47 protein-coding genes, 3 tRNA genes, 1 rRNA gene and 3 pseudogenes (1 of these 54 only partly in view) are annotated in these 57671 nt (G+C 39.3%); 27 read left to right on the top strand and 27 right to left on the bottom strand.

Annotated features, from left to right (window positions below; genetic code table 11):
• The 5 genes from N8A89_RS04150 to N8A89_RS04130 all read left to right on the top strand — a co-directional run.
• A protein-coding gene (locus tag N8A89_RS04150) for a pyridoxal phosphate-dependent aminotransferase (protein ID WP_281541111.1) crosses the window boundary here: on the top strand, window positions 1-87 show its final stretch. Its footprint begins 1062 nt before the window's first position; 87 of the gene's 1149 nt are visible here — the last part of the coding sequence; its start codon lies off the left edge, out of view; its stop codon occupies window positions 85-87.
• Between the two features lie 63 nt (window positions 88-150).
• On the top strand, window positions 151-1284 hold the full coding sequence (gene hppD / locus N8A89_RS04145; protein ID WP_281541110.1) for a 4-hydroxyphenylpyruvate dioxygenase: 1134 nt from the start codon (window positions 151-153) through the stop codon (window positions 1282-1284).
• 78 nt (window positions 1285-1362) lie between these two features.
• Window positions 1363-2526 (top strand): homogentisate 1,2-dioxygenase, encoded by a 1164-nt coding sequence (locus N8A89_RS04140; protein WP_281541109.1) that lies wholly within the window; start codon window positions 1363-1365, stop codon window positions 2524-2526.
• Between the two features lie 9 nt (window positions 2527-2535).
• On the top strand, window positions 2536-3771 hold the full coding sequence (fahA, locus tag N8A89_RS04135) for a fumarylacetoacetase (RefSeq protein ID WP_281541108.1): 1236 nt from the start codon (window positions 2536-2538) through the stop codon (window positions 3769-3771).
• An 18-nt stretch (window positions 3772-3789) separates the two neighbouring features.
• Window positions 3790-4689, top strand: coding sequence for a flavin reductase family protein (locus N8A89_RS04130; RefSeq protein WP_289644966.1), 900 nt, complete (start codon window positions 3790-3792; stop codon window positions 4687-4689).
• Here N8A89_RS04130 and N8A89_RS04125 read toward each other — a convergent pair.
• From N8A89_RS04125 to N8A89_RS04110, 4 genes are all read right to left on the bottom strand, one after another.
• A complete protein-coding gene (locus N8A89_RS04125; protein WP_281541107.1) occupies window positions 4682-6133 on the bottom strand; it encodes an aldo/keto reductase in 1452 nt (483 codons plus the stop codon). The two genes, N8A89_RS04130 and N8A89_RS04125, sit on opposite strands and share 8 nt — an antisense overlap.
• 2 nt (window positions 6134-6135) lie before the next feature.
• Window positions 6136-7620 (bottom strand): APC family permease, encoded by a 1485-nt coding sequence (locus N8A89_RS04120; RefSeq protein WP_281541106.1) that lies wholly within the window; start codon window positions 7618-7620, stop codon window positions 6136-6138.
• A 34-nt stretch (window positions 7621-7654) separates the two neighbouring features.
• Entirely contained in the window at window positions 7655-9292 is a 1638-nt protein-coding gene (locus N8A89_RS04115) for a DUF885 domain-containing protein (protein WP_281541105.1), read from the bottom strand.
• Between the two features lie 110 nt (window positions 9293-9402).
• Window positions 9403-9475: transfer RNA gene (locus N8A89_RS04110), tRNA-Met, on the bottom strand.
• A gap of 188 nt (window positions 9476-9663) precedes the next feature.
• On the opposite strand from N8A89_RS04110, the gene N8A89_RS04105 reads away from it, so the two are divergent.
• The 5 genes from N8A89_RS04105 (at window position 9664) to N8A89_RS04085 (ending at window position 16519) form a co-directional block, all read left to right on the top strand.
• On the top strand, window positions 9664-11028 hold the full coding sequence (locus N8A89_RS04105) for an alanine/glycine:cation symporter family protein (RefSeq protein ID WP_289644965.1): 1365 nt from the start codon (window positions 9664-9666) through the stop codon (window positions 11026-11028).
• Window positions 11015-11899 (top strand): GTPase Era, encoded by an 885-nt coding sequence (era, locus tag N8A89_RS04100; RefSeq protein WP_281541104.1) that lies wholly within the window; start codon window positions 11015-11017, stop codon window positions 11897-11899. Before N8A89_RS04105 ends, era begins: the two co-directional genes overlap by 14 nt.
• Before the next feature lie 179 nt (window positions 11900-12078).
• Window positions 12079-12786 (top strand): acetyltransferase, encoded by a 708-nt coding sequence (locus N8A89_RS04095; protein WP_289644964.1) that lies wholly within the window; start codon window positions 12079-12081, stop codon window positions 12784-12786.
• Between the two features lie 76 nt (window positions 12787-12862).
• On the top strand, window positions 12863-14167 hold the full coding sequence (gene der, locus N8A89_RS04090) for a ribosome biogenesis GTPase Der (protein ID WP_281541102.1): 1305 nt from the start codon (window positions 12863-12865) through the stop codon (window positions 14165-14167).
• Between the two features lie 45 nt (window positions 14168-14212).
• Window positions 14213-16519, top strand: a complete 2307-nt coding sequence (locus N8A89_RS04085) for a hypothetical protein (protein WP_281541101.1) — start codon at window positions 14213-14215, stop codon at window positions 16517-16519.
• 67 nt (window positions 16520-16586) lie between these two features.
• On the opposite strand, the gene N8A89_RS04080 is transcribed toward N8A89_RS04085, so the two are convergent.
• From N8A89_RS04080 to N8A89_RS04060, 5 genes and pseudogenes are all read right to left on the bottom strand, one after another.
• The gene (locus N8A89_RS04080) at window positions 16587-17378 is read right to left on the bottom strand and encodes a TPM domain-containing protein (RefSeq protein WP_281541100.1); all 792 of its coding nucleotides are present in this window, start codon (window positions 17376-17378) and stop codon (window positions 16587-16589) included.
• Window positions 17359-17796, bottom strand: a complete 438-nt coding sequence (locus N8A89_RS04075; protein WP_281541099.1) for a TPM domain-containing protein — start codon at window positions 17794-17796, stop codon at window positions 17359-17361. The genes N8A89_RS04080 and N8A89_RS04075 overlap by 20 nt, the downstream gene beginning before the upstream one ends.
• Window positions 17797-17802: 6 nt before the next feature.
• Complete coding sequence (locus tag N8A89_RS04070; protein ID WP_281541098.1) at window positions 17803-18402, bottom strand: LemA family protein; 600 nt, start codon at window positions 18400-18402, stop codon at window positions 17803-17805.
• A 10-nt stretch (window positions 18403-18412) separates the two neighbouring features.
• Window positions 18413-18741 (bottom strand): annotated as a pseudogene (locus N8A89_RS04065) (MerR family transcriptional regulator).
• The gene (locus N8A89_RS04060) at window positions 18741-19718 is read right to left on the bottom strand and encodes a M23 family metallopeptidase (protein WP_281541097.1); all 978 of its coding nucleotides are present in this window, start codon (window positions 19716-19718) and stop codon (window positions 18741-18743) included. Before N8A89_RS04060 ends, N8A89_RS04065 begins: the two are co-directional and overlap by 1 nt.
• 104 nt (window positions 19719-19822) lie before the next feature.
• On the opposite strand from N8A89_RS04060, the gene alaS reads away from it, so the two are divergent.
• The 4 genes from alaS (at window position 19823) to N8A89_RS04040 (ending at window position 24870) form a co-directional block, all read left to right on the top strand.
• Window positions 19823-22438, top strand: a complete 2616-nt coding sequence (gene alaS, locus N8A89_RS04055) for an alanine--tRNA ligase (RefSeq protein WP_281541096.1) — start codon at window positions 19823-19825, stop codon at window positions 22436-22438.
• 48 nt (window positions 22439-22486) lie between these two features.
• A complete protein-coding gene (locus N8A89_RS04050; protein ID WP_281541095.1) occupies window positions 22487-23446 on the top strand; it encodes a GSCFA domain-containing protein in 960 nt (319 codons plus the stop codon).
• 85 nt (window positions 23447-23531) lie between these two features.
• Complete coding sequence (locus N8A89_RS04045) at window positions 23532-24146, top strand: DUF4230 domain-containing protein (protein ID WP_281541094.1); 615 nt, start codon at window positions 23532-23534, stop codon at window positions 24144-24146.
• 85 nt (window positions 24147-24231) lie between these two features.
• Window positions 24232-24870 (top strand): DinB family protein, encoded by a 639-nt coding sequence (locus N8A89_RS04040; RefSeq protein WP_289644963.1) that lies wholly within the window; start codon window positions 24232-24234, stop codon window positions 24868-24870.
• Here the strand turns inward: N8A89_RS04040 and N8A89_RS04035 are convergent.
• Window positions 24867-26624, bottom strand: a complete 1758-nt coding sequence (locus N8A89_RS04035) for an aromatic amino acid hydroxylase (RefSeq protein WP_281541092.1) — start codon at window positions 26622-26624, stop codon at window positions 24867-24869. The two genes, N8A89_RS04040 and N8A89_RS04035, sit on opposite strands and share 4 nt — an antisense overlap.
• 30 nt (window positions 26625-26654) lie before the next feature.
• The gene (locus N8A89_RS04030; protein WP_281541091.1) at window positions 26655-27122 is read right to left on the bottom strand and encodes a DUF3291 domain-containing protein; all 468 of its coding nucleotides are present in this window, start codon (window positions 27120-27122) and stop codon (window positions 26655-26657) included.
• Between the two features lie 145 nt (window positions 27123-27267).
• Here N8A89_RS04030 and N8A89_RS04025 point away from each other — a divergent pair, with 145 nt between their 5' ends.
• Window positions 27268-27735 carry an Lrp/AsnC family transcriptional regulator gene (locus N8A89_RS04025; protein WP_281541090.1) on the top strand — a complete coding sequence of 156 codons (468 nt, stop codon included), beginning with the start codon at window positions 27268-27270 and terminating at the stop codon, window positions 27733-27735.
• A 66-nt stretch (window positions 27736-27801) separates the two neighbouring features.
• On the opposite strand, the gene N8A89_RS04020 is transcribed toward N8A89_RS04025, so the two are convergent.
• Both N8A89_RS04020 and N8A89_RS04015 read right to left on the bottom strand, forming a co-directional pair.
• Complete coding sequence (locus N8A89_RS04020; protein ID WP_281541089.1) at window positions 27802-28389, bottom strand: DUF4136 domain-containing protein; 588 nt, start codon at window positions 28387-28389, stop codon at window positions 27802-27804.
• A 76-nt stretch (window positions 28390-28465) separates the two neighbouring features.
• Complete coding sequence (locus tag N8A89_RS04015; RefSeq protein WP_281541088.1) at window positions 28466-28624, bottom strand: C1orf53 family protein; 159 nt, start codon at window positions 28622-28624, stop codon at window positions 28466-28468.
• Window positions 28625-28824: 200 nt separating this feature from the next.
• On the opposite strand from N8A89_RS04015, the gene N8A89_RS04010 reads away from it, so the two are divergent.
• The 4 genes and pseudogenes from N8A89_RS04010 (at window position 28825) to hemL (ending at window position 32193) form a co-directional block, all read left to right on the top strand.
• A complete protein-coding gene (locus N8A89_RS04010) occupies window positions 28825-29154 on the top strand; it encodes a hypothetical protein (RefSeq protein WP_281541087.1) in 330 nt (109 codons plus the stop codon).
• 11 nt (window positions 29155-29165) lie between these two features.
• Window positions 29166-30070: pseudogene (locus N8A89_RS04005) on the top strand (1-aminocyclopropane-1-carboxylate deaminase/D-cysteine desulfhydrase).
• A complete protein-coding gene (locus N8A89_RS04000; RefSeq protein ID WP_281541086.1) occupies window positions 30067-30909 on the top strand; it encodes a glucosaminidase domain-containing protein in 843 nt (280 codons plus the stop codon). Before N8A89_RS04005 ends, N8A89_RS04000 begins: the two are co-directional and overlap by 4 nt.
• A gap of 3 nt (window positions 30910-30912) precedes the next feature.
• On the top strand, window positions 30913-32193 hold the full coding sequence (gene hemL, locus N8A89_RS03995; protein WP_289644962.1) for a glutamate-1-semialdehyde 2,1-aminomutase: 1281 nt from the start codon (window positions 30913-30915) through the stop codon (window positions 32191-32193).
• Here hemL and N8A89_RS03990 read toward each other — a convergent pair.
• The 10 genes from N8A89_RS03990 to N8A89_RS03945 all read right to left on the bottom strand — a co-directional run bounded on the left by N8A89_RS03990 (window position 32190) and on the right by N8A89_RS03945 (window position 42316).
• Window positions 32190-32564: a DoxX family protein gene (locus N8A89_RS03990; protein WP_281541085.1), complete on the bottom strand. Its 375-nt coding sequence runs from the start codon at window positions 32562-32564 to the stop codon at window positions 32190-32192. The genes hemL and N8A89_RS03990 overlap by 4 nt on opposite strands.
• Entirely contained in the window at window positions 32551-32796 is a 246-nt protein-coding gene (locus N8A89_RS03985) for a DUF1059 domain-containing protein (RefSeq protein WP_281541084.1), read from the bottom strand. Before N8A89_RS03985 ends, N8A89_RS03990 begins: the two co-directional genes overlap by 14 nt.
• 103 nt (window positions 32797-32899) lie before the next feature.
• Complete coding sequence (locus N8A89_RS03980) at window positions 32900-33322, bottom strand: VOC family protein (RefSeq protein ID WP_281541083.1); 423 nt, start codon at window positions 33320-33322, stop codon at window positions 32900-32902.
• A gap of 290 nt (window positions 33323-33612) precedes the next feature.
• On the bottom strand, window positions 33613-34068 hold the full coding sequence (locus N8A89_RS03975) for a DUF4890 domain-containing protein (RefSeq protein ID WP_281541082.1): 456 nt from the start codon (window positions 34066-34068) through the stop codon (window positions 33613-33615).
• Window positions 34069-34227: 159 nt separating this feature from the next.
• Window positions 34228-34401 carry a hypothetical protein gene (locus N8A89_RS03970; RefSeq protein WP_281541081.1) on the bottom strand — a complete coding sequence of 58 codons (174 nt, stop codon included), beginning with the start codon at window positions 34399-34401 and terminating at the stop codon, window positions 34228-34230.
• A 179-nt stretch (window positions 34402-34580) separates the two neighbouring features.
• On the bottom strand, window positions 34581-36878 hold the full coding sequence (locus N8A89_RS03965; RefSeq protein WP_281543335.1) for a zinc-dependent metalloprotease: 2298 nt from the start codon (window positions 36876-36878) through the stop codon (window positions 34581-34583).
• 390 nt (window positions 36879-37268) lie between these two features.
• Window positions 37269-38699, bottom strand: coding sequence for an SLC13 family permease (locus tag N8A89_RS03960; protein ID WP_281541080.1), 1431 nt, complete (start codon window positions 38697-38699; stop codon window positions 37269-37271).
• Between the two features lie 50 nt (window positions 38700-38749).
• Window positions 38750-40453, bottom strand: coding sequence for a lysine--tRNA ligase (gene lysS, locus N8A89_RS03955; protein WP_281541079.1), 1704 nt, complete (start codon window positions 40451-40453; stop codon window positions 38750-38752).
• Window positions 40454-40590: 137 nt separating this feature from the next.
• Entirely contained in the window at window positions 40591-41148 is a 558-nt protein-coding gene (locus N8A89_RS03950; protein WP_281541078.1) for a thioredoxin family protein, read from the bottom strand.
• A gap of 109 nt (window positions 41149-41257) precedes the next feature.
• Window positions 41258-42316 carry a response regulator transcription factor gene (locus tag N8A89_RS03945; protein WP_281541077.1) on the bottom strand — a complete coding sequence of 353 codons (1059 nt, stop codon included), beginning with the start codon at window positions 42314-42316 and terminating at the stop codon, window positions 41258-41260.
• A gap of 80 nt (window positions 42317-42396) precedes the next feature.
• Here N8A89_RS03945 and N8A89_RS03940 point away from each other — a divergent pair, with 80 nt between their 5' ends.
• Together N8A89_RS03940 and lipB are read left to right on the top strand one after the other, a co-directional pair.
• Window positions 42397-42552, top strand: coding sequence for a YqaE/Pmp3 family membrane protein (locus N8A89_RS03940; RefSeq protein ID WP_188315664.1), 156 nt, complete (start codon window positions 42397-42399; stop codon window positions 42550-42552).
• A gap of 19 nt (window positions 42553-42571) precedes the next feature.
• A complete protein-coding gene (lipB, locus tag N8A89_RS03935) occupies window positions 42572-43288 on the top strand; it encodes a lipoyl(octanoyl) transferase LipB (RefSeq protein ID WP_289644961.1) in 717 nt (238 codons plus the stop codon).
• 28 nt (window positions 43289-43316) lie between these two features.
• On the opposite strand, the pseudogene N8A89_RS03925 reads toward lipB, so the two are convergent.
• The 4 genes and pseudogenes from N8A89_RS03925 to rnhB all read right to left on the bottom strand — a co-directional run bounded on the left by N8A89_RS03925 (window position 43317) and on the right by rnhB (window position 48602).
• Window positions 43317-44014 (bottom strand): annotated as a pseudogene (locus tag N8A89_RS03925) (TapB family protein).
• Between the two features lie 11 nt (window positions 44015-44025).
• Window positions 44026-45354 (bottom strand): OmpA family protein, encoded by a 1329-nt coding sequence (locus N8A89_RS03920; protein ID WP_281541074.1) that lies wholly within the window; start codon window positions 45352-45354, stop codon window positions 44026-44028.
• Window positions 45355-45513: 159 nt separating this feature from the next.
• On the bottom strand, window positions 45514-47976 hold the full coding sequence (locus N8A89_RS03915) for a ribonuclease HII (protein WP_281541073.1): 2463 nt from the start codon (window positions 47974-47976) through the stop codon (window positions 45514-45516).
• Window positions 47977-48005: 29 nt separating this feature from the next.
• Entirely contained in the window at window positions 48006-48602 is a 597-nt protein-coding gene (gene rnhB, locus N8A89_RS03910; RefSeq protein WP_281541072.1) for a ribonuclease HII, read from the bottom strand.
• Window positions 48603-48809: 207 nt separating this feature from the next.
• Here rnhB and N8A89_RS03905 point away from each other — a divergent pair, with 207 nt between their 5' ends.
• From N8A89_RS03905 to N8A89_RS03880, 6 genes are all read left to right on the top strand, one after another.
• A complete protein-coding gene (locus tag N8A89_RS03905; RefSeq protein WP_289644959.1) occupies window positions 48810-51623 on the top strand; it encodes a TonB-dependent receptor domain-containing protein in 2814 nt (937 codons plus the stop codon).
• Window positions 51624-51638: 15 nt separating this feature from the next.
• Window positions 51639-53057 (top strand): hypothetical protein, encoded by a 1419-nt coding sequence (locus tag N8A89_RS03900; protein WP_281541070.1) that lies wholly within the window; start codon window positions 51639-51641, stop codon window positions 53055-53057.
• Window positions 53058-53172: 115 nt separating this feature from the next.
• Window positions 53173-55206, top strand: a complete 2034-nt coding sequence (locus tag N8A89_RS03895) for a putative porin (RefSeq protein WP_281541069.1) — start codon at window positions 53173-53175, stop codon at window positions 55204-55206.
• A gap of 454 nt (window positions 55207-55660) precedes the next feature.
• Window positions 55661-57189, top strand: a 16S ribosomal RNA gene (locus N8A89_RS03890).
• Between the two features lie 167 nt (window positions 57190-57356).
• Window positions 57357-57430 (top strand) — tRNA-Ile (locus N8A89_RS03885).
• Between the two features lie 138 nt (window positions 57431-57568).
• Window positions 57569-57642, top strand: a tRNA-Ala gene (locus N8A89_RS03880).
• The last annotated feature ends 29 nt before the right edge of the window (window positions 57643-57671 follow it).

Here is a 57671-nt window from a genome sequence, read left to right as displayed (position 1 = left end):
AAAGTCCGCATATCGTTTGGAACTAGAGCGGCAAATGAGGCTATGTTAAACGCACTGAAGGACTTGTTAAATAGCGATTTAATTTAATAACTTATATAAAAATTCAATATATTTGTTGCATATGCAACAATAAATAAAAAAGACAATATTATGGCTACTACTACCTTACCCAAATTGCATAAAAATGCAAAAGATTTTATGCCTATAAATGGAACGGACTATATAGAATTGTATGTTGGTAATTCAAAACAGGCCGCACACTTCTACAAAGCTGCTTTTGGTTTTCAATCCTATGCTTACGCCGGTTTACAAACTGGATTAAAGGATCGCGAAAGTTACGTGGTCATACAGGATAAGATACGATTGGTATTGACTTCTCCTCTAAAAAGTGGAACAGTAATCGGAAAACATATTGATAAACATGGAGACGGTGTTAAAGTCGTCGCCCTGTGGGTTGATGATGCGACTTATGCCTATGAAACTGCCATAAGTAAAGGGGCCAAATCATATATGGAACCAGTTACGGAAAAGGACGAAAACGGAAAAGTAGTACGTGCCGGTATCTATACGTATGGAGAGACCGTTCATATCTTTGTAGAGCGTAAAGACTACAACGGAATCTTTTTGCCAGGTTATACTGCTTGGGAAACACCAGATTATAACCCGGATTCAGTGGGATTGAAATATGTAGATCATATGGTGGGTAATGTAGGTTGGAACCGTATGAACCATTGGGTAGATTTTTACGAAAACGTGATGGGGTTTGTAAATATTCTTTCTTTTGATGATAAGGATATTTCTACAGAATATACTGCACTAATGAGTAAGGTTATGAGCAATGGAAATGGCCGTATTAAATTTCCGATTAATGAGCCGGCCGAAGGTGCCAAAAAATCTCAGGTTGAAGAGTATTTGGATTTTTACGAAGGCGAAGGTGTGCAGCATATTGCCGTTGCCACGGATGATATCATCCAAACGGTCCGTGATTTAAAGAGCAGGGGGATAGAGTTTTTGAGGGTGCCAGACACCTACTATGACGTTGTTTTAGATCGTGTTGGGGAAATAGATGAAGACATTGCACCTTTAAAAGAATTAGGTATTTTGGTAGATCGTGATGACGAAGGCTATTTGTTACAGATTTTTACACGTCCCATAGAGCCAAGACCAACCATGTTCTTTGAAATTATTCAAAGAAAAGGTGCCCAATCCTTCGGGAAAGGTAACTTTAAAGCACTTTTTGAAGCTATTGAAAGAGAGCAAGAGTTAAGAGGTACATTACACTAATTCAGTTAAAACTAATGAGGTTTGCGTTAAGAAAATTTGATGAGTATCTCATAACTTATAACCCTTAAGAAAAAGAAGATGCCTATATATCATAAACTCGGAAAATTTCCACAGAAAAGACATACCCAGTTTGAAAAACCTGACGGTAGTTTATACTACGAACAACTATTTGGTACCATTGGTTTTGACGGAATGTCCTCTTTGTCCTATCACGTTCATAGACCCACACAAGTAAAGGAGATTAAGAAGGCTGTTGACGTGCGTCCCAAGATTGCGGTGGAAAATAATATAACTTCACGCAAACTCATTGGTTTTGATGTAGCTCCTAAGGATGATTTTTTAGAATCTAGGGAGCCGATGATGGTTAATAGCGATGTGCATATCGGTCTGGCGGCTCCTAAAAAGTCAATGACCGAATATTTCTATAAGAATTCCGATGCAGATGAAATGTTGTTCATCCATAGGGGTACAGGTACGTTGAAGACCTTTTTAGGAAATATACCTTTTGAATATGGGGACTACTTAATCATTCCAAGAGGAATGATTTATCAAATCGAGTTTGATACTGAAGACAATCGTATTCTTTACGCAGAGTCTTTTCACCCTATTTATACTCCTAAGCGATATCGGAATTGGTTTGGACAGTTGTTGGAACATTCACCTTTTTGCGAGCGGGATTATAAATTACCGCAAGATCTGCAGACCCATGACGAAAAGGGAGAGTTTCTGATGAAAATTAAAAAACAAGGGATGTTGCACCATTTGGTTTATGCTACTCACCCTTTTGATGTTGTGGGTTGGGACGGCTATAATTTTCCCTACGGCTTCTCCATTCACAATTTTGAACCTATAACAGGGCGTGTTCACCAACCGCCACCCGTACATCAAACTTTTGAAACAGGAGCTTTCGTCATATGTTCTTTTTGTCCACGATTGTACGACTACCATCCCAAATCCATTCCGGCACCGTATAACCATTCCAACATAGATTCGGACGAAATGCTGTATTATGTTGATGGGGATTTTATGAGTAGGACTGGAATTGGTCCTGGTTATATTTCTTTACATCCTGCGGGCATCCCTCACGGGCCGCACCCAGGAACTTATGAAGCAAGTATAGGAAAAAAGAAGACCGAAGAATTGGCCGTAATGATAGATACGTTCAAGCCTTTACAACTAACTGAGAATGCCATGAAAATTGATGATGGTAAATACTATCAATCTTGGTTGGATAAAAATTAAAATACTTTCATGAAAAAACTTGATACTTGGTTCAATATCCCTGAGAACTCTGATTTTACGATATATAATTTGCCTTTCGGTATTTTCTCGACTGAAAATAGTTCGCCAAGAGCAGGTGTTGCCATAGGTGATTCCATTTTAGATTTAGCTGCCCTTGCCGAGAAGGAAATCATTGCAGTTAGTCCATCGGTGTTAAAACAGGAAACACTCAACGAGTTTATAGCGCTCGGAAAGCATATCACTAAAAATGTCCGATTGGACGTTCAAAGTCTATTGGTTCAAAAGGATTCACCATTAAAGGATTTACCAGAATTATTTATACCACAGGACAAGGCACAGATGCATTTGCCGGTTCATATTGGGGATTATACGGATTTCTATTCTAGCATTGAACATGCCACCAATGTAGGAAAAATGTTCCGCGATCCGGAGAATGCCCTCTTACCTAACTGGAGACATATTCCTGTTGGATACCATGGTAGGGCATCATCCATTGTGGTAAGTGGAACTCCTATTAAAAGACCAAAAGGTCAAATTTTACCGAAGAATGCTTCTGCACCAGTGTTTGAGGCCAGCAGTAAATTGGATTTCGAATTGGAAATGGGCTTCATTACGGCTAAAAATACAAACCTTGGCGAATCGGTTTCGACTTCCCAAGCGGATGATTATATTTTTGGCTTGGTTCTATTTAACGATTGGTCGGCCAGGGATATTCAAAAATGGGAATACGTTCCATTAGGTCCGTTTTTAGGAAAGAGTTTTGGGTCCTCCATGTCACCATGGATTGTTACTTTGGAAGCTTTGGAGCCCTTTAAGGTCGCGGGCCCAATTCAGGAGCCCGAGGTATTGCCTTATTTGAAATATGAAGGAGAAAAAAATTATGACATTGTCTTAGAAGTAACCATTGTCCCCAAAGACGGTGACGAGCAGACGGTTAGTACCTCCAACTATAAATATATGTATTGGAACATGGCACAGCAACTGGCACACCATACTATAAACGGATGTAATATTAATATTGGAGATGTAATGGCATCCGGCACCATTTCTGGAAAGGACGAAACGTCTTACGGGTCCATGCTTGAAATTTCTTGGGGAGGCTCTAAACCAGTTACCTTAAAGGATGGCAGTAAGCGCACATTTATAGAAGATTATGATACTGTAATTATGCGTGGTTTTGCTGAGAAAGATGGTGTGCGTGTTGGTTTTGGGGAAGTTAGTGGGCAAATATTACCGAACAATTAGTAAGATAACGAGGATTATATGAGTAGCGGTACTAAGACAATTTCTCCTTCGGACATCTCCCAACCCGAACTTCACGCCTACCTTCTAACAGCCGTGGCACCTAGGCCCATTTGTTTTGCAAGTACAATCGATGCGGACGGAAATGTAAACTTAAGCCCATTCAGTTTTTTCAATGTTTTTAGTTCCAACCCTCCGGTAATGATATTCTCACCTTCTCGAAGTGGGAGGGACGGTAGCTTGAAACATTCTCACCAAAACGTATTGGAAGTCCCGGAAGTAGTCATCAATATTGTGAATTATCCAATGGTGGAGCAGATGTCCCTGGCCAGTACGGCTTATGACAGGGGTATAAATGAATTTGTTAAAGCCGGTTTTACTGAGGTTAAGAGCGAAAAAGTGAGGCCTCCAAGGGTAGCCGAAGCACCAGTTTCGTTCGAATGTACCGTTACCGAAGTAATTGAACTTGCAGATACCCCCGGAGCGGGTAATCTGGTACTTGCCAAAGTGGAACTAATGCATATCAATGAAAACTACCTTGATGAAAATGGACAATTAGACACTCAGAAATTGGATTTGGTAGGGCGTATGGGTGGAAGCTGGTATACGAGGTCCAGTGGGGATTCCCTTTTCGAGATTCCAAAACCGATTCGCAACAAAGGAATTGGGGTGGATAGTCTACCAGCATCGGTTAGGAACAGTACAATTTTAACAGGGAATAATTTAGGTCGATTAGGAAATCTTGAAAAGTTACCTACATCAGAAGAGATTATAAGTGTACGGTCAATTTCAGAAGTTCAAAGCCTTTCAAAAGATTTCGGCGCGGGAAATCCTGAAAAGACTAAAAAAATCCATCAACTGGCCAAACGATGGTTGGAAGAGGGCAAGGTAGCTGAAGCCTTAGCGCTTTTGCTTAACTAGGTAAAACGGCCTCAGCCTCAATTTCTACTAAGTAGCCTTCGCCTACGAGTTTAGCTTCCACTAATGTATTTGCGGGATTTATTCCCTTAAAGCGTTCACCATGAGCTCTAGCAATAGGTTCCCAGTCATTTATGTCATTGACAAAAATTCTGGTGCGAACAACATGTTGTAAGGTTGCTCCAAACGTTTGCAATACTCCCTCAATCTTATCGATTATAAAATGTGTCTGTGCGGCGGAATCATTTCCTCCAATCATTAAACTTTTATGGGTTGCCGTTGTGCCCGAAACATGAATGCGATAACCTTCTTTCACCGCCCTGCAGTAACCGGCATATTCCTCCCACTCCGTTCCGCTAAAAATCTGTTGTCTTGTTGGACTTGACTCCGTAATTTCAAAAGGTTTGGGAATCTTTTCTATATGATGGCTTAAATCTCCAGACGCCGTTAAAAAGGGTGGTTTCCTGTATTCATCACCACAATTACCCGGAATGGGTGATAACTCGTTTTGAGCACTTTTAATAACATCAACATCTTCTGGGCTCAAGTTGATTTTTAAGATAGTCTGGTTTTCCTCAATATGTTCGCTTTCACCCAATCTGGCACCAACAATAATCGCAGCAACATTTGGGTTTTCAAAAATATACCTACTTGCAATGTTAGCTATAGAAACTCCGTGGTTATCCGCCACTTTTTTACTTGCTTTTAATACTTTTTGGAACTTAGCCCAACCACCCGCAGCATCAATAAAGCGCTTGTATTTCATTTGAGACCAAGTGTTGAGTTCGTTTTGGGAGGGTTCCTTCTTGTCTAACCACCTATCTGTTAGAAAACCACCGGCCAAGGTGCCAAAAGCTAAAAGTTTAACATCATATTCGTTACATACCTTGGTCATTTGTTCGGAAGCCCTCTGGTCTATCAAGGAGTGGCAAATTTGATTGCTTACTATTGGAATTCCACTGGCACAGGCAATTCGTAGATGCGCGGCGTCAAAATTTGTGACGCCAATATGTTTTATTAATCCTTCCTCCTTTAATGTTTTGAGGTGGAAAAGGCCATCGAGCCAACTTGGGTCTGGATAATTCCAAGCGTGAAATTGCATTAAATCAATACTATTCTGTTGCATTCGGTCTAAAGCAGTATTTACCGCTTTCCTAACATCCGTCAAACTTATTTTTCCCGGTTCCGGCACCCATTTGGTGAATAGCTGCACCTGCTTTCCCAACGGATTGTGGTTTTTAAATGTACCCGTTATTATTTCACTAGAACCATAATGATCCGCCATATCGAAGGTAGTAAGTCCGGCTTCAACATAAGGCTCCATATATTTAGCAGTCTCTTCAGGATTTAGGGTATCTCCTTTCCTTTCCATATCGGCAATTTGCCAAAGTCCGGTAATGATTCGACTTATTTCTAATCCCTTTGCAAGCTTTAATGTTTCTTTCATGATTATTCTTCGGGTAGCTTATTAAAAATTGATTTTGGATCGATGCCCTTGTTTTTCATTTGATTCCACTTTATGGCAAAAATAATACTTGCCCCGACCATTACTATCAACCAGACTGGAGTAGAGTGGAAATACCATTCTTTTACGCTGGAACTGATGTCCTTGTAGGTGTGTATAGACAGGAATAAAAGTAAAAACAGGACGCCACACCAACCGATTAATCTTTGTATCCTTTTGTTTTTAAATACCGTAATTTTTTCTGAAATACTTGGGTTTACTTTTGGCAATGTTAGTAATGTTATACACATCAAAAGAAAATTAACCATCATTGAAGTGACCATTATATCAATACCCAAAAAGAAGTCACCTGCAAAATGAGAGCCAAAAACACCTATACTTGCCATTGCGCCAGCCAATATTAAGGCCACGGATGGTGTATGGAATTCAGAGTGTATGTTCGTTATAAAAGACGGGAAAATACCATCTTTCGCCCATGCGAACATAAGGCGTGAAACGGACAATAACATAGCAGGCAAATCATTAATCAATGCAATCGCAGCACCCACTAGGATAGCAATGCCTAAACTGGAAGGTAAGACATAACTCAACAGACCTGGAGCGGAAATATCTTTCCGGGTCGACTCTTCTGCAATAAAACTCCAGGGAACGGTGTGATATACTGCCGTTGCAAATAGAAAATAAAAGACTCCAACTGAAACAATGGCCAGTAAAATAGCCCTTGGCAAGTTTTGTGTGGGGTTCTTGGCCTCACCACCCGCTTGTGCAATGGAATCGAAACCTATGAAACTGGAAAACAAAAGCGCTGCGGCAGAAAGAAAAATACGCCAGTCAAAACGCGCCACCTCTATTGGAATAAAAGTTCTATTTTCTTTGACTTCAAGTGCCTCAATAAAGTCGGAAGGAGTAAACAGAAATCCGCTTACAATCACGATTGCTCCTAAGGCGAACATTAGAAACATCATAGGTAAAAGTGTAGCGGTATAAGATTTTGATCCTCTAATATTAATTAGTACAAAACTCCAAATTAACAGTATCGCCAAGGAAACTCTTATCCATCCTATTTCTAAAGAAGAGGCCACCTCTTTCCAACCCAATTCCATAAAAATATCGCGGATAAAGGGTATGGTCACATAGGCAATAACCCCGATTACGATGCTGAGGCCAAACCATTGCGAAAAACTTGCAATAAAGCCTAAATATGGGTGTAAACCCCTACTGGCATAGATATAACTTCCTCCAGCTCTTGGCATTGCCGAAGCAAGAATTCCATAAGCGAATGCTGCAAATATGGCTGGAATGGCGGCAAAAGCAAAGGCATAGAGAACATAAGGGCCAATTCCAGGCACATTTCGTTGGATCATGAACGGCACTACGTTTATGGAAGCACCAAGCATGGAGCAAATACCGGTAGCGGTAAGCGCTAACAATCCTAGCTGTCGGGTAAGTTTAGATTTAGAAGGTCGCATTTAAGTGGTTGACGATTGTAGGGAATAAGACGGTTTAATCCATGATTTCACTTAAATGCTCCCTATTTCCGGTGAGCTGCCATTGACCAAGGGTTATTGGTATATTTCCAAAACTGTTTAGGGCATCAAAAAAGTTTTTAAGTTCGAATACTTGATCCTCATTCTCCAATTTGCGGGCGTATTCTGCAAGCGCTTGTTCCACCAAATATTTTCCGGTTATATAACTGGTTCCGTAACCGGGTTGCCTTAAATAGAGGTGCTGCTCAAAAATGAGAAGTTCTTTTTCTGTCTTCATCCACCCTCTTGGCGTGTAGTCCGAATGTATTTTTCCGGCCTCCTCCATACTCATTTCGTTGGCGTGTGCATATAGTGAACCCAATCCTCTGGCGGCTCTTTGTGCAATCATAATATAAACTATTTCCCTGGCTCTAGGAGAATCTTCGTAAAGTCCCGCTTGCATAAATAACTCCTCTACTGCCGTTGCCATACCCTCATTTCTAGAATCGAAAATATTATATAGTAATGGAGTCTCTCTTATTTTACTGGGATGAGGTTCTTTATCCATCCTCGCCAATTCAAACCAATGGTAGAAATGTGAAAAAAGTGGCCTAGGGTCATAGTGGGCTGTAATCCAAAAGAAGTTTCGTGTTTCTTTATGGACAAATGTTCCAAGATGTTCCTCAAGTGCGGGTTCAAAATAATCCTTGACGGTAACAATTTCTTCGTCGTTTAAAAATGTCAGTAAACTTTGTGCGGCCTTTTTGCTCAATGCCTCGTAAGCCTCAGGCGAATCCGCATCGGACAAAGGCGGTAATTTTCGATTTCGATGTTCTTCCATCTTTAATGATGACCATGCTCGTGTGAGCTCTCTTTTCAATAATAGGACCTCATCCTCCCAAGTTAAAGGCACCAAATGAACATTTTGTTGGTACCACGTATAATTATCCTTACCAATACCGCTAGGTCCTGTTTTCTTAGGAGCTTGTTCTTCCAGCCAAGAAACCAAATCCTGTGTGGATTCTATTGATTTTTCTATGGCGAGAAGAATTTTTTTATCCCTCGCAATACCTGACTCCTTTTTCAAAGATTCCAGGTCGCTTATCTGGGTACTAATGTCCCTTATTCCGGTCACCCAAAGGTCTTTAGCATTCCCTGTTAAATTTTGTTGCGCTTGTTGATTCAAGGCAGGTATAATCTCCAAGTGTTCTAAAAAAATATCATGTTCTTCTTTGGAAAGTGGAAAGGTGTATTGCCATACTTCTAATAATTTATGGTGGGTAGGGCCTTCGTGAGCGGGAACATCACTTCGATGCATCCAAATCGTTTTATAGAATGCGGGATCTCGTTGCCAAGGTTTCAATACACGACGATTGAAATCATATCCATTCATTTCGGCTTTAATAATTTGCCAATCAATTTGTTGGGCTATAGTCCAATTTATGGTATCTAAGGCTCCGAGTTTACTTTGAAGCTGTAGAAAAGTGGGTTGTCTTTTATCAAAAGTCATGGCTCTGTAATCCGGGGCGCCGTTTAGTAGAGGAGGTGTTTCAAAAGCACGCCACTCAGTATAAAGTTCTTCTAAATCCGAGTAGGAATTTAATTTTGTTGATTGACCATAACTAAGGAAGGAAGTCAACAGAATAAGAATTGGAATTGAAGATAATTTTCGCATATACTAAGTAGCTTTCAATAATTTCACAAAAGATAAGGTTTTCATAAGTTTTAATGAATAGAAGAAATAAAAAAAGGCTCCCGATTCCTCGGAAGCCCTTTGTTTTCTAGTAGCGGGGACTGGACTCGAACCAGCGACCTTCGGGTTATGAGCCCGACGAGCTACCTACTGCTCTACCCCGCGATGTGGGTTTCATCTTACCTGTTTTTGAAACTACAACACATGACGTTGACAAGATGAGCACTACTCTTGATAGAGAAGAACAAATATACAACCGATTTTTAGTATTTTCAAAACTTGCATCAATAATCTTTTTATAAGCATCAAGTTGAAAAATACTTAAAATCCATACCTTCGGGCTTATACTTTTTATGGAATCGATCAATAATTTTCTTGCAGATGCCAATGATATTGCCAATTGGCCTATGTTTACGCTGCTTATTGGAGGCGGACTTTTTTTAGTTTTTTTTTCTAAACTTCTACCGTATCGATTTTTTGGTCATGCCATTGCCATTGTCAGGGGTAAATATGATGATAAAAGTGCAAAAGGGGACGTAAGTTCACTGCAGGCGTTATCGGCTGCAGTAGCTGCAACCGTTGGTTTAGGAAATATTTCGGGAGTTGCCATTGCTATTCATAGAGGTGGACCAGGCGTTGTTTTTTGGATATGGATGACGGCCCTCATAGGTATGTGTATTAAGTTTTATTCTGGGAGTCTGTCCATTATGTTTCGAGGGGAAGATTCCGATGGTAAACTACAAGGAGGACCTATGTTCTACATCACTCAAGGCTTAGGAAAAAAATGGAAGCCCTTAGCTTTCTTTTTCTGTATTGCGGGTCTATTTGGCTTTTTAGGAGTGTTCACGGCAAATCAGTTTACCGAGACATTCATGAGTGTCATACAGCCTTCAGAAGTTTTTTTTCAAATGGATGATTTTAGTTGGAAACTTACCATTGGTATCGTCTTGGCAATAATAACATCTTTTGTTGTTTTTGGGGGGTTGTCAAAAATCGCCAAAGTCGCGACAGCTATCGTACCCACTATGGTAATGCTTTATTTGGCTGCTGTAATTGTGGTTATGGTGATGAACGCGTCAGAAGTACTTCCATCGTTAAAGTTAATTTTCACAGAGGCATGGAATTTTAATACCATCGTTACCGGCGGTTTCTGGGGTTTGATTATTGTGGGTGTAAAAAGGGCGATGTTCTCTAATGAAGCTGGTTTGGGAAGTGCCCCTATGTATCATGGGCAATCAAAAAATAATGAGCCTATCCGAGAAGGTTTGGTGTCAATGTTGGGTCCTTTTATAGACACAATTATGGTGTGCACATTTACTGCAATCGTGATTATTTTAAGTGGGGCTTATCTGGAGGACACCGATGGAATCGTGATGACCTTAAGTGCCTTTAGGACCACTTTATTCGGATACGGGGATTATTTGCTAATGATTATTGTTTCCGCGTTTGCACTATCAACACTTTTTACTTATTCGTATTATGGAGTCAAATGCCTGTCCTTTTTAACAAATGCTAAAATTGGAAAATATTACAATCACTATTTCGTAATTACTATCGTTATAGCCGCTGTAGTTTCTTTAGATTTTGTTACTTATTTGATTGATTTATCCTATGCTTTAATGGTGATTCCGAATATGATTGCAGTACTTTTACTTGCACCAAAGGTGAACGTAGCCGCAAAGAAATATTTCTTAAAACTTAAGCATGAAAGAACATAAATCGGGGTTTGTAAACATAATCGGTAATCCGAATGTCGGAAAGTCCACTTTAATGAACGCTTTTGTGGGCGAGAAGCTTTCCATAATCACTTCTAAGGCTCAAACTACGAGACATCGTATATTAGGAATAGTAAACGGGGAAGATTTTCAGGTCATTCTTTCCGATACTCCCGGAATTATTAAACCAGCTTACGAATTGCAATCTTCCATGATGAATTTTGTAAAATCGGCTTTTGAGGATGCCGATGTTTTATTGTATATGGTAGAAATAGGTGAGAAAGCTTTAAAAGACGAAGCTTTTTTTGAGAAAATAAGGAATAGTAAAATTCCTGTCTTACTCTTATTGAATAAAGTGGATACTGCGACTCAAGAGCTTCTAGAGGAACAAATACAGTATTGGCAAGAAATGCTTCCTAAAGTTGAATTACATCCAATATCGGCGTTATCCAATTTTAATATTAAGAATGTATTTGAACGGATTATAGAACTACTTCCAGAGGCTCCGCCTTATTACCCAAAGGACCAATTAACCGACAAACCTGAACGCTTTTTTGTAAATGAAACCATTAGGGAGAAAATATTAATGTTTTACAAGAAGGAGATTCCTTATGCGGTAGAGATAGATACAGAAGAATTTTTTGAAGATGATGATATTATTCGAATGCGTTCTGTAATAATGGTAGAAAGGGATTCCCAGAAAGGAATCATAATTGGACACAAAGGTGCGGCTTTGAAGAAAGTGGGGGTTGAGGCGAGGAAGGATTTAGAAAAATTCTTTGGAAAACAAGTGCATTTGGAGCTATATGTCAAAGTAAATAAAAATTGGAGAAGTGATTCTCGACAGCTAAAAAGGTTTGGCTATAACAGTTAGTTTATTCCATAATTTTTATACTTATTTCTTAGCATAAGGTAGTACTCCGCGTACCATAATCTCTTGTATATTCTCAACGAAGTGAAGAATTTCATCGATTAAGTCAAAGAAAAAAATCTAGCTTTAAAAACTTTGTGTATCTTTGAATTATCGATAAAATGCACAAAAACCCCGATGAAATGCATAATATTATCATAATTGGAGCTTCTGGACATGGAAATGTCGTTTTGGACTGCATTGAGAAAGAAGGAAAATATAGAGTTGTTGGCTTCGTAGATTCTATAAAGAAAAAGGGGCTTTCTCACAACGGATACCCGGTCTTAGGTACTGAATACGATTTACCGTACATCATTTCAGCATATAATGTCCAAGGTGGAATCATTGCAATTGGTGACAATTGGTCAAGAAAATTAGTTGAGGATCGAATATCTGCAATTTTACCAGATTTCAATTATATAAAGGCTATTCATCCAAATGCTATTATTGGCAAGCGTTGCACTATAGGAGAGGGAGCAGTTGTATTGGCTGGAGCCGTAGTTAATTCTGGATCGGTAGTGGGGAAGTTTTGTATTTTGAACACTAATTCTTCTTTGGATCACGACAGCATAATTGGTGATTATTCTAGCCTTGCACCTAGAGTAACTACGGGTGGTAATCTGATACTAGGATGTTTTTCTGCAATTTGCTTAGGGGCAAGCATAATAGAAAATGTTGAAATTGGAGAACATACGGTGGTTGGTGCCGGGGCATTGGTGCTTAGTCATATCCCAAGCATGGTCATGGCATTCGGAACTCCTGCAACTGTCATAAAAAAGCGAAAAGTCGGGGAAGGTTACTTAGGTCGAAATTCCCATTCTTCATATATTCCGAGTTATTTAGCCAAGTAATTATTTAGTATCCCTTTATTTTATCGATAAGAGGCATTAATTCTTATACACTACCTTTGCAGCCAAAATATAATTTATGGGCGCCATTGTTGCTATTGTTGGAAGACCTAATGTAGGGAAATCCACCTTTTTTAATCGATTAATACAGCGTCGAGAGGCTATAGTTGATGCCGTTAGCGGTGTAACTCGTGATCGCCACTATGGAAAAAGTGATTGGAACGGTAAGGAGTTCTCCATCATAGATACAGGCGGTTATGTTGTTGGTAGTGACGATATATTTGAAAAGGAAATTGATAAACAAGTAGAACTTGCCATAGCCGAGGCTGACGCCATTATCTTTATGGTAGATGTGGAGACTGGAGTGACAGGTATGGATGAAGATGTTGCCAAACTTTTAAGAAGGGTAAACAAACCCGTTTTCTTAGCAATAAATAAGGTGGACAACGCCATGAGGGAGGAAGATGCAGTGGAGTTTTACTCCTTAGGGTTAGGGGAATATTATACGCTTTCAAGTATTAATGGTAGTGGTACAGGCGAGCTTTTAGATGCTTTGGTAAAGGAATTACCAGACGTAGAGGAGGAAGAGAGCGAACTGCCGAGGTTTGCTGTTGTGGGTAGGCCAAATGCTGGTAAATCCTCGTTTATCAACGCGCTTATTGGTGAGGAAAGATATATCGTTACCGATATTGCCGGAACAACTCGCGATAGTATCGATACTAAGTACAATAGGTTCGGATTCGAGTTCAACCTCGTAGATACGGCAGGAATCCGTAGAAAATCAAAGGTCAAGGAAGATTTAGAATTTTATTCCGTGATGCGTTCTGTAAGGGCCATTGAACATTGTGATGTCTGTTTGCTACTAATGGACGCTACCCGTGGTTTTGATGGTCAAGTGGCCAATATTTTTTGGCTGGCGCATCGTAATCATAAGGGTATCGTGATTTTAGTGAATAAATGGGATTTGGTCGAGGATAAGGAGACCAATACGATAAAGCAATATACGCAACGTATCAAACAGGCCATAGAACCTTTCACAGATGTACCCATATTATTTATTTCGGTACTTACGAAACAACGTATTTTTAAGGCGATAGAAACTGCGGTTGAGGTATATAATAACAGGAATAAAAAAATCATTACCAGAAAGTTCAATGACGTAATGTTACCGATTATTGAAAACTATCCGCCTCCAGCTTACAAGGGTAAGTATGTAAAAATAAAATTTTGCACCCAGTTGCCAACCCCTTATCCTCAATTCGCTTTTTTCTGTAACCTACCACAGTATGTACGGGAACCGTACAAACGCTATCTAGAAAATAAGATTCGGGAGGAATTTGACTTTACCGGTGTTCCGATCACCATTTTTATGCGGAAGAAGTAGCAAATGGAATAATTTTTGTTGCTTTGGTTGAAGTAATCAGGAACAATGACCAAGTTTTCCCTACTTTTTTCCTTTCTGGCATTTTTTAATCTCATTATTTGCCAATCTGAAAATAGGCGTGTAGAACTTTTAGAGAACATTCATCTCCACTTGAACAAGACCACTTTTTCCCAAGGTGAATCTCTTTGGTTTACTGCCTATGTTCAAGACCACAAAATAAAGGCCCCTTCAAATTTTACCACCAATCTAAATGTAGCTATATACGGAACTGATGGTACGGTTCTGAAAAAGAAAACATTTTACATGGAGAATGGTATTGCATTAGGTGATTTTGAAATCGATACTTCTTTCGTTGACACACATTATAAGGTGTTAGCTTGGACGAATCATATGCGAAATTTTGAAAAATTAAAGCCATTTCGTCAAACTATTAGAATTCTGGATAATATAAAGATGATTTTAAATTCAGAGCGACCTTTGAGTCTAGAGTTTTGGCCAGAAGGCGGTAAACTCATTGAAGGAGTTTACAATCAAGTTGCATTTCGGCTTTCGGATGACCTCGGACGCGGTATTTCTCAAGATAGTATGATTTTAGTAAACGAAAAAGATGAAATTATCCATTCCCGCTTGACCACAAATGAGTTTGGATATGGAAGGATAAGCTTTATGCCAAAAGATGAAGTGGGCTATTTCTTCAAATACTCAGCCGGTGCTTCGGAAGCAGTGGTAAAACTTCCTCATGTTACTTCAAGTGAAATTGGTATTCAGTTTGATAATAATTTACAGGACGAAATTTTGGTAAGATTACTCGCTTCAAACGAAGTTTTCAAAGTCAAAAAGGATAAAAGATATACGTTGGCTATTTTTCAGGATGATAAAATTTTACTGGAAGATATTACTATTGAGGATGAACAGGAAATTTTTGCTTTAAAACGTAATGCGATATCCTACGGAGTTAACACTGCTGTTTTGTTGAACGCGAATTTGGTGCCAGTGGCACATAGAATGTTTTTCAATTATTGTCAAGATAGTAATCGTATTTCCTCGTTAAAGATGGAGCATACGCTCAACAGGGATACCCTTTTGATTAATCTTGCATTGCCCAATAATTTGATTAAAGAGGCTTCCTTAAGTATTTCTGCATTACCAAGTGGTTCCTCATCATATAATCCTGAAAGTTCCATAGGAACATCCTTTCTTCTAAGTCCCTATCTAAAGAAGGGGTCTATAGCCTTGAAACCATACATGAAATTCCAAGATAGGAAATCACTTTATGAGTTGGACACGAGGTTGCTTATGGAAGGTATGGGGACTTATGGTTGGGAGTCCAGAACCATGAAAGAAATACAGTTAAAATATATCATGGAGAATGGATTTTTGGTCAAGGGGAAAATTGAAGATGCTGACCTTACTAAAGAAAAACAGGTATACTTAACTACAGATGAAACAAGGGCTATTAGATATACGGATATAAATAAGGACAAGACTTTTGAACTGAATATGAATCTGTATCAAGGAGATTCTTTGGCGATATCGCTCATAGGCGATAAAGGGAAATTACGTAGGGCAAAGACCTATCTGTATCCTTTTAGCGTCCCAAAACAGGTTCCTTTAAATTATTTGGAGTCCTTTAAAGAAAGCATTGATGTGAACTTAAAAAATACTTTTATACCTAATCTTTTTAAGGATTCACTTGAAGATGGGACTATCGTTTTAGACGAGGTTGTTGTGATGGAAAAGATTACTAAGAATAAAAAAATTCTACTATCCACTATTACGGAAGCCAGATTTATAGATGATGAGGATATTAAAACAATTCCATCTGTGGTTGCCTATTTTAGGAAATTGGGATTGAGACCAATTTACAAAAACGGCGAAATGAAGTTCCAGTTCAATAAATTCCCCTATCCAATATCCATGATATTTATTAATGGTATGGCTGCGAGCCCCGGAGAACTGGATGCCATGCCCTTATCAAGAGTGGAGTCTCTGGTCGTTACGGATGACCGGACACATCAGAGTCATATGGTTTCAATTCAACTTAGACCGGGGTTTTATGTTTCCCCTGAGAAAAGGAACCAATACGTCCGTTTTTTAATCACCAATGGTTATGCCCGTTCAAGAGCCTACGAAAACCCAGGTTATAACGACTATCGATCTGAAGTATTCGATGCTTATGGTATTCTGGATTGGAAACCTTCCGTAAAAGTTTCTAGTAAAGAGCCTACTTCAATTAAAATACCAACCTACGGACAGGAAAGCATCCAATTATATATCGAAGGAATGGCCACCGATGGTTCTATTTTTAATGAGGTCCAAGAAATAAATATTAGAACCTTGCTAGAAAAATGATAGCAAATTTATACCTGATTGCCCAAGTTCGGTTAGGAATATGATTTCATAAGTAAACAGTAGGAGTTTACCATCCACCAGAAGCACCTCCGCCTCCAAAACCGCCTCCGCCGAAACCGCCTCCAAATCCGCCTCCTCCAAAACTCCCACCTCCGCCAAATCCACCACTGGAACGTCCGCTACGGCCCATATTGCTTAAAATAATGATGTCCCATAAATCCAAGCCGCTGCCTTTTCTGCCGCCACTACCGCCTCCCTTGCGTTTATTTCGTTTGGAAAGGATGATCAATATGATAAAAAAAATGATTAAGGGTATGATTGAACTAAATGGAAATCCTTCCGAATTATCAAAAGTCCGTTCCTCCTTAAATTCACCGTTCAATACCTGAAAAATTGCGTCGGCGCCACTATTGAGTCCACCATAATAGTCACCAGTTTTAAAACTGGGGATGATAATGTTCTCGATGATTCTTCTGGACATGGCATCTGTAAGGGAGCCCTCAACACCATATCCCGTATTAATAGCTATCCTTCTATCGTCTCGAGCAAGTAGGATTAAAATTCCATTGTCTTTTCCTTCTTGGCCAATACCCCATTTTTGTCCCCAGTTGGCTCCAAGATAGGTAATGTTCTCACCTTCCGTACTGGCTATGATAACCGTAACAATTTGAGTAGAAGTACTGTCCGAATAGCGAATAAGCTTTTGTTCTAAGGAATTTTTTTGGTCGGGTGGCAGTAAGTTGATATAATCGTAAACACTAGTCTGCTTTTCTGGTTTTTCAGGTATTTCAAACTGGCTCCATAGCGGTAGAATGGTAATGAACAATAAAAAGCTAAGACTAGCCTTTAGATACCTCATTGCTTAGTTCGTTTGTGTCCCCCTGCATCCAAGGAAAATGCTTTTTCAATTCCGTTCCAGCTTTCAATATCCCGGCAATAATACCTTCTTTAAAAGCTCCGTTCTTAAAATGGCTTTGGATAGCTTCTTTAGTAGATTCCCAAAAATTATCCGGTACGACCCTATTTATTCCCTTATCACCGCAAATAGCGAATTTTTTATCGTTTACGGCAAAATAAAGTAGCACCCCGTTTTCTTCCTTGGTATTATCCATTTTCAGCAAATGAAAAACCTCTTTTGCGCGTTCAAAATGGTCTATTTCCGAATGTGATTCAATATGAACCCTGATTTCACCTGAAGTATTTTTCTCCGCAAGTAATATGGTCTCAACAATTTCTTGCTCCTCTTCGGCACTTAAAAAATCTTCTACTTTGGACATTCTTTTTTATTCAAACTCAAAATTAACGTCAGGAGCATTTTCAGATCCCGCCTCGGACCTATAGTAGGCCAATTCATCAAAATTCAACATACCGGCTAAAATTGAATTTGGAAACTTTTTTATGTGAAGATTGTAGGGTTCTACAGAAGCGTTAAAACGATCTCTGGCAACATTAATTCTATTTTCGGTTCCCTCAAGTTGTGACTGTAGTTCCAAAAAGTTTTGATTGGCCTTTAATTCCGGATAACGCTCTACAGTGACTAGAAGTCTACTTAAAGCACCGCTTAATCCACTTTGGGCTTGGTTAAACTCCGCTAGTTGTTCAGGAGTAATATTGGTTGGGTCTATATTTACGGAGGTGGCTTTTGCCCGGGCTTCAATTACATCGGTTAAAGTACCACGCTCGAAATCAGCAGCTCCCTGTACGGTTTTAATTAAATTTCCGATAAGGTCGTTCCTGCGTTGGTAAGAACTCTCAACATTGGCCCAAGTTTTAGTAGCGGTTTCCTCAAGGCTTACGGCAGTGTTATTGAAGCTAACGCCCCATTTATAAAGTCCAAATGCGATGACTCCGAGTACGATAAGTACAATTATTCCTTTTTTCATGGTTGTGTTGTTATAGTTGATTCTTAATTTTGATAAGCTCTGTTTTAACCCTTTCCAGTTTTTGAATTATTTCAAAATTGGATAGCGTCTTTTGCTTTTCTTCCTTCAAATGAATTTTTGCTCCATCCAAAGTGAAACCTCGTTCTTTTACCAAATGGTAGATTAATTGAAGGTTTTTTATATCCTGTGGCGTGAACTTTCGGTTGCCCTTTGCATTTTTTTTGGTTGTAGAACATCGAACTCCTTTTCCCAAAATCTAATTAATGAGGTGTTTACATCAAAGGCACGCGCAACTTCACCAATTCCGTAATATCTTTTTTCTGGGAGTTCAATTTGCATTAATCCAGGGATTGATTTTCTTGGTTTGCATATTTCAGCATATTTTCAAATTCTTCTGCGGACAAACTGCCATAGTAGAAATTGATAGGGTTGATGCGGTCATCATCCTTCCAGACCTCGTAATGTAAATGTGGCGCCTCCGATCGTCCAGTACTTCCTACAAAGCCGATAAGATCTCCGCGTTTTACCTTCTGGCCCTTTTTAACGTTGTATTGGCTCAAATGCCCATAAAGACTAAGGTAACCATAACCGTGGTCTATTCGTATATGCTTTCCGTAACCTGATGAATTATTATCCGCTCTAGTCACTTTTCCATCACCTGTGGCATATATGGGGGTGCCTTTTGGGGCGGTAAAATCCATACCGTAGTGCATTTTTCTTGCCTTTGTAAAAGGATCAGAGCGCCAACCGTATCCAGAAGCCATTCGTGTAAGGTCATCGTTGTTTATTGGCTGTATCGCAGGGATGGCTACCAAAAGCTTTTCTTTTTCTTCTGCCAATTTGGTGATTTCATCCAAGGATTTGGACTGTATCGCCATTTGTTTTTTAATGATGTCCAATCTTTTCGTGGTAGCAATGACCATCTCGGAATTATTGAAACCTTCTAAGGATTTGTATCTGTTTATTCCACCAAAACCCGCACGCCTTTGTTCTTCCGGAATGGGGTTGGCCTCAAAATAGAGCCGATATATGTTATTGTCCCGGTCTTCAATATTGGCCAGTACTTCTTCAATTTGCCCCATCTTTCTATCTAATAGCTCAAATTGAAGCTCATAGTTTTTTACTTCCCGTTGTAAGGAAAGTTCACGGGGCGTATTTACAATGTTGGTGTTTAAAAGTAAAATCAGGGCCAAAAGACCAAAAAGAAAGGAACCCAAGAAGAAAAATGCAATGTTTCTGTATCGCTTGGATTTTTCTGGTTCTATCTTTCTGTACGAAAGTGTATCCGGGTCGTAATAGTATTTTACCTTAGACATGAATGGATTTTATCCTATTTTTGTGCTTTCGTTTTAACATAACAAACAAATATAAAAATTGTTTTTAACAAACAGTTAAATTTTGTAAAAGCTTAGCATTTTAGATGAATTCCAAAGAAATACGAAAGCAGTTTTTAGGATTTTTTGAGAGTAAAAATCACAAAATAGTTCCTTCGGCACCTATGGTCATAAAAGATGATTCTACCTTGCTTTTTACCAATGCGGGAATGAATCAGTTCAAAGAATTTTTCTTGGGAATTTCGGAGCCTAAAAACGTTCGGGTCGCGGATACCCAAAAATGCCTTCGAGTGAGTGGTAAGCACAATGACTTGGAAGAGGTGGGTAAGGATACTTACCACCACACTATGTTCGAGATGTTGGGCAACTGGAGTTTTGGGGATTACTTTAAAGAGGAAGCTATTTCTTGGGCCTGGGAATTACTGACGGATGTTTTGAAAATTGACAGGGATAGCCTTTACGTTTCGATATTTGAAGGAAGTGATGATGCCGATAATCTAGAAAAGGATCACGAAGCGTTCGCATTATGGAATAAAATTGTACCCGAAGACCGAATTATCTTGGGGAACAAAAAGGACAATTTCTGGGAAATGGGTGATCAAGGTCCCTGCGGTCCATGTTCGGAAATACATGTGGATATTAGGTCCAAAGAAGAGAAAGCCAAAGTTTCCGGAGCTAGTCTGGTAAACCAGGACCATCCATTGGTGGTAGAAATATGGAACTTAGTTTTTATGCAATATAATCGCAAGGCCGATGGAAAACTTGTAAGCCTGCCTGCCAAACATGTAGATACCGGAATGGGTTTCGAGCGCCTTTGTATGGTTCTCCAAAACGTAAAGTCCAATTATGATACGGATGTCTTTACACCACTAATTAGCGAGATTGAAACCATTACTGGCGCTACATATGGCGATAAGGAGGAAACGGATATTGCCATACGTGTAATCGCCGATCACATTAGAGCGGTGGCCTTTTCCATCGCAGACGGACAGTTGCCAAGTAATACTGGGGCAGGTTATGTTATCAGGCGAATTCTACGGCGTGCGGTACGTTACGGATTTACGTTTTTGGACACAAAGGAGCCTTTTATGTACCGTTTGGTAAACGTATTGACCCAGACGATGGGTGAGGCTTTCCCGGAAATAAAAGAACAAAAGCAACTAATCGAGAACGTTATTAAGGAGGAAGAACATTCTTTTCTTAAGACCCTGGATCAGGGTTTGGTTTTATTGGATACTATTATTTCAAATTCTAAGGCCAAGACCGTAGACGGTGCCAAAGCGTTCGAATTGTACGATACGTTTGGTTTCCCAATAGATCTAACTGCTCTAATTTTAAGCGAAAAGGGATACGAATTAGACGAGGAGGGTTTTGATGCTGCAATGCAAAAACAAAAAAATCGTTCCAAATCGGCTTCGGAAGTCTCAAAAGAGGATTGGAACGTTTTGGAATCGGACACGGAACAGGAGTTCGTTGGATACGATGTATTGGAGGCTGAAGTGAAAATCGTTAAATATAGAAAAGTCATTTCCAAGAAGGATGGTGAACTTTTTCAGTTGGTTTTTAATTTAACCCCTTTTTATGCCGAGGGTGGTGGTCAAGTAGGGGACAAAGGTTATTTGGAATCGGCCGATGGAGATGTTGTGTATATCATTGATACAAAAAAGGAGAATAACGAAATTATCCATTTTGCAGAAAACCTTCCAAAAAAATTAGAGGGAACTTTTAAAGCAGTTGTAGATAGTAAGCAGCGCCAGCGAACGGAAGCTAATCATACCGCGACCCATCTTTTACATCAGGCCCTTAGAGAGGTTTTGGGAACCCATGTTGAGCAAAAAGGCTCGGCGGTGCATTCAAAATACTTGCGTTTTGACTTTTCCCACTTTTCTAAAATGACCGCCCAGGAGCTCAGGGAGGTAGAGGATTTTGTAAATGCCAGAATTGAAGGTCATTTACCCTTACAGGAAAATAGAAATGTTCCGATGCAACAGGCCCTTTCCGAGGGCGCTATGGCACTGTTTGGGGAAAAGTATGGAGACGCTGTGAGAACGGTTCGCTTTGGAAAATCAATTGAACTATGTGGCGGTACACATGTGAAAAATACCGCGGACATATGGCATTTTAAAATCCGTTCAGAGGGTGCGGTTGCCGCTGGTATACGCAGAATTGAAGCCATTACAAGTGATGCAGTAAAAGATTTTTATTCTGAGAACAACAAATTACTTTTTGAAATTAAGGATGTGCTTGGAAATGCCCAGGATCCTCTAAAAGCCGTGAGCAGTTTACAGGAAGAAAACTCAGAATTGAAGAAACAGGTCACACAATTATTAAAGGAAAAAGCAAAAAGTCTAAAGGGAGACTTGGCAGAGGAACTCGAAGAAATAAATGGGGTTAAATTCCTCGCCAAGAAACTAGATTTAGATGCGGCCAGTATTAAGGACCTTTGTTTTGAAATGGGACAAAACAGAGATGATTTATTCTTGATATTTGGTACGGAACAAAACGGTAAGGCTTTGTTATCCTGTTATATTTCCAAAGAATTGGTAGCCTCTAAAAATTTGAACGCGGGTACGATTGTCCGTGAACTTGGGAAGTATATCCAAGGTGGGGGCGGTGGGCAACCTTTCTTTGCTACGGCTGGGGGTAAAAATCCAGGCGGAATAGCCGAGGCTTTAGCCAAGGCTAAGGCGTATATGGTCTGAACCTACCTAGTTCCCTCACGCTCATTAGATTAAAAACGATGGAATAAAATGAAACTACAAACTCAAATTCCATTTTCTAAAGCCGATAGTCAAATTGATTATTCGAGTCGACTGTTGCTATTGGGTTCATGTTTCTCTCAAAATATAGGGGATAAGCTAGGCTACTTTAAGTTTCGATCGTTACAGAATCCCTTAGGGATACTGTTTCATCCTTTGGCTATTAAAAATCTTATTGACAGGGCGGTAGAACAGCGAATCTATACGGCAAAAGAGATTTTTTCTCTTAATGAACGATGGCATTGTTTTGATGCACATTCAGCTTTAAGTGCAAATACACAGGAAGGAATACTTCAAAAACTAAATGATGGTTTAAAACATACGAATGAGCAAATAACTGAAGCTACACATCTCTGTATTACATTGGGCACTGCTTGGGTATATCAACATCTAGACACCGATACAATTGTCGCTAATTGTCATAAAGTGCCTAGGAAGGAATTTGAAAAACGCATTTTATCCATTTCAGAAATAGTTAAATCCTTGGAGCATTTAATAAATCAAATTCGAGTATTAAATAAAGAGGCGCAGATAATATTTACGGTATCTCCCGTTCGACATCTTAAAGATGGTTTTGTAGAAAATCAACGTAGTAAAGCGCATTTGGTAAGTGCCATTCATCAGCTGCGGTTGTCTACAAATGGTAGGAATCAAAATTATTTTCCAGCCTATGAACTAATGATGGATGAGCTCCGTGATTATCGATTCTATGCTCAGGACATGGTTCATCCTAACGAGTTGGCAATCGGTTATATTTGGGAGAAATTTAAAGAGGTGTGGATTTCAGAGGAGGTCTATCCAACGATGGATAAGGTGATGGACATACAGAAAGGAATCAGCCATAAGGCTTTTAATCCAGCATCGGAACAGCATCAAAAGTTTCAAAAGTCGCTTAAGGATAAAATTGCTTATATAAAAGAAGCGTATCCGTTCATGGAATTTACTACATGAAATAAGCCATAACAACTCTCGATGCTAGCCGAGTGTTCAGTGGCGAATAACATCTGACCTTTGAAACACAATAAAATTTGAACAGATGAAAAGAGTTTTAGTAGGTATTATCGTAGTATTGGCGGGAATTTTGATTTTTAGGTCCTGTTCGGATGACAAGGAATCGAAATCTATACTTCAGGAAAACTCCATGCTAATACAGCAACAGATAAAGAATGTTTCCAAATTGATCGTAACTGAGGGTCATTTCGCAGAAGTCTATAACTACAAGGATTCCAAAGAATTATTCGGTCCATTACTTCGGGCGGACAAGAAGGCGCTGGTGGTGGTCAACGCGGATGTTACTATTGCCTATGACCTATCGAAAATCGAATTCCGATTGGATGAGGAAAACAGAACTTTACACATTGACTATATTCCAGAACCGGAAATTAGTTTAAATCCGGATTTTGAATATTACGATGTTACGGCGGATTATTTAAATCCTTTTGATGCAGGGGACTATAATACCATCAAAAGGAATGTAAAGGCATCCTTGATGAAAAAAGTGGAAGCGTCGTCCCTAAAAACTAATGCCCAAAACCGTTTGTTAAGCGAGTTGCAGAAATTTTATTTGCTTACCAATTCCATGGGATGGACTTTGGTCTACGATAATGAAGTGGTAAAGAAAGACTTTCATGAATTATTTATTAACGATTAGGGGGTGGTGTTTTACCTGTTAAAGTATTCAAAAGCAATAAGTTGACTTGTCCATTAGGTTGTATATTTAAGAAAACAACTTAAAAATGGAACGATTTAAGCCAACCAGTAACAGAAGGGATTTTTTAAAAGTAAGTAGTTTGGTTAGTGTAGGCATACTATTGCCCACCATCACTCTAGCCCAAACTACAACTTTAAGAGAGGGTAATATTCATCAATTTGGGAAACGAGAAGGATATACAGACCAAATCAGTATCCTAGTTTCAATGATGGATTGGATGCGCGCCACGGTTTTGAGGTCTATTGACGGGATATCACAGAAAGAACTTGATTTTTTATTGGATGAGGAATCCAATTCCATTGGGGCCATGTTAATGCATCTTGCTGCTACCGAACGCTATTACCAGATTCATACTTTTGATTATAAGGAATGGGGCGATTTTGACAAAAAGGATACCGATGTGTGGGATGTTGGAAGTCAGCTTGGGAATAGGGCTAGAAAAGAACTCAAAGGAAAACCCTTATCCTTCTATACCAATCATCTGAGTGAAATACGTAATAACACAAAGACCATGCTCAAAACTAAAGATGACAGTTGGCTAATGGAAGAGACTAAGTTTTTCGGTGGACAACCTACAAACAATTATTGCAAATGGTTTCACGTTGTCGAACACGAATCCAACCACAATGGTCAAATAAAACTTATAAAAAGTAGGGTGGTTTAATTTACTTCTATTGGTTTTATGAGGGACAACCCATCATCAATTAAATGACCAAATTGAGGGTTGTCCTGTTTAACGGTTTCCAGATGTTCATTTATCTCCTTTGCAAAATCCTCATCCCCATTGTTAACCGCTAATTCGTAAAGTTCTACGGATAACAACCAATCTTTTGGAAATTTATTCCGGACCTCTTTGAAAACTTTGTTTCTTGAAATGGTGGTATTTTTACCTTCTCGGAACTCCCTGATCTGTCTATAATAGCTCTCCAATTCACTTTCCGTTTCATCAACCGGGCTAGAAATCGTTTTGCTAAGCTCATGGTCAATTAGGTCAAAACTTTTGAGGTCGGCCGGACCATTAAAAGCGGATACAATTTTTTCTCCAATAGCCATGTTGTATAGTTCCTTATCTGACTGGAACAGGACTTTACCCTGATGTGTAACTTTACAGTTCTCAAAAGTGATGAGTATAATCTGTCCCTGAAGATTTCTAGTACCCGTAACTATTTTTCCGCTCACATTAATTCCTCCCTCAAAATCTAAGGAAACCAACTCCCCTTCGTAAATTTTATAGGCTTTTAAGTCCCTTGGGCTCATTTCTTCAATGGTGATATTGATTCCTTTCAAACGCCCTATGGGAGAGCCAAATCCAGTTGCATGTTGATTGGTATCCTGTCCTACCAATTCTTTCTCCCTAAAAGCTAAAGCTGACTTGCCACTGGTCTGAAAGTAAATAGGCTCTCCCTCATGCGCAATGACATATTCAAAATTACCGGATATCTGCAAACCCGTACTAAGTTCAATGGTTCCCAGTTCTTTTGATTCGATAAGTTTTTGGATACCTGCAAGACCTCCAGTTCGTAGCGCCATAGTGTTAGCGAAATCCTCCAATACCTGACTCAAAAATGCAAAATCTGGAGTAACGAAGAGCTGAGGTTGTGGTTTCGTAATGTCAAAAGAGGTGTGAGCGGCTTCAATGGAATATGGAAGTTTTTTCACCTTGTCCGTCATACACCATGCACTTTCACCAATGGATGAGAGCAAACCGGCTCCATATATTTTAGGATTATCTATCGAACCGATCAATCCGTATTCCACGGTCCACCAGTGTAAGTTCCGGATTAGGGCCATTTCACTGGGTTCGCCCATATTCTGTTGTAACTCCTCTACACGGCTTTCCGCTTTGGTAACATCCTCTGGCCTCGTGCCCTTCGCTTCTTTGATAATTGATAAGTGACGTACCGCTTCGTACAGTTCAAAATCCTTGGCGCTGGAAACGGCTTTGCAACCTATTTCCCCAAAACGCCTTAAGTACTCCGCGTACTCGGGATTTGCAATAATGGGGGCGTGACCTGCTCCTTCATGGATAATATCGGGAGCTGGGGTATATTCAATGCGTTCCAATTGACGTATATCCGACGCAATTACCAATACGTTGTAAGCTTGAAACTCCATAAAGGCTGCAGGTGGGATAAACCCGTCGACCGCTACGGCCGCCCACCCAAGATCTTTCAAAATTCGGTTCATCCCGTACATGTTGGGTATATGGTCAACCGATATCCCAGTTTTTTTCAACCCATCCAGGTACGAGGTGTGTGCTACTTTACTCAAATAGTCTACGTTCTTTCGCATAACATACCGCCAAACGGCCTGATTTATAGCCGTATAGTCCTCATAATTTTGAGGTTTTATGTATTGTTTCAAATGTTTTGGAAGCTTATCTAATATTGGATTGCTTTCGTATGTTGCCGTTGACATAATTTTATTTTTTGTACTAATACTGTAAAGTTAAGAATCTATTAGGTTGCCTTGTGCATCGTAAAAAGTCCTGAACGTAAAGACCTCTGGCGTGGAACCATACTTTTCGTAAGTGTCAAGTTTGGCTTTGGCCGTTTCCAGCGTAGGTATTTCTCCTTCTGGTAGCCACCACATTACAAACAGGGAGGTGCCTTGCATATCAAACCATTTCTTTTTATTCTTTAGAAAGTAGCTGTGTACACTTCCATAAACAAAATTCTTGAAGGCGTCTACGTCTTCCCAAAGACTAATGTTTACCGCCATCATTTCATCCTTGAACGGAGACACAAGGTAGGACGCTGATCGACCCTCCTCATCTTTCAGTCGCCAAAGGAAACCTTTGCTTTCTTCTGCATATCGGTTTACCGGTTCCAAAAAATCAACAAATTCCTTCATCAGTGGACTATCCAAAGAGGCTTTAAATCGTGCGATATTCGCCTGAGCCAAGTTATAAGCCATGTGATTATATTTCTAATAAATATATGAATAATGGCTTATTTTATCGTATATATCTACTATTTAAGTAATAATTCCTATTTTAAGGCTAGCATTTAGTACTATATAGGATATAGACATATATGTTATGTTAAATTCAGGAAAAAGTATGGAAACCAAACTAGATGCCATCGATAGGCAAATTCTAAAAATTTTGGAAAGGGATGCTAAAACCGTTGCAAAATCAATTGCGGAGCAACTAAATCTCACCAAAACGCCGGTTTATGAACGTATTAAGCGACTGGAAAAAGAAGGGTATATTAAGAACTATGTAGCTATTTTGGATACCAAAAAAATTGAACAAAGTATAACTGTTTTCAGTTTTGTCTCCTTGGATACCCAGAAGGGAAGTTTTATGGATGATTTTCTAGCAAGGGTAGAGCAATTTAACGAAGTGACCGAATGTTATGTAGTAGGTGGCGAATTTGATTTCCTTTTAAAACTGACCGTTAAAAACCTGGATGCCTATTATGACTTTGCAAAGTCTAAAATAGCTGCATTGCCGAATATAGGTGTAGTAAAAAGCGCCTTTGTGCTTAATGAGGCTAAAAATAGTCAGCACTTTCCGCTGCTCTAGTAAAAAAGGGACCTGAACAATCTACTAAAATTGTTCAGGTCCCTGTAAATAAACACAAACTAAAACTTATTTTAAAGCCACGGCATTTGGAGGATATTGTTCCAAAATCTGTGAAACGAATTCCTTTATGCGCTGCTCTTTCTTTTCAATACTTCTGGTATTACTCAACGTGCCTTCGCCCTTTCCTTGCCATACGAGTTCCTTGCTTTCGGTATCAATAAGGTCTATATAAAGAGAGCCTTGAGTACTGGTGCTTACGCTGCTTCCTCCGCCCCAGCCCCAGCCAAGTCCCGGTCCCCAGCCCCAGCCAGGTCCCCAACCCCAGCCCCAACCGCCCCAGCCTCCCCAGCCGAAGTTATTGTTGTAGACGTCTACCCGTTCTTGTTCTTTAGTGAAAATACTCACCAAAAGATCTGGATTTTCAGATTTTACGAATCCCCGCGATCCCATTTCTGTTTCAATGGCCCTAAGGATACGTTTTTTATCCAAATCTGAAATTTGTGCTTTATCTATTCCTGTTTTGTAAAAAGCATAGGATTTATATCCATCGAAATCAGCTTTTTGGTCGTAATCCGAAAGTACGCGGACGGAGGTGCAAGAACTAAGGAAGACCAACAAAATTACGGGTATGGTGAGGAATTTCAATTTTTTCATAACATGGGATTTTTTTTGTTTTTAAACTATCTTTCTAACGTTTTAGGTCTCAAAAATCATGCCGAAACCATAAGTATTACTGTTGATTTGTTTTGGGGTCATAACCATAAGGACAATGCCTACAGCCACTTTCACAACAGTATCCGCGTTTTAGGTGGTACTGTTCGGTAAAGACACGATAACCTTCTTCTGACCAGTAAAAATCGCCCTCCTCAAGCGGTATAATCTCTTTCATTCTGTTTGTAGGTTAAAACATTGGTATAAAGTTAGTTTTTTCTGTTGATAACCTCATTCTTAATTATTTCAAATGCTTAGTTAGTAGGTTGTCAGAACCATTTTGCCATTTCAACGGCATTGTTGGCAAGAAAAACTGAGATTTTTCTTACCGTCAATTTTAACATTTATCTTTGTGTTGAATCGAAGTGATACGTTTCTATGATATTGGTTTTTAGACATTTGTTTTACAGAAATTATGTAGGGCTATCCTTTTGGCCCTTTATCTTTCTTAAGAACGATGCTCTAAAAAATGATGCGGTACTTATTAATCATGAAAAAATACATCTGAAACAACAACAGGAATTACTCATCCTCCCTTTTTATCTATTTTATTTTACGGAGTGGTTGTTTCGTACGGTGTGGTACCTTAATAGTTACCGCGCCTACCAAAACATCAGTTTTGAGAGAGAGGCTTATATCAATGAAAGCAATCCCAATTATTTGGAGGAAAGAAAGAACTTTAGCTTTATTAAATACCTTCACCGCTAAAATCGGTAAGCTTGCAAAGTGAAAATCAATTTATAGATATTCCTCTTTTTGCGGAAAAAAATATCAGTTTATCAATTAAACGTGAGGACTTAATTCATCCTATCATTTCCGGAAATAAGTATAGAAAACTTAAGTATAACTTATTACACGCCAAGGAAGAGGGCTTTAAAAAGTTATTGACCTATGGCGGAGCGTTTTCCAACCATATTTTGGCAGTAGCGGCGGCAGGTAAGGAAAATGGATTGGATACCATTGGGGTAATCAGAGGCGATGAACTGGAAGAAAAATGGGAGGTGAATCCGACACTGGCATTGGCCAAAAATTTAGGCATGTGCTTCAAGTTTGTTTCTCGTGAGCAATACCGACAAAATGGGGATGACCGTTTTGTAGAAACTTTAAAGAAGGAGTTTGGAAATTTTTATGCTATCCCAGAAGGTGGCACCAATGCATTGGCGATTAAAGGTTGTGAGGAAATATTATTTGATGAGGATAAGGAATTTGATATTGTTGCTACCTGTGTTGGAACAGGTGGAACCCTTGCCGGATTGATAAATTCTTCTGCTCCTAATCAAGAAATCCTTGGGTTCTCAGCTTTAAAGGGAAATTTTTTATTGGATGAAATTCGCTCAATGACCACCAAAAAAATTGGAGCATGCAGACGAACTATCATTTTGGAGGCTATGGAAAAGTGTCTGGAACCTTGGTCAACTTTATCAATACTTTTAAGAGAGATACAGATATACCTTTAGATCCCATCTACACGGGAAAAATGCTATTTGGGTTGTTGGATATGATTAAGAATGATAATTTTGCACCGGGCACTAGAATATTGGCCATTCATACTGGTGGGCTACAGGGAATTGCAGGTATGAATAAGGTGCTGAAAAAGAAAAAATTACCTTTGTTGCATATATGAATAAGAGAATACTAGTGTTAGTTTTGTTGGGCATCCTTATAATGGGATGTAAATCCAAAAAAGCCTACTCCGATAATTTACGTACCCAAAACGTACTTTCGGAACGAAAGAAAAACAAATCCAATACAACAACAACTACGACAAAGGATACTTTCTTACCAAAAGATTCTGGGGAATTCATCACATTTAAAATTGAGAGCATCCCAGAATACATTGACACTTTTTCTGAAATTGCACAATTGGAAATGAAAGCCTACGGAATTCCGGCGAGCATCACCTTGGCCCAAGGGCTTTTGGAAAGTGGTTATGGAAAAGGGGAATTAGCTTTAAAAACTAACAATCATTTTGGAATTAAATGTCATAAAGGGTGGCAAGGCGATTACGATTTTCATGACGATGATGAAAAGGGGGAATGTTTTAGAAAATATAACCATCCCATGTATTCCTTTCGCGATCATAGTACTTTTTTGACCACTCGGTCCCGGTATGCATTTCTTTTTGACTACAAGAATACGGATTACAAACGCTGGGCACATGGATTACGGAAAGCAGGCTATGCCACGGATAAAAAATATCCTCAAAAACTCATTTTTCTTATCGAAAAATATCAGTTGGATAAATTTGATAAGGAAATTGCCAAAGGAGGGTATACAAATAAATCGATAGTCGCAACAGAAGCGGATTTAGTGCATGTCGTTTCTAAAGGGGATACCTTATACTCACTCTCCAGGAAATATTATATTTCCGTGGATGCCTTAATGCAGATGAACAATCTCAGGAACGCAGACCTCTCCATTGGTCAAAAACTTTTGGTTAAGGGAGCCAACCTTAATAAATAGCAAATGATTTATAAACGAAGTAGTGCTTTGTTCGCAGAGGCTAAGCAATTTATCCCAGGAGGGGTGAATTCACCTGTACGTGCATTTAAGGCAGTAGGAGGTGACCCCATTTTTGTTAAGGAAGCAAAAGGGGCATACCTGTACGATGAGGACGGAAATAAACTAATTGACTACATCTCCTCTTGGGGTCCATTAATTTTAGGCCACGCATATGAACCTGTAATTAACGCCGTAATTGATAAAGCCAAAAAGGGAACTTCGTTTGGAATGCCCACCGAAATTGAAACCCAGTTGGCAAAGCTGGCTGTGTCCATGGTGCCCAACATTGATAAGATTAGATTTGTAAATAGCGGTACGGAGGCTTGTATGAGCGCAGTGCGCTTGGCACGAGGGTATACCAGAAAGGACAAAATCATAAAATTTGCAGGTTGTTATCATGGTCATTCGGACTCCTTTTTAATCCAAGCCGGTAGTGGGGCCGTAACTTTTGGAAGTCCAAATAGTCCTGGAGTAACCCAAGGAACTGCCAAGGATACCTTGTTAGCTGCTTATAACGATTTGGATGCGGTACGAACACTCACGAAAGCCAACAAGGGCGAGATTGCCGCCATCATTATAGAGCCCGTTGCCGGGAATATGGGTTGTATTGTGCCCACTGATGACTTCATTCATGGATTGAGGGAGTTGTGTACTGAAGAAGGTATAGTTTTGATTTTTGACGAGGTAATGACAGGATTTCGCCTGGCAAAGGGGGGTGCCCAAGAAGTTTTAGGTGTGATGGCTGATATCGTCACCTTCGGCAAAGTAATTGGAGGGGGATTACCAGTAGGTGCATTTGCTGCCAGAACTGAGATTATGGATTATCTAGCTCCAGATGGTCCAGTGTATCAAGCAGGGACATTAAGTGGCAATCCGTTGGCCATGAGTGCCGGACTTGCCATGCTCACTGAGTTGAACAATAATCCAGAAGTCTTCAAAAGTCTCGCGAATAAAACAGAATATTTACACAAAGGTTTGAAAAAAGTTTTGTCCGATAAGGACGTGGCATTTCAGATCAACCGATTTGGAAGTATGCTATCGGTTCACTTTACGGATACACCAGTAGTTGATTTTGAAACATCCGCCAAGGGTAATAATGAATTATTTAAAAAATACTTTCATGGCATGTTGGCGCAGGGAATTTATTTACCCCCAAGTGCTTTTGAAAGTTATTTCCTGAACGACGCACTTAGTTACCAAGATTTGGATGATACTATTGCAGCCTTGGAAAACATAAAATTTTAAGTAGTTTTTGGACTCGTTTTATAAATCCACCATCCAGCGGCAATAAACAAAAATTGAACCGCCAAACGGATACCAGCTGCTAGTTTGGAGCCAATTGCAGGAATTTCTTTGGTGAAATCCCAGATGTGAATCGGTAAAAATAAAATCATTAAGATACAGAAACCCAATCCTGCCCACCGGCGATATTTCGGAACTATAAGTGCAATTCCGATTATGCCCTCCGCTATAGCGCTCACTATGTTCGCAAAGCTTTCCGAAAAGAAGTCTGGAATAAATGGGGCATAAATTTCAGGGGCATACACATGATTGAAAGCGCCGAACAGCATTAGCGCCGCCAGAAGAAATGTAATGATTAGTTTAAGAACCTTCATTTTCTGGTAGTGAGTTAAAAGTCATTCTTTTGTTTTTAAACCATGCTTGCATAGCGTTAGGCGACTTCATTAAGGTTTTCATTTCCTCCATAGCCGTTAGGTGTGCTTGGTCTCCTTTTTTAACCATTTCTACGCCGTGTTGCTTACTCATTTCAGCTATCTCCTCAAAAGTATTTGCTGTAAAGGATTCTTCGCAAGCACCTCCCAATTGTTTACATGTCATTGTCTTCATTTGATTATGGTTGTTTTGGTAGTGCTATATTTTTTGAAGTTAGTAAAAATTAACCATGTTCATAAATCATGCTTTTGAGTAAATACTGAAGCAATCAATCAATTTATTTATAAAAGGTACTTTCACCCACAACCAAGGTAGTTAGCTCCACGGTGTGACCATCTGGGTCTTGGGTATAGAGAGAATGAAAATAATGATGATCCTGCAAAGTGAATTTTAGGTTGAGTGTAGCATACTTTCGCCGTGCTTTTTCAAAATTCGTCCGCGTCACATGGAAAGCGAAATGATCTATTTTTACGTTTTTAGAGCTTCTGTTCAGTTCTTCGTCATCAAGATTTGCAGGAAAAAGTGCAACTCCGGCTTTATTGGAAAGCATAAAAATTGGAAAAGGTCCCCATTCCGGTAATTGATACTTTTTTAATCCTAATACTATTTCGTACCAGGCAATGGAATTTTCTATATCCTTTACGCGAATAGCTACATGGTCTATAAATTCTATATCAAAATTTTCTGGTGGTGCTTTCATTTTTAGTTCTTGTTCACTTTAGAACGTCTATTAATTATTTTGCGAGAAGTTGACTTAAAGCTTGTTTCTAAAGAATTTTGCATTGATTTTTTTAGGTCATTTGGCCGTTTAAGAAGATACTTAATACCATCAATCCAAATTTATAGAAATATGAGAAAATACTTGTTACTGCAATCAGGATATAGCATTCACACAAAAAAATTCCGATTACGCAAAGTCGAGGTATCAAGAAAGCCCTGCAAAGTGCCAGGGCCTTTCTCATCTAACCTAACTAAACAATCCAATCAAAACTATTTTTCGCTCTTTATGCCTTCTAAGTTTTTTCTTTGGCTTCTTTTTACCTTCATATGTTTACCTCTTCTGTGCTGCATCTTTTCCCATTTCGCGTATTGATCATCATTTAACAAGGCTTTCATTTCCTTTTTCAGTGCAATTTGATGATCCAACCGCTCGTTTTGAATAGAGTAGCGCTCTTCCGAAGTCATTTTCTCCCCACTTTCCTTTCGTGCTTTGTGGGCCTCCATTTTAGTTTTGCGTTCCGCAGCGTTTGATGCAAACAAAGATTTCATTTTTGCTTGCTGCGCCTCGTTTAAATCCAATGCTAAAGTCATCTTTTTTGTTTGTAAGGTAGCTATCTGCTCCGGAGATAAATCATTCATGGAGTGCCTCCTATCTTTCGTTTCTTCTTTTTGGGCCATGGCCATCATACCTGATAACAAAAAAGCTATCATCACTAATTTTTTCATGTCATTAATTTTTATTGATTACATGAGTATGACCAAACTTTGAAGCAATGGTTTAATGATCAGACATTTTTTGGGAAATTATTTACGGGGTAGAGATAGTATTAGAACAAAAAAAAGCACGGTGTTGGCCGTGCTTTAGATTTGGGTAGTATGGATTTATTATTTAGTTTCTGTCTTATCTGAATTTTCGGTAAAGGGCTGTATGATAACATCTGCCTCGGCCAACTCCTCTGCATGGGAAAAGTCTTCAACCTTATCTTCCGTAACAGTATATGCTATGGATGCTAGTACAAAACAACTTAAGTATATTAGACTTTTTAGTTTATTGCTCATGATAGGGGTTTTTAAATTCAGTCCTAAACTATAACTTATTAAAACAAAAAAAAGCCCATTGTTGTGAAATGGGCTTTTCCTGATGGCAAGGTACTTATGTATGTGGTTAAGGATATCTGTTCATCCCAGATATTTGCTTTTTATCGATTTACATCTTAAAACAAGCAATTTGAAATCATCTATTTTGGGTCTAATATCATGTCGATCCGTTCTTCTGCATCCTGTAGGTGATATTTGCTCATCCTGTCCGAGGTTTGTGCAATAGCATTACCAATATTCCTTTTAAGTATGTTCAATTCCGCGCGTGCCAAGGAGCGAATATCGGACTGACTCGTATTCACTACTGTAGATTTTTGATAACCTCCAAAATCAGGTTTTTTCTTCTGGTTCTCAGCAGTCATTAAATAAGCCAAACGGTCAATATGTGCTTTTTGAAGGTTTCTTCTGTAGGTGTCTATCTTGCGTCCAGAAGGTAATTCAGACCAGATTCCTTTTCTTAAATCGCTCATCATGGTTATCGGCGAATAAGCTTCCGAACCATTTGCCGTCTCATTCTCTATAAGTCTGGCCATTTTGCCCAAACTGAGTATGTTGTTCAATGTGCGTTCCTGCATAAATCGTACTCTTTCCACGAATCCTGAATATTGAATCCTACCGAATATGTCCTGATTTAGCATCCATTCCGGTGTTTGAAACAATTGCTCTTGAAGAAAAGCCATACTGTTGGCTTGACGCTCCTTTGGAACATGGGTATAAACAGCCCCTTCCTGATCGTAGGTCTTATGGTGCTCATAAACCCCTCCAATATTGTTGGAAACATGGCCCATATATCTATTATATTGTGACAAAACCTGACCGTATAGCGTTTCCAAATCGTCATAATTTTTACCATCCTCCTTGGTCCATTCTACTAATTTGGGAATAATTCGCTTTAAGTTGGCAATACCATAAGTGCTGGCTTTGACCGCATCATCGCCTAAATCTTCTGTTTGGGAGCTTGGGTCAACAATATCACCAACCTGCTGATGTCCAAAGCGATATAGCGGATCACCAGCATGCTCCAATATCCATTCATCCAAAATTGCTTTTTCTTCTTCGGCAGTTTTATCCAAAATAGGCTTATAGCCCCATTGTATGGCATATTTGTCGTACACTCCAATATCTGGCATTAGGGCAACACCATCATCGCCTGGTTGCGCAATGTAGTTGAACCTCGCATAATCCATAATAGAGGGGGCCGTGCCGTACTTTTTGGTAAAGCTTGCAGACCTTAATGAATCTACAGGGTAGGCGACACTACTACCCATATTATGGGGAAGTCCCAAAGTATGGCCCACTTCGTGTGAGGATACGAATCGGATCAACCTTCCCATCACTTCATCGTCAAAAGCGACTCCACGAGCATCCGGATTTATGGCAGCAGTTTGTACAAAAAACCAGTTCCGTAATAATGTCATTACGTTGTGGTACCAGTTAATATCGGATTCTAAAATTTCACCACTTCTAGGGTCACTTACATGAGGTCCATTGGCATTGGGAATAGGCGATGCTAAATAACGCACTACGGAATAACGTACGTCTTCCGGTGACCAATCTGGGTCCTCTTCTTTTGTTGGTGGGTCCTTAGCAATAATCGCATTTTTGAAACCTGCGGCCTCGAACGCTACCTGCCAATCTTCTATGCCTTTCTTTATAAAAGGTACCCACTGTTTTGGGGTAGCCCTATCTACGTAATAAACTATTTGCTTATTCGGTTCAACAAGTTCCCCCTTTTTATATTTTTCAATATCCTCATCTTTTACTTCCAGCCTCCAACGGTCCAAGAAGGTTAGGGTCTTGCTTTCTTGGGCATCCAGACCGTAGTCTACCTGACCTCTTGCAAACCATCCTACACGCCGATCAAAATACCGTCTTTTCATAGGCTCTTTTGGTAGAAGCACCATCGAATTATTTATCTCTACAGATATGGAACCTAAACTACCATTACTGGGTGGAGCTCCGGCCAAGTAAGTTTTTACATGCCGCGCTTCAACATTCAATGGATAGCTTCTAATATCCTCTATAAAACTACGGTCATCATCCAAACGGGAAACCTTGTACCTTTTTCTATAACCTTCCGGCATACCAAACGCTTTCGTGTCTTTAGTGAAGATATCATCTACCTCAATAACCGTAGCCGGATTTAATGAATCTTTACTAAAGGCCTTTATATCGAAGGCATAAAGGACCGGTTCAAAATTTGAATTTAATACAGCTTCGTGAACAGGAAGAGAGTCAGCGGCAACCACATCATGGGAAACTACCCTTAGTAGTACTTTTTTATCTTTCTTTTCCCAGCGTAAAACTTGAGTGTTAATTTTTCCACCGCCAAAACCAATTTTTGAGGCCGTTTTTGAGATGCGGCTCACCATTAGCATCTCCCTATTGAAAAGGGAATCGGGAATTTCGTAATAGTGTTTGTCATCGACCACATGCACATCAAACAAACCTGTATCAGTTATAGCTTCCTTCGTAATTACTTTGTCATAAGGCTGTATTTTATCTTTCTTTGGTTTTTCGGCTTCTTTTTCGGTATTCTTTTTTTCTTTTTGAAGATTTGTGCTTCAGTAGGTTGATAGCTTAGAATGAACAATAAAGTCAATAAAGGTAGTAGCAATTTTTTAGTCATTTCCTGTGTTAGTTTGGTAATTTTTCAAAGAACCGAAAAAATAATTTATCCGATTGTTAATGAAATCATAAGCCTAAAATGTAACATTCTTACCTTTTTGAAGTCTATTAAGTAGGGAATATCATTTTTTTACCCCGATATTAATCGGGACTGAATTAGTCAGGTATAACGCCTTTGCGCAATGCAAGGGCGTTGTCTTTTAGAACAATATGGGTAGAATAAAGTGAAATAGCCCTACTAATAGCAATACCGCAAGAACATTCAAAATTATCCCCGCCCTGGCCATTTCGCTTACCCTGATGTACCCACTAGCAAATACGATGGCATTCGGTGGCGTTGCCATGGGCAGCATAAATGCACAACTACTGGCAATGGTTATCGGAATAAGTAGATGTACAATTGGCAGCCCCAACCCAATAGCTATACCTGCCACAACAGGGGCCAGAACGGCTACCAAGGCAACATTGCTCATTAGCTCGGTCATAAAAAGCATTAAAAAAATTAATAGGGTAGCGGTCAATAATATACTGATGTCACTTTCCGCGATGGCTCCTGCCACTAAATCTACGATTCCGGTGACGGACATACCTTTGGCCAAGGCCAGTCCTCCACCAAAAAGGATTAATATTCCCCATGCCAGCTTTTGAGTATCCTTCCATTCCAGAATAAAATCGCCTTTCTTGAGGTTAAAAGGGATGACGAACAACGCGATTGCGGCGAACATGCTGATCATGGTATCCGACAGGCCTAAATTTGGAATAAAAGAATTGATGACCGTTCTAAATATCCAGAGAAAAACGGTAATGCCAAAAACGATCAGAACCATTTTTTCCTTTCGGCTCGTGGGTCCTAGTTTTATTAATTCGGTTACGATAATTTCTTTGGAAGCATTGAACCGTAGCGCTCCGTTCGGGAACATTAGTTTTACCAAAACGAAGTAACATAACGCAATCATTAGTATAGAAAAGGGGAGGCCTATGGTCATCCATTTTAAAAAGGAAATCTCAATATTATATTCGTTTTCCAAGAGTCCGATTAAAACAGAATTTGGAGGTGTACCGATAACGGTGGCTATTCCTCCGGCATTGGCGGAAAATGCAATCCCGAGCATGACGCTTAAGGCAAAATTACGGTCTCTTTTAGTGAATCCGTCCGCATCGTTAATCAATAATTGAATAACGGACATGGCTATGGGTAGCATAACCACCGTGCTTGCCGTATTACTGATCCACATGCTTAGGACAGCGGTTGCAATCATAAAACCCAAAACCACCTTATTTGGGGTAGTCCCCGTTATATTTATGATAGAAAGTGCAATGCGTTTATGGAGGTTGACTTTTTCAAGTGCTAGAGCCATTACAAATCCACCAAAAAAGAGAAACACAATAGGGCTACCATAATTTGCACCTACATCCTCCATGGGCATTATATCCAATAGCGGGAAAAGAAGTAAGGGTAACAAGGCGGTGACGGAAATGGATACGGCTTCAGTAATCCACCAAACTATCATCCAAAGCGCCACGGCGATTACGGCATCCGCTTGTTCGGAAATTAGGTGATTGGGTAAACCGATTAGAATAAAAAATGCGACCGGTCCTAGTAAAAGACCTACTTTCTTGCTTAGGTTCATGTTGCCTTAAATAGGGCTTCTAAGCTATACTAAATTTTTAAGGTATGAAATTAGCCTTTAAATATTATCAGTAAATCATCATTCCTTTTTTCGATTTCAATAACGTTTTTTGATTTTAATGATTTAGTGACTATATCCCACTTTTTATTACTTAGACCTGATTCTTCCTTTATCTCATGTAGATAATACTTATCATCATTATACTTATCGGATTTGAGAATATCAATAATCAATTTTTCTTCCTCAGTAAGCTCAACCGCTTTTTTCTCCGGTCTCATCTGGGGGAAGAACAATACTTCCTGAATGGAAGAATTATTCGTCATTAACATCACCAAACGGTCTATTCCGATACCAATTCCGGATGTTGGGGGCATTCCGTATTCCAAGGCACGTATAAAATCCTGATCAATGAACATGGCCTCATCATCACCTTTTTCGGATAATTTTAATTGCTCTTCAAAACGTACGCGCTGTTCAATGGGATCGTTCAACTCAGAATAGCAGTTAGCAATTTCTTTTCCGTTCACCATTAACTCGAATCTTTCGGTCAGTGCAGGATTGTCACGATGCTCCTTTGTCAAGGGACTCATTTCCTTTGGATAGTCCATTATAAAAGTGGGCTGAATGTAGTGGCGCTCACATTTTTCACCAAAAATTTCATCAATTAATTTACCCACTCCCATGGAATCGTCCACCTCTATACCTAATTTTTTAGCCGTGTCCCTTAACTCATTCTCGTCCATTCCAGAAACATCTATGCCTGTATGGGTTTTGATGGCTTCAAGAATTGGTACCCTTGCATAGGGTGCTTTAAACTCAATTTCATTTTTACCTACGGTAATTTTGGAAGTTCCGTTGCAATCAAGTGCAACCTTTTCCAAAAGCTGCTCCGTAGTATCCATCATCCATTGGTAGTCTTTGTAGGCGACATACAGTTCCATTACCGTGAATTCAGGGTTGTGCGTACGGTCCATTCCCTCGTTGCGGAAATCCTTGGAGAACTCATACACTCCCTCAAATCCGCCAACGATCAATCGTTTTAGGTATAATTCGTTTGCAATTCGTAAATACAAAGGAATATTTAGCGCATTATGATGTGTTAAAAACGGACGTGCCGCCGCACCTCCCGGAATGGGTTGAAGAATAGGGGTTTCAACTTCCAAATATCCTTTTTGATTATAGAACTCGCGAATGCTATTCGTTATTTTGGTACGCTTTATAAAGGTCTCCTTTACCTTAGGGTTTACGACCAAATCTACGTACCGTTGACGATAACGCAACTCAGGGTCATTAAATTCGTCATATACCTTTCCCTCTGCATCTTGCTTGGGCAGGGGTAAAGGCCTTAATGCTTTACTAAGCATTTTAAAGTTTTTGACCATTACGGTTTTTTCCCCTACCTGGGTCGTGAACAGCTCCCCTTCTATTCCAATGATGTCCCCTATATCCAGCAGTTTCTTGTAGACCTCATTATAAAGGGTCTTATCCTCGCCGGGACATATTTCATCCCGATTAAAATACACCTGTATTCTACCCTCACTATCCTGCAATTCGGCAAACGAGGCCTTACCTTGAATACGTCTGGACATTAACCTGCCGGCAATGGTTACCTTCTTACCCTCTGTATAATTAGACTTAATCTTATTGGAACTACTATCAATGGGGTACAAAGCAGCCGGATAAGGGTCAATGCCCATTTCCCTTAGCTTTCTTAATTTTTCTCTCCTGATGATTTCTTGCTCCGATAATTGCATTGTAATTTGTTTAAAGGCGCAAAGATAGGTAAGATGCCCTAATCTTTCAATCGTCGGGTGGTAAAATGGGAAGGAAATCTTTGATGTTTTTTCGGAATCAGAATGAACATTTTAATCATTGATTTAAATCGCTCGGTTTAATCGAAATGCATGGATTTGGCCTTGTGGGCCACATAGGAATCTGTAGTAAGAATGGCAAGAATGTCTTCCTCGAGTTTAGTATTCGGTGTTTCTATTATTCTATTTACTTCTTTTCCATTTTTATAGAATATAAATGTAGGTACTCTCTGTATGTTTAATCCCCATTCCTCACCGGTCGGACTTTTTTTATAGTGTTCCTTTCTCCTGTCCAACGCTACTATTTTAAGGTTCTTGTTAGGAAAATTGGCGATATCCAAGATTTTCAGAAAACGTGGGACCTCCCTTTTACTGTCCCCACACCAAGTCCCCAGAAAAATCAATATTTGATAGTTTTTAAGCTCCTTTTGAAATTTTAAAATGGTAGTTACGTCAGCCGAATAATTTTCAAAATTTGGAGTGAACCAAGTCCCATATGGTTTTTTAGAAATAGCTTTAGTAGATACTCTACCTACCAAAAATTGAGTTCCGTTGACAGAGACCTCTCTATTAAATTCTTGTGATCTTAATACGTGTGATATGCATAATGCGATAAAAAATAAAGTAATTGCTCTCATGGAATATAGTTTAGTTTGAGAGCCGAAATTCTTTAAAATCAGAGCCGATCAAATAATTATTGGGTTGGAAATAGGGACTAGTCCTACGGTGGATTTTGGGAACTATGAATTAAAACCGGTGTTTCAAATCTGACCTAGTACTTACATTAAGTTTTTTGTAAAGGTTATTTATATGTGTTTTTACGGTACTCACACTTATAAAAAGTTCTGCAGCTATCTCTTTGTTGGTCTTGTTTTGAGTGATTAAGGAAACAACTTTCTGTTCCTGTTGGGTAAGTTGTTGTAGCTCGGTATTCTGCTGCTGCCGCTTTAATTTTTTCTGTTTGAAAAGAAGGAATATATTGATGAATAAAGAAAATACAAGAATTAGTGAAAGAATCCATATCCATGAAAAGTGATTTGACTTTTCTTGTGCACTGATTTGTTTGTCCGTCAGGATTTCAGCTTCATAAAGTTGTGTAAATCTTGCCTTAGGATACTTGGCCAGTAGTCTTTCAAAGAGCTCAGTGTAATATGGATTTTCCTGAATATCCCTTAAATAATAGTCATAAATTTCATTTCTACGATCGGACAAAAAGGCATAGATATAAAGTTCAGCCAAAGGTTCGTTTAGACTTCTCCCATACTCCTGGAATTTTTTGAACCATTTTTTTGAGTTAAGATTTTTATTCGCTTCACTTCTAAATTCTGCAAAATCATAAATCATTTCTTCTTTGAGCATATCAATATTCAGGAGCAAGATGGAATTTGGGTTTGTAGAAGAAATATCACAGAAAATCTCATCATTGAACGTGGTCGGAAAGAAAACGGTGTCATTAACATTGGCTATGAAAAATACATTTTTTGCGTTCTTACAATCTCCAAAGAAATGGCTGCTGTCCATAGTTTCCGAGCATTCATCAATATGAATCTTATAAATTCTACTCTCTGAGAGAAGATTATCGCCCTTAAATTCAAAGAAGCCTGTGCTATCAGTTTCCGTCTTGCGAATAATTTGTTCCAAAGAAGTCCTGGACATTTTTCTATAGTCCTCTATTACGGATAGGTAGACCATTTTATTACTCGTGCTGTCCGAAATATGCCCACTGAAGCTATATTGGCACAGCCCCTTTGTAATTCCTAGCAAAAAGATGAGGAAAAGTCCAAAAAATTTCACTTCATTTCTCATTAGGTATAAAAATAGGAGATTTTGTAACATAACGGCTACCTAGGCGACATATAAGTGCATCAATCAAAAATCCAAATCACATGAGTTTTATACGCGTATTACTTGCCATAATTTTTCCGCCACTTTCGGTTATAGGAAAGGGATGCGGATCATTTCTTATTGTACTTCTTTTAACATTTTGTGGCTGGGTGCCTGGAGTAATAGCAGCTCTGGTCATCCTTAATAATCCCAACTGATAATCGTACCTTTGTCGTAATGAACAAGAAGGTTTTTTACAAGGATTTAGGGTTGAGTGATTATAAGGAAACTTGGGATAACCAAGAATTTCTATTTCAAGAAATAATCGATATAAAAATTAAAAACCGAAGAGAAGGAACTAGCTTAGAAACACCTAATCATCTCTTATTTGTAGAACATCCACATGTGTATACCTTGGGTAAAAGTGGGGATATTCAGAATCTTTTGGTAAATGAAGAAGAGCTAGCCAAAAAAGGAGCAAAATTTTATAAAATAAATAGGGGAGGGGATATCACCTATCATGGACCAGGACAAATTGTAGGATATCCCATTCTAGACCTTGATAATTTCTTTACCGATATTCACAAATATCTTCGGCTGTTGGAAGAAATGGTCATCCTTACCTTGTCCGAATATGGATTAAAAGCTGAACGTTCCGAAGGTGAAACGGGGGTCTGGTTAGATGTAGGAAAACCCTTTGCAAGAAAGATATGCGCCATGGGTGTGAGAGCCTCTAGATGGGTGACGATGCATGGTTTTGCGTTGAACATAAATGCAGATTTGGGCTATTTTGATTTGATGATTCCTTGTGGGATAAAAGGTAAGGCGGTTACCTCTTTGAATGTTGAACTGGGCAAAAGCCAGGTAGATGTAGAGGAAGTAAAACAGAAGCTTCTACGAAATTTTGAAAAGCTCTTCGAGGCAGAATTGATAAAACAAAAAGCCACGGTCTAGACCGTGGCTTTTTGTTTTATAACCTTTGTCATTTACTGAACTCCGTGAGTTCCATACTACTCATAAGACTGCCATTTTTCTTGTAGCTTTCTTGTTTCACCATACCAACACCTTCGGCTAACCAAATTTTATTATTCATTTCTTGTGTTGCTCCCATAGTTTTAGAGGTAGTGGTTTCGGTTATGACATAACAATCAAAAGTACCTGCAGGGGTCGTGATGCTCTCTTTTTTTCTACTATACGATTGGTTTGATCCACCGTTATATTCATGTTGATGCCGCTCATATTCATTGCTACGGACACATTCGCATCTTCTAATTTTTTTCCAACGTTGAGGTCGTTCGGCAGTTGAATATCGGTACCGGTAATATCCATTTCAATGCCCATTTCTTGATATTGATTCATCATTTGGGTTGGGAACAATGATTCGAAATCGATGGTAATACCACCATCGGTACAACTGATGTTATAGTCAGTATTAAAGACTTGTTTACCCTTTTTATCCGTAAATTTCATTTCAAAAGTTGCATTTGTAGTACCGCCTTCAGAATTTACGTTCGTAATGGTATAATCCGTCACACCTTCCATCTTTCCTTTTTTGTCGTACATGGTGTATTGAAAGGATGAACCTTCTTGCATTGGATAATACTTACTGCAATTTTGTTGTGCGTTCAAGAATACAATACTAATTGCGAACACTAAAATTGATGTTATAGTTTTCTTCATTATTTATGTAATTATTGTTTGATAAATTCTACTCTTCTGTTTTGTGCTTTTCCCTCTGTTGTGGAATTATCCCCTATAGGTTCTGATTCGCCTTTACCATCGGTTGAAAGTCGGTCAGCATCAACGCCGTAAATTTCAATCAATGTGGCTTTTACAGCCTCAGCCCTGTTCTTGGATAAGGTCAGATTATTTTTCTCTTCTCCATCAGCATCCGTGTGTCCAACTATTTTTAAGTTTATAGATGCATCTTGTTGCAATACTTGAAATATTTGGCGGATAATTCCCATGGATTCTGGTTTTAAATTGTCAGAACCAGAATTAAAAAGTATGGCGTTCGTGGATATTTTCCCTTCTGATAATAGTTTTTTTCTTAAGTCAACACCTCCTTTGGCAACCTTTATATGGGAAATAAATAACTGTTCCGTACCGTCCTTAAAGTTGTTGGCATGGAATTTTAAGGTGGTTAGTTTATTCGCGGGCACTGCCTGTGGAACATCTATATATTTTGCCTCATCTACCCAAAGCCGGAAACGTTCATTATTTACGGCAATTGAGATATGCGCTCCATTTGTGATGGCATTTCGAATGTCCGCCTTAACGGTACTGTAAATTTCTCGTTTGTTGTTTTTTCTGTTTTCGAGGGTAATGCCAACAGGGGTATACTGACAAAAAGGGATACTTGCTTGAACAAAATTGGCCCCTTCCTTAAATTTTTCATCATCACTTAAGTCTACTCTTAAGTGTGATGTTGATGAGGTTTTATCAACTCCAATTCCAATGACATCAAACTCTACAGTGTAGTCTTCTGGAAGTGATTGTAGGTTGGGAATAAAAAGAATATTATATCCTGATTTTAGCTTAAACCACTTTTCCGATTCGTCACCTAGAACGACCACTTCACCACCAGCATTTGTATTCCATTTTGATGGAAAGTCCCCAATAAAATCATTATAAAAATCATCGTAAAAGAGTTGTTCATCACCAGGAACAAAATCAAATTTACTGTAGACGGACAGTGTTTTTGGTCCAGAATCTGTTGAGTTTCCTGTCGTATTTTCTGAAGACGGCGTATTATTTCCAGAACCGGATACGATTGGCGTATCTCCATTTGGTATTGGTGATTTTTTACCGCCTTTGGATCCTGGCTCCAAAATGCTATCAAGTGCTTGATCCGTTTTCTCCGTGGCCTCTTTGTCAACTCTTCTTTCAACGGCCCTTTCTGCGGCTTTTTCTGCTCTTTTTCCTAGTTTCTTAAGAAATTGTGCATTGATATGGCTACTAGAGAAAAGAAAGATTAGTGAGATGAAAAGTATTTTAAAAAAGGGATGCGTAGTTTTCATAATAGTGCGCTTTACGTGAAAAATAATTTTAGAATTATCTCCTAAAAAAACAAGGATAGCTAAAGTGTATCCTTATAAATATAGGTAAATTGAAGATTGTTAAGTGAGAGGATTGTATGGTTTACAACATTTACCTTATGGATACTTTTAAATCTTGTGTCAATGAATTTCGTACACCGTAAAAGAATTGTCTTGGCTTTTTATTACGAGTTCCGGTTTTTTGTTCATATTCATATCCGACATATCGGGTACCGAAGTTCCGTAAACAGGAAAATCTGGGATGGGTTCCGTTTGGCTATCGAAGAGATATGATTTCTGGCTTTGGATATCCGTAACCGAAACATATATTTTGTCATTGAGATAGAAAATTTTTGGTTTAGAATAAACCCCAAGGTCTAACGCTACTTTTTTATCCCGAATGCTCAAAATATTATCATTCATGATGGCCAATGTTTTGGAAGTAGCGTCCATTCCATGGTCACTGTTTAAGTTAAGATTTGTCTTCTGTATAGAACCTTTAGTATCAATTTGATAAAGGAGGCCCTTGCTCGTAGTTAATGTAAATTTGTTCTGGTTAAGCTTTACATCATTTTCGGAAAAGTCGATTTTTTCGGATACTTTAACTCTCACGTTTCCAACTCTGTTTAATATTTTCAAAGTTCCATTGGATAGTTGAAAAACGAGATAATCTTTGTTGCCTATCCTATAGTGCTGCGGCGCGTTCAAAATAATATCCTCGGCATTTGTGTACTTAAAACCAGACACAATGGCGCCTTGATTGTTATACATGAAAACCTTCTTGTTTTGTGTAACTACAAAGCGATAGTCCTTCTTAGCCTCGTAATCGAAAACCGCAAGAGGGTTTAAATTGCCACCTTCATAACTTTTAGTAAAGGGAGTTACTTCCTTGCCGTTGCGATCAATAATTAAAAACTGATTATTGGTTGTAAATGCCAACTGCAATTTTCCGTTCTTATAAATATCTACTTGATGGATTTTTCCTTGGATGGCACCCTCCAATTGTTTTTTCCAGAGCACTTTGCCCTTTGTGGAAATTAGATAGAGTACGTTATCTACATCTTGAACCACAATTTCCTTCCTGTTGGTCCTGTGATTTGTGACGAATTGAGGATTTAAGGCGATATCCGCCTCCAACTGTACGTTATAAAGAGTAGTTACTCCGGTACTTGTGGTTGTTTTGGAATTTTTCTTTACAAAATAACTGGTGTGGTAGAAATTGGTTTCCGCTATTTGCTGAGACCCGAATAGATAATCGGAAAAATCTAGCTGTCCAATTTCCTTGGCTATTTCTTCCAAACCATCATCTTTTAAGTTGTCTAGAAACCCGTCCACATTGGCCAATGAAAAGATGGTAGATTCTTGGGTCGTGAGTTCTTCGGCATTTTTATAAAGTGTCGTTTTTTCAAGTATGTTGCCACTTTTGTATTGTACAATAATATTTTCCAGTGTTTGGGCATCTTCTGAAAAGATGAAGGTATCACCAAGTATGGAACCATACCTGGCAGTGAAATTTGTAATTAAAGGATTTAGACAGTCGTTTAAAAAACTGGTTTGCCCCAACTCCATAATCTCGCCACCTTGAAACTCGAATGAATTGGTTTGAATACTCTTCAGATAGTCTGTAATGTTTGCGGTTCCAAAGGTTTTAAGGAACACTACTGGTTGAGATTCAACTTTTGCCACACCGATTTCTTCTACCGTATTTAAAAGCGAGTACAATGCCACATCGGTATTTAAATAGTCCATTTGATTTTTGGCAAAGGCCTTATAGTCATTAAAGGTGTAGGATTTGTATGAATCCACAGCTTCTGGAGCTAGTTGAGTCGTTATGGTAGAAAGTGGTTTTGTTTTTGAAAATAACCTGAGAAAATTGTTGGCACTGTCCGTCGCAATGGTAATTCCGTCCAAGTATATTCCTTCCTCACCTAGGTCTATGTCCAGTGAAACCCAATCCGCATAATTTGAAACTTTAATCGCCTCATTAGTTTCTAAGAGATTTTTTAACAAAGCATCACTCGCGTTCAAGTTCAACCATAGGTGTCCAAGTCTAGCGGAGTTGGAAACTTCATACAGCTTTTCTAATGTAGGATTCAATTTTTTTTCGTCGGAATCTGAAATAATATTTTCCAAAATCGTTTGAGAAGAACTTAGTAGTTGTTTATTGGAAAAAGTAGTGGTATAAAATTCATCCTCTTCTATTCGATATTTTTGAATCTCAAATTCCTTATAAGTAAGGAGCTCTTTGGTTTTGTTCTGCACACTATCTAGTTTTATCAAGGGTACCGTATCAGAAGATATGTAGGTATAATCGAATTCGTTAGAAACTCCTTGAGAAATGGATAATAATCCTGCGGATTCTCCATTGATGAATTTAAGAGGATTCAATCTGGAAGAAATCCGCTTCATTAAATTCGTTGTTTTTAGTTTAGTAAGGATTTCATTTCCCTCAATTTCTTGACTGAAAGAGTTAAGGTCGTTTATTTTAAGAATAATGGCGGAGTTATCAGGAATGAAAGTTAGAAGCGAAGCGTTCTGTTCTTTTTTTGTACTGCAGCTATTAATTAATAGGAATGCACTCAAAAAAAGTAAAATGGATTTCATGAAATCGGGTTTGCACAAATTTATGATTTTTAAAATTCAAGTGTAAGCTGATCAGGCAGTAGCTTAAAACTTTTTCTATGGTATTTAGTAATACCATATTTTTTAATCGCGGCCCTGTGCTCCGCAGTAGGATAGCCTTTATTCTTTTTCCAATTGTACATGGGATATTCTTTGTGCAACTTCTCCATGTATTCATCCCTGTAGGTTTTCGCTAAAACGGATGCCGCTGCAATACTCATATATTTAGAATCTCCCTTTATGATACATTCGTGTGGTACATCCTTGTAGGGATTGAAACGGTTGCCGTCTACTATTATAAAATTGGGAACTACTTCGAGTTGTTCAATGGCACGATGCATGGCGAGGAAGGATGCATTTAAAATATTGATTTCATCAATTTTGTTAGGATTTACATGCGCTACTGCGAAAGACTTGCTCTCTATTTCTATAACTGGTTTCAGATAAATCCTCTTGTTTTCGGTAAGCAGCTTGGAATCGTTTAGCATATCATTCTTAAAATCTTTGGGAAGTTGGACCGCAGCTGCAGTTACTGGACCTGCAAGGCAGCCTCTACCCGCTTCATCTGTTCCTACTTCATCAAAAAAATGGCGAAAAATACTTAACATTTAGCTTTTTTAAGATTGTTTTAAGATTTTGACACTTCTTTTAATTGTTAAAAAATTAAAAATAAATTAACGAAAAAATGAAATTCTTGTAAATATGATAATAAACAGCTCTTTTTTAACAATAACATCTCTTGGTGTAAGTTAGCCTTTGGATAGTTAAGTAATTTTTAAGACTTTTGGCGCAAGCTAATTCAAAAAACTAATTCTATGAAACAGAAGTTTACATGGATGTTAACACCGTTGTTGGTGTTGTTCATCTCATTTTCCTACGCTCAGGAAAAAACAGTTTCCGGTGTTGTTACCGACCAAAGTGGATTGCCTTTACCGGGCGTATCCGTTGTTGAGGTAGGAACTACAAACGGAACCCAAACCGATTTTGATGGAAATTTTACCATTAATGTTGCAGAGGGACAAGTATTACGATTCAGTTATCTTGGTCAGAAGACCGTAAGCAGAACGGTCGGAGCCTCCAACACATTAAACATTGAAATGGTGGAAGATGCACAGGCTTTGGAAGAGGTTATTGTGACCGGTCAGGGTTCAGGTATTGCTAGAAGAAAGTTATCAACTACAGTGGACGTTTTAGATGCTGAGGATATTGATAAGCTTCCAGCAAATCAAATAGACCAATTATTACAGTCAACTACCCCAAGTGCCCAAATACGTTTGAGCTCAGGACAACCGGGTACAGCGGCTATTATCAGAACAAGGGGTCCAATTTCTGCGGCTTCCTCCGCAACACCTGTGGTTATTATTGATGGTGTTCGGGTTGATAATTTGAACTCCAATCCTGAACTAGGTATTGCTACTGGTGGGGCGAATGTTTCGGCATTGGCTGATATTCCGGTAGAGTCTATTGAGAGAATTGAATATATTAAAGGTGGTGCTGCTACAACTTTATACGGAGCGGATGCTGCAAATGGTATTATTCAAATCATCACCAAAAAAGGTAAGGACGGTACAAGTACGGCGTTCTTTGAAAGTAATGTGGGCGCCATTAAGGCAACAACGGATTTCTTAAGATATGATAGAACGGCAGAGGCAATCTTCAGACCAGGTTGGTCTCAGCAATACAGAGCCGGATTAAGCGGTGGTTCCGAGAAATTTACTTATAATTTTGCTGGTAGTTTATATAAGGACGACAGTTACAATGATATCAATGAGCAGATAAGAAGGAATTTCACCTTTGGCTTAACAGCTAAGGTGACGGATAAATTAAGATATCAAGGTTCGTTCTCTTTTGTAAATTTCGAGTCTAACTTGGATTACAATGCGAATACCAGTTTTTCTAGATTTTCCGGTATAGAAGGTTCTGCGCGAGGTAATACTGAGGAAATTAGTGATGCTGATTGGCAAGATGAGTTGGCTAGGTATGCTCGTATAGGACAACTGGTAGATATAACGAGTACCACAAATCGTATTACCGCCTCTAACAAGTTTATTTATGATATTACTGATAACCTGCAAGCAAATGCTACGATTGGTATAGATAATAGGAATACGGTTCAAGAAGAGCTGTTAAGCAATGCCCTTCAAGTTGAATTAGGGGCTATTGCTCCGGGAACTACGGATCAAGGTGAACTTTCAAGGGTTTTGAGGTCGGCATTTACGTTAACTACCGATTTTAACCTTACCCATAGAGCCAACACGGATAATTTTTCTTTCGTTACAATTTTAGGTGGACAGTTTTTTAGAACTTCAGACAGGCAAAATAGATTAGATGGCTCTGGCGGTGTCGATGGAACACGTTCGCTGAATAACTTCTCTGAACAAATTTTTGAGGATTTTGTTTTGGAAAATGCAAACTATGGTTTGTATTTCTTGGAAAACATTGGTATTTATAATGTGGCTTTCTTGGAATTTGGAGGTAGATTGGATCAGAACACTGCTTCTGGAGCTGACACTGACCCATTGTTGTTGCCTAAAATTGGTTTGACTTATAACTTAAGCGATCATGATTTTTATATAAATTCTGGCATTAGTGATGTGGTTTCAACTATAAAACTAAGAGCAAACTATGGGGAAGCTACAAACTTCGCGCAGCCTTTTTCTCAGGACAGGACATTTGCTCAAAACCCGTTCCTAGGCAATCCGTCATTTACATTTGATAATCAAGGTAATGATGAGTTGGTGTCAGAGCGTGTAAGAACGACAGAATTTGGTCTGGAGCTTGGATTTTTTAGTAATAGATTGTTCTTAAGTGGAACAAGATATATTGGTATTACGGAAGATGCTTTATTTACTCCTCAGGACCCACCGTCTTCAGGACAAGCCAATCAAATTCAGAATATCGGAGAGGTAGAGAACAAGGGATATGAATTTGCCTTAAATGCTACCCCAATACAGACGGAGAAGCATAGTTTGAGTATAAACTTATCCTATAATACGAATGAAAATTTAGTAACCGATGCCGGTGGAGCCCCTGCATTTGTGGTCGGTGGATTTACGGTTCTGGGTTCTGTAGTTGAAGAAGGTCAGAGTTTAGGGTATTTGAGAGGTACCGCAGCTATATTGCAAGATGACGGCACGTATGCTTTTGAGCCAAATACTGCCCTTGGAGATACGTTTGCTCCTAAATTTGGTTCAATGGGATTGAACTATACTTATGGGGATTTTAATTTCTTTGCAACTGCTGATTATCAATTTGGCGGAAAAATCACAGATTTAAGTTTCTTGTTGAGGCACTTACGTGGAACGGATGATACAGGTATACCAGAAGAGCTAATTGGGACGACCTCTCCGTTTAATTATGTAAACTTCTTTGTTTTTGACAATGACTTCTTAAAAGTCAGAAATATAGGGGCTTCTTACAATTTTGGTGATATCGCTAAGCCTTTGTTTAGTAATATTCGTTTAGGAGTTACCGTGACAAACCCTTTCAATTGGACAGCTGGTACATTTGATCCTGAAACCACAGGTTCAGGTATTGCTGCTCAAAATGGTTTTGCAAGTGGTGGTTTTGCCTACGGTACAGAATCGGCACCAAGAACTTACGTAGCTTCATTAAGATTTGAATTTTAATAAAAAATTGTAAAAATGAAAAAACTAATAACATTTATTGTAGCCATTTTTATATTTGGCTGTACAGGTGACTTTGGCGATGTTGTTGACTTTAAAGAGGTTGAGAATCCTAACCTTTCTGAAGCATCTGTCGTAGGTCAACCGAATTCATCATCCATTTGGCTTACAGGTTTGGAAAGACAATTAGCTTTGGTATTTCAAGAAACCTTAACCTTAGCGGAACTAGGATCGGATAATTATGTAAATACGCAGACTTTCTTCAACCAGTTTATGGACGGTCTAGAAATTCAGATTACTGATCCGGATATGAGAGATACCCAAAGGGATATTCAACGATTGCGAGAACTTGCGAAATTCGGAATTGCAGAGGTTGGTCCCGGAGATCCAAATTACGATGCAACTACGGAGGCTGAGTTTAATTACTTTGAAGGTTTAGCCTATTTGTTCTCAGGAATGTATTTCTCGGCGTTGCCGGCGGAACCAGTAGGTGTGCCCGTACCAGCGGATCAACATTATCAGAACGCTATTGCATCGTTTGATGCAGCAATTGCTATAAGTGCAAAGCCTGAGTATCATTTGGCAAAAGCGAGAGCAAACTACTATTTAGGTAATAAGTCAGAAGCCGTGAATGCTGCTAACAATGCGTTGTCTTTAGATAGCTCTTTTGATAGAACCGTAATGTTCGATGAGTCTAACGGTCCTAGTAATACGTTTGAAGATGCCTTGTATGAAAGAGCGACTTTCGATGATCTTCAGCCGCTTCCAACGCTCGACTTTCTTGATCCAAAATATTCATTTTTGGACCCCAACGAAGATGCGCCTGTGCATTATATGAAGGCGGAAGAGGCGTATTTGATTTTAGCTGAGGCTGCATTATCTGATAATGATATTGTTGCGGCTAGAACAAACTTAACTGCGTTATTGGATTTAATTGCGACAAGGGAAGTTCGAAATATTGATGATTCTATTGAGCAGCGATCACAAGTAGATGAGGGTTCTAGACCTGATAATGCTGACATTGTTGTTAATGGTCGACCTGGATTGGTATTAAGCCGTCAAGATGGAAATGTAGATGTGCCTTCTGTTTCTGGCACATCGCTTACAGAAGCTGATATCGCTGCAATGCAGGACAATGATGCGGGATTAACTTTGTTGTACAGGACAAGGCAAGAAGTTTTCATTGCCGAAGGAATCAGACTTACTGATATGGGCGTGAAATTGGTCATAGATGAAAATGAAATCTTGTTGAATGAAAACATTAACGAGGGTGATTTGGGCACAGTAGCTGTCATACCTTCCTTCATTGCAGCGGTGGTGGATGATTTAGATGCTATTAGTTATGATCCAGGCACAAATGTTGCAAGTACTGCGATAGATTTAAATGCTGTTCTTGTAGCTAATAAAAGTTCTGATCAAGTAGTACCTTTTGAATAACCTTTAGTTTTCTTAATAACAGAATCCCCTTCGTAATGTTGGGGATTTTTTATTACCTAAACTTTCACATTTGGTTAGGAACAAAAAAATTAACTTTGCCACAGAAATTCACTGAATGAGATATCTTTTTCCCCTTCTCTTTGTTCTTATAGGTATAAATGCTTTAGCGCAAGAAGGAAGTGCTAGACAAAGGGCGAAAGACTCCCTTAGGCTCGTCCGGGAATCGCAAGGTATTTTTAGGGATAATAAGGCAAATCTAAATCCTTCCACTCTGCAAAAATCGAGTTCGAATATTAAGCAGGATTCACTTCAAGAATTAACTATAGAAAATTATAAAATCATCTCATTTGCCCGAGATACTACATTCTTGGATACCACCCTCACCATACAAAAAGAATATAAGTACAATTATTTAAGAAGGGATGACTTTGAATTGATGTCTTTTTCCAATATTGGACAGACGTATAATAAGTTGGGTGTAGATTTTGAAAGGTCCACTATGTATCCAGTATTAGGGGCAAGGGCAAAGCATTATAATTATTTGGAGATTGAGGATATTGACTATTATAATGTACCAACTCCAATGACAGATTTATTTTTCAAGACCACATTGGAACAGGGGCAGTTGTTGGATGCCCTGTTGACGTTTAATACATCTCGAAGACTAAATTTTTCTATTGCTTATAAAGGACATAGATCCTTAGGCAAATATCAATTTGATCAAATACAATCCGGTAATTTTAGAACAACAACTAATTACCTTACCAAGAATGGAAGGTATTCTCTTAGAGCTCATATAGCGGCACAGAACATTCTTTCAGAAGAAAACGGGGGTTTGGCCCAGAAGGAGCTTCAATTTGAATCTGGGGACCCGGATTTCATAAATAGACCTAGGGTAGATGTGCTTTTGAATGATGCTGACAATAAAATCTTGGGAAAACGATATTATTTGGACCATCAATACAAATTGATAAGAAAACGGACGGATTCTACTTTCGTGGAGAGAACCTCATTATCCATTGGGCATGTGTTCAATTACGAGACCAAATACTATCAGTTTTTACAAAATGCAGGTAACGACTACTTCGGAGAGGCTATTCTTTCTCCCATAAACGATAAAGCCAATCTTAAAACCTTTTACAATCAATTAAACGCGGAATTTTACAACAAGACCTTGGGTAGGATTAAAGGGAGTATCAATCTATATAATTATGACTATTTTTTTAATAGCTTGTTTATTACAGAGGCAGGTGAAGTTATTTCAAATAGATTGAATGGAGCTGAGGTCGCTTTAGGTGGTGATTATGATAAGAAAATTGGTGCCTTTGAAGTGAAGGGCTCCTTAAAGTATAATTTATCAGGGGACCTTACAGGAAATATTTTGGATGCTTCAGCAGCATATACTTTAAATGATAAACATGAATTGAAGTTTGGAATACATTCTTCTTCCAGAATGCCCAATTTTAATTTTTTACTCTACCAAAGCGAGTACCTTAATTATAATTGGCAGAATACCGCAGTTTTTGAGAAAGAAAGGGTTAATAGTTTTCAGTTTTCTTTTGATTCAGATTTGTGGGGTAGTCTTCTAGCCAAATATACCGCGTTGGATAACTATGCGTATTTCGCCAACGATTCTTCAATTATGGTTGAGGAGGGGATGGAGAACGCCAACATTAAACCGTTTCAGGAAACCTCCAGTGTATCGCATATTAAGTTGAAGTATGCTAAAGAGTTCAGGTGGCGAAAATTTGCATTGAACAATACCGTAATGTATCAGACGGTTTCTCAAGATGAGAACGTGCTCAATGTCCCTCAATTGGTCACAAGGAATACACTCTATTTTTCTTCCGATGTTTTCAAGAAAGCGATGTTCATTCAAACGGGAATTACTTTTAAGTATTTTTCCAGTTATACTATGGATGCCTATAATCCTTTGTTAGGTGAGTTTTATATTCAAAATTCCGAAGAGCTTGGAGGTTATCCACTTTTGGATTTTTTCATTAACGCCAAGATTCAACAGACTAGGATTTATTTAAAGGCCGAACATTTCAACTCTTCTTTTAGCGGTTATGACTTTTATGCAGCTCCTAACTATCCTTACCGTGATTTTGTTATCCGATTTGGGTTGGTCTGGAATTTCTTTTCATAGATTTTTTTGATAAGATATTATTGTTGTTTTCAAGCAATTGGAGATCCTGCTCGTTTTAGTGTCTCCTAATAGCTCATTGGTTAACAATGGATTATGGCTTTAATTACCTTTTTTAATTTTTTTATTTTACTTAAAAAACTATAAATCAATTAGTTAATGCTTTTATTTAAATAAATCTTATTTTTTTTGAAATAAGTATTGTGAAATCAAAAAGGGTGCGTATATTTGCACCCGCTTTGGGAGATACTTGGGGCGATGTCCGGGGAGTTTTTCCCGGGTTTATGGAGTTCATTGACATATTGTGGAGAACAAAGCCATCGTCGGAAGGGGTCTTCGGGTCCTATTCGATGGTGGCGGTAGAGAATATACAATTTAAGATATCAAGAATTAGATCGATCAGATCGGGGCCGGGGACGGAAATTTCGGAGACGTTGGGACGAATACAAATGAAACAACGATGAAGAGTTTGATCCTGGCTCAGGATGAACGCTAGCGGCAGGCCTAACACATGCAAGTCGAGGGGCAGCGGGAAGTGCTTGCACTTTGCCGGCGACCGGCGCACGGGTGCGCACCGCGTATGGAACCTACCTTCTACAGGGGAATAGCCCAGGGAAACTTGGATTAATGCCCCGTGGTACCGGCTAACAGCATTGTTTACCGGTTAAAGGCTTCGGCCGGTAGAAGATGGCCATGCGTCCCATTAGCTCGATGGTAAGGTAACGGCTTACCATGGCTACGATGGGTAGGGGCCCTGAGAGGGGGATCCCCCACACTGGTACTGAGACACGGACCAGACTCCTACGGGAGGCAGCAGTGAGGAATATTGGACAATGGAGGAGACTCTGATCCAGCCATGCCGCGTGCAGGAAGAATGCCCTATGGGTAGTAAACTGCTTTTATACGGGAAGAAAAAGGGCCACGTGTGGCCTGTTGACGGTACCGTAAGAATAAGGACCGGCTAACTCCGTGCCAGCAGCCGCGGTAATACGGAGGGTCCGAGCGTTATCCGGAATTATTGGGTTTAAAGGGTCCGTAGGCGGGCGATTAAGTCAGTGGTGAAAGTCTGCAGCTCAACTGTAGAATTGCCTTTGATACTGATCGTCTTGAGTCATGGTGAAGTTGGCGGAATATGTAGTGTAGCGGTGAAATGCATAGATATTACATAGAACACCGATTGCGAAGGCAGCTGACTAACCATGTACTGACGCTGATGGACGAAAGCGTGGGGAGCGAACAGGATTAGATACCCTGGTAGTCCACGCCGTAAACGATGGATACTAGCTGTCCGGGTCCTTGAGACCTGGGCGGCCAAGCGAAAGTGATAAGTATCCCACCTGGGGAGTACGTTCGCAAGAATGAAACTCAAAGGAATTGACGGGGGCCCGCACAAGCGGTGGAGCATGTGGTTTAATTCGATGATACGCGAGGAACCTTACCAGGGCTTAAATGCATTTTGACAGGGGTAGAGATACCTTTTCCTTCGGGCAATTTGCAAGGTGCTGCATGGTTGTCGTCAGCTCGTGCCGTGAGGTGTCAGGTTAAGTCCTATAACGAGCGCAACCCCTACCGTTAGTTGCCAGCATGTCATGATGGGGACTCTAACGGGACTGCCGGTGCAAACCGTGAGGAAGGTGGGGATGACGTCAAATCATCACGGCCCTTACGTCCTGGGCCACACACGTGCTACAATGGCCGGTACAGAGAGCAGCCACGTCGCAAGGCGGAGCGAATCTACAAAACCGGTCACAGTTCGGATCGGGGTCTGCAACTCGACCCCGTGAAGCTGGAATCGCTAGTAATCGGATATCAGCCATGATCCGGTGAATACGTTCCCGGGCCTTGTACACACCGCCCGTCAAGCCATGGAAGCCGGGAGTGCCTGAAGTCCGTCACCGTAAGGAGCGGCCTAGGGCAAGATCGGTAACTAGGGCTAAGTCGTAACAAGGTAGCCGTACCGGAAGGTGCGGCTGGAACACCTCCTTTCTAGAGATTGTCCTTTTAAGGACGGTCCCCGACGGTTTTCGGAAACAAGTTTCCGGTCCCGGTCTTTCGGTCTATTTTTTTCATGATATCGTTCCCTCTACGTAGCCTCCACAATCATAATATACAAGTAATTGCCCTTTTGGTACATTGCCAAGAGTGGTAGGGACAGTCCCATAGCTCAGCTGGTTAGAGCGCTACACTGATAATGTAGAGGTCGGCAGTTCGAGTCTGCCTGGGACTACAGGCCCCCTTTTTTTGGAAGGGGAACGTTCATTGAGATTGAAATATTGAAGGAAATTCTTGAAGTTGGGTAACCCCAGTTGGCGCATAGTCATCAATTAACCGATAACTGTTAACTGATAACCGACAACTGAATTACGGGGGATTAGCTCAGCTGGCTAGAGCGCCTGCCTTGCACGCAGGAGGTCATCGGTTCGACTCCGATATTCTCCACTAGGCGATGCCTAGGGATAATTTATATT

Origin of the sequence: Maribacter aestuarii (assembly GCF_027474845.2) — a bacterium.
Classification (GTDB): Bacteria; Bacteroidota; Bacteroidia; order Flavobacteriales; family Flavobacteriaceae; genus Maribacter; species Maribacter aestuarii.
Note: the sequence above shows the minus strand (reverse complement) of the source record. Positions and strands in the feature narration are given on the sequence as shown.

Coding starts and splice junctions, on each gene's coding strand:
- hppD (WP_281541110.1), top strand. CDS start 151: ATGGCTACTACTACCTTACCCAAATTGCATAAAAATGCAAAAGATTTT.
- N8A89_RS04140 (WP_281541109.1), top strand. CDS start 1,363: ATGCCTATATATCATAAACTCGGAAAATTTCCACAGAAAAGACATACC.
- fahA (WP_281541108.1), top strand. CDS start 2,536: ATGAAAAAACTTGATACTTGGTTCAATATCCCTGAGAACTCTGATTTT.
- N8A89_RS04130 (WP_289644966.1), top strand. CDS start 3,790: ATGAGTAGCGGTACTAAGACAATTTCTCCTTCGGACATCTCCCAACCC.
- N8A89_RS04125 (WP_281541107.1), bottom strand. CDS start 6,133: ATGAAAGAAACATTAAAGCTTGCAAAGGGATTAGAAATAAGTCGAATC.
- N8A89_RS04120 (WP_281541106.1), bottom strand. CDS start 7,620: ATGCGACCTTCTAAATCTAAACTTACCCGACAGCTAGGATTGTTAGCG.
- N8A89_RS04115 (WP_281541105.1), bottom strand. CDS start 9,292: ATGCGAAAATTATCTTCAATTCCAATTCTTATTCTGTTGACTTCCTTC.
- N8A89_RS04105 (WP_289644965.1), top strand. CDS start 9,664: ATGGAATCGATCAATAATTTTCTTGCAGATGCCAATGATATTGCCAAT.
- era (WP_281541104.1), top strand. CDS start 11,015: ATGAAAGAACATAAATCGGGGTTTGTAAACATAATCGGTAATCCGAAT.
- N8A89_RS04095 (WP_289644964.1), top strand. CDS start 12,079: ATGCATAATATTATCATAATTGGAGCTTCTGGACATGGAAATGTCGTT.
- der (WP_281541102.1), top strand. CDS start 12,863: ATGGGCGCCATTGTTGCTATTGTTGGAAGACCTAATGTAGGGAAATCC.
- N8A89_RS04085 (WP_281541101.1), top strand. CDS start 14,213: ATGACCAAGTTTTCCCTACTTTTTTCCTTTCTGGCATTTTTTAATCTC.
- N8A89_RS04080 (WP_281541100.1), bottom strand. CDS start 17,378: ATGAGGTATCTAAAGGCTAGTCTTAGCTTTTTATTGTTCATTACCATT.
- N8A89_RS04075 (WP_281541099.1), bottom strand. CDS start 17,796: ATGTCCAAAGTAGAAGATTTTTTAAGTGCCGAAGAGGAGCAAGAAATT.
- N8A89_RS04070 (WP_281541098.1), bottom strand. CDS start 18,402: ATGAAAAAAGGAATAATTGTACTTATCGTACTCGGAGTCATCGCATTT.
- N8A89_RS04060 (WP_281541097.1), bottom strand. CDS start 19,718: ATGTCTAAGGTAAAATACTATTACGACCCGGATACACTTTCGTACAGA.
- alaS (WP_281541096.1), top strand. CDS start 19,823: ATGAATTCCAAAGAAATACGAAAGCAGTTTTTAGGATTTTTTGAGAGT.
- N8A89_RS04050 (WP_281541095.1), top strand. CDS start 22,487: ATGAAACTACAAACTCAAATTCCATTTTCTAAAGCCGATAGTCAAATT.
- N8A89_RS04045 (WP_281541094.1), top strand. CDS start 23,532: ATGAAAAGAGTTTTAGTAGGTATTATCGTAGTATTGGCGGGAATTTTG.
- N8A89_RS04040 (WP_289644963.1), top strand. CDS start 24,232: ATGGAACGATTTAAGCCAACCAGTAACAGAAGGGATTTTTTAAAAGTA.
- N8A89_RS04035 (WP_281541092.1), bottom strand. CDS start 26,624: ATGTCAACGGCAACATACGAAAGCAATCCAATATTAGATAAGCTTCCA.
- N8A89_RS04030 (WP_281541091.1), bottom strand. CDS start 27,122: ATGGCTTATAACTTGGCTCAGGCGAATATCGCACGATTTAAAGCCTCT.
- N8A89_RS04025 (WP_281541090.1), top strand. CDS start 27,268: ATGGAAACCAAACTAGATGCCATCGATAGGCAAATTCTAAAAATTTTG.
- N8A89_RS04020 (WP_281541089.1), bottom strand. CDS start 28,389: ATGAAAAAATTGAAATTCCTCACCATACCCGTAATTTTGTTGGTCTTC.
- N8A89_RS04015 (WP_281541088.1), bottom strand. CDS start 28,624: ATGAAAGAGATTATACCGCTTGAGGAGGGCGATTTTTACTGGTCAGAA.
- N8A89_RS04010 (WP_281541087.1), top strand. CDS start 28,825: ATGATATTGGTTTTTAGACATTTGTTTTACAGAAATTATGTAGGGCTA.
- N8A89_RS04000 (WP_281541086.1), top strand. CDS start 30,067: ATGAATAAGAGAATACTAGTGTTAGTTTTGTTGGGCATCCTTATAATG.
- hemL (WP_289644962.1), top strand. CDS start 30,913: ATGATTTATAAACGAAGTAGTGCTTTGTTCGCAGAGGCTAAGCAATTT.
- N8A89_RS03990 (WP_281541085.1), bottom strand. CDS start 32,564: ATGAAGGTTCTTAAACTAATCATTACATTTCTTCTGGCGGCGCTAATG.
- N8A89_RS03985 (WP_281541084.1), bottom strand. CDS start 32,796: ATGAAGACAATGACATGTAAACAATTGGGAGGTGCTTGCGAAGAATCC.
- N8A89_RS03980 (WP_281541083.1), bottom strand. CDS start 33,322: ATGAAAGCACCACCAGAAAATTTTGATATAGAATTTATAGACCATGTA.
- N8A89_RS03975 (WP_281541082.1), bottom strand. CDS start 34,068: ATGAAAAAATTAGTGATGATAGCTTTTTTGTTATCAGGTATGATGGCC.
- N8A89_RS03970 (WP_281541081.1), bottom strand. CDS start 34,401: ATGAGCAATAAACTAAAAAGTCTAATATACTTAAGTTGTTTTGTACTA.
- N8A89_RS03960 (WP_281541080.1), bottom strand. CDS start 38,699: ATGAACCTAAGCAAGAAAGTAGGTCTTTTACTAGGACCGGTCGCATTT.
- lysS (WP_281541079.1), bottom strand. CDS start 40,453: ATGCAATTATCGGAGCAAGAAATCATCAGGAGAGAAAAATTAAGAAAG.
- N8A89_RS03950 (WP_281541078.1), bottom strand. CDS start 41,148: ATGAGAGCAATTACTTTATTTTTTATCGCATTATGCATATCACACGTA.
- N8A89_RS03945 (WP_281541077.1), bottom strand. CDS start 42,316: ATGAGAAATGAAGTGAAATTTTTTGGACTTTTCCTCATCTTTTTGCTA.
- N8A89_RS03940 (WP_188315664.1), top strand. CDS start 42,397: ATGAGTTTTATACGCGTATTACTTGCCATAATTTTTCCGCCACTTTCG.
- lipB (WP_289644961.1), top strand. CDS start 42,572: ATGAACAAGAAGGTTTTTTACAAGGATTTAGGGTTGAGTGATTATAAG.
- N8A89_RS03920 (WP_281541074.1), bottom strand. CDS start 45,354: ATGAAAACTACGCATCCCTTTTTTAAAATACTTTTCATCTCACTAATC.
- N8A89_RS03915 (WP_281541073.1), bottom strand. CDS start 47,976: ATGAAATCCATTTTACTTTTTTTGAGTGCATTCCTATTAATTAATAGC.
- rnhB (WP_281541072.1), bottom strand. CDS start 48,602: ATGTTAAGTATTTTTCGCCATTTTTTTGATGAAGTAGGAACAGATGAA.
- N8A89_RS03905 (WP_289644959.1), top strand. CDS start 48,810: ATGAAACAGAAGTTTACATGGATGTTAACACCGTTGTTGGTGTTGTTC.
- N8A89_RS03900 (WP_281541070.1), top strand. CDS start 51,639: ATGAAAAAACTAATAACATTTATTGTAGCCATTTTTATATTTGGCTGT.
- N8A89_RS03895 (WP_281541069.1), top strand. CDS start 53,173: ATGAGATATCTTTTTCCCCTTCTCTTTGTTCTTATAGGTATAAATGCT.